At 70.8% G+C, this 57671-nt stretch carries 45 protein-coding genes and 1 other RNA gene (2 of these 46 cut by a window edge); 26 read left to right on the top strand and 20 right to left on the bottom strand.

What is annotated here, in order from left to right; genetic code table 11:
* From ACFQS2_RS10900 to ACFQS2_RS10890, 3 genes are all read left to right on the top strand, one after another.
* A protein-coding gene (locus tag ACFQS2_RS10900) for an extracellular solute-binding protein (RefSeq protein WP_377793783.1) crosses the window boundary here: on the top strand, nucleotides 1-1243 show its 3' portion. The gene continues 83 nt to the left of window position 1, outside the view; the window shows 1243 of its 1326 coding nt (coding positions 84-1326); its start codon lies off the left edge, out of view; the stop codon is at nucleotides 1241-1243.
* A gap of 9 nt (nucleotides 1244-1252) precedes the next feature.
* The gene (locus ACFQS2_RS10895; RefSeq protein ID WP_377018599.1) at nucleotides 1253-2218 is read left to right on the top strand and encodes a carbohydrate ABC transporter permease; all 966 of its coding nucleotides are present in this window, start codon (nucleotides 1253-1255) and stop codon (nucleotides 2216-2218) included.
* Nucleotides 2219-2403: 185 nt separating this feature from the next.
* Nucleotides 2404-3219 carry a carbohydrate ABC transporter permease gene (locus tag ACFQS2_RS10890; RefSeq protein ID WP_377018597.1) on the top strand — a complete coding sequence of 272 codons (816 nt, stop codon included), beginning with the start codon at nucleotides 2404-2406 and terminating at the stop codon, nucleotides 3217-3219.
* A gap of 319 nt (nucleotides 3220-3538) precedes the next feature.
* On the opposite strand, the gene ACFQS2_RS10885 is transcribed toward ACFQS2_RS10890, so the two are convergent.
* The gene (locus ACFQS2_RS10885) at nucleotides 3539-4381 is read right to left on the bottom strand and encodes a class I SAM-dependent methyltransferase (protein WP_377793782.1); all 843 of its coding nucleotides are present in this window, start codon (nucleotides 4379-4381) and stop codon (nucleotides 3539-3541) included.
* Between the two features lie 216 nt (nucleotides 4382-4597).
* On the opposite strand from ACFQS2_RS10885, the gene ACFQS2_RS10880 reads away from it, so the two are divergent.
* Nucleotides 4598-5521, top strand: coding sequence for a helix-turn-helix transcriptional regulator (locus ACFQS2_RS10880; RefSeq protein WP_377793781.1), 924 nt, complete (start codon nucleotides 4598-4600; stop codon nucleotides 5519-5521).
* An 84-nt stretch (nucleotides 5522-5605) separates the two neighbouring features.
* On the opposite strand, the gene ACFQS2_RS10875 is transcribed toward ACFQS2_RS10880, so the two are convergent.
* The 5 genes from ACFQS2_RS10875 to ACFQS2_RS10855 all read right to left on the bottom strand — a co-directional run bounded on the left by ACFQS2_RS10875 (nucleotide 5606) and on the right by ACFQS2_RS10855 (nucleotide 10857).
* The gene (locus tag ACFQS2_RS10875; protein ID WP_377793780.1) at nucleotides 5606-6907 is read right to left on the bottom strand and encodes a glycosyltransferase family 4 protein; all 1302 of its coding nucleotides are present in this window, start codon (nucleotides 6905-6907) and stop codon (nucleotides 5606-5608) included.
* Nucleotides 6904-7494 carry a PRC-barrel domain-containing protein gene (locus ACFQS2_RS10870; protein ID WP_377793779.1) on the bottom strand — a complete coding sequence of 197 codons (591 nt, stop codon included), beginning with the start codon at nucleotides 7492-7494 and terminating at the stop codon, nucleotides 6904-6906. Before ACFQS2_RS10870 ends, ACFQS2_RS10875 begins: the two co-directional genes overlap by 4 nt.
* Nucleotides 7495-7553: 59 nt before the next feature.
* On the bottom strand, nucleotides 7554-8246 hold the full coding sequence (locus ACFQS2_RS10865) for a TetR/AcrR family transcriptional regulator (RefSeq protein ID WP_377018587.1): 693 nt from the start codon (nucleotides 8244-8246) through the stop codon (nucleotides 7554-7556).
* Between the two features lie 128 nt (nucleotides 8247-8374).
* The gene (locus tag ACFQS2_RS10860) at nucleotides 8375-9493 is read right to left on the bottom strand and encodes an aspartate-semialdehyde dehydrogenase (protein ID WP_377793778.1); all 1119 of its coding nucleotides are present in this window, start codon (nucleotides 9491-9493) and stop codon (nucleotides 8375-8377) included.
* Complete coding sequence (locus ACFQS2_RS10855; RefSeq protein WP_377793777.1) at nucleotides 9490-10857, bottom strand: aspartate kinase; 1368 nt, start codon at nucleotides 10855-10857, stop codon at nucleotides 9490-9492. Before ACFQS2_RS10855 ends, ACFQS2_RS10860 begins: the two co-directional genes overlap by 4 nt.
* A gap of 758 nt (nucleotides 10858-11615) precedes the next feature.
* Here ACFQS2_RS10855 and ACFQS2_RS10850 point away from each other — a divergent pair.
* Entirely contained in the window at nucleotides 11616-12560 is a 945-nt protein-coding gene (locus ACFQS2_RS10850) for a hypothetical protein (protein ID WP_377018583.1), read from the top strand.
* A gap of 313 nt (nucleotides 12561-12873) precedes the next feature.
* On the opposite strand, the gene ACFQS2_RS10845 is transcribed toward ACFQS2_RS10850, so the two are convergent.
* Nucleotides 12874-14460 (bottom strand): mannitol dehydrogenase family protein, encoded by a 1587-nt coding sequence (locus tag ACFQS2_RS10845; protein ID WP_377018582.1) that lies wholly within the window; start codon nucleotides 14458-14460, stop codon nucleotides 12874-12876.
* Nucleotides 14461-14709: 249 nt separating this feature from the next.
* Nucleotides 14710-15696 carry a sugar-binding transcriptional regulator gene (locus ACFQS2_RS10840; protein WP_377018581.1) on the bottom strand — a complete coding sequence of 329 codons (987 nt, stop codon included), beginning with the start codon at nucleotides 15694-15696 and terminating at the stop codon, nucleotides 14710-14712.
* Nucleotides 15697-15980: 284 nt separating this feature from the next.
* Between ACFQS2_RS10840 and ACFQS2_RS10835 the strand changes: the two genes are divergently transcribed.
* From ACFQS2_RS10835 to ACFQS2_RS10790, 10 genes are all read left to right on the top strand, one after another.
* Nucleotides 15981-17441: an ABC transporter substrate-binding protein gene (locus tag ACFQS2_RS10835; protein ID WP_377793776.1), complete on the top strand. Its 1461-nt coding sequence runs from the start codon at nucleotides 15981-15983 to the stop codon at nucleotides 17439-17441.
* A gap of 3 nt (nucleotides 17442-17444) precedes the next feature.
* Nucleotides 17445-18455 carry a carbohydrate ABC transporter permease gene (locus tag ACFQS2_RS10830; protein WP_377793775.1) on the top strand — a complete coding sequence of 337 codons (1011 nt, stop codon included), beginning with the start codon at nucleotides 17445-17447 and terminating at the stop codon, nucleotides 18453-18455.
* Nucleotides 18452-19345 carry a carbohydrate ABC transporter permease gene (locus ACFQS2_RS10825; RefSeq protein WP_377793774.1) on the top strand — a complete coding sequence of 298 codons (894 nt, stop codon included), beginning with the start codon at nucleotides 18452-18454 and terminating at the stop codon, nucleotides 19343-19345. Before ACFQS2_RS10830 ends, ACFQS2_RS10825 begins: the two co-directional genes overlap by 4 nt.
* A 93-nt stretch (nucleotides 19346-19438) precedes the next feature.
* The gene (locus tag ACFQS2_RS10820; protein ID WP_377018577.1) at nucleotides 19439-20530 is read left to right on the top strand and encodes a LacI family DNA-binding transcriptional regulator; all 1092 of its coding nucleotides are present in this window, start codon (nucleotides 19439-19441) and stop codon (nucleotides 20528-20530) included.
* Nucleotides 20531-20991: 461 nt separating this feature from the next.
* Nucleotides 20992-22662 (top strand): ABC transporter substrate-binding protein, encoded by a 1671-nt coding sequence (locus ACFQS2_RS10815; protein ID WP_377793773.1) that lies wholly within the window; start codon nucleotides 20992-20994, stop codon nucleotides 22660-22662.
* A gap of 7 nt (nucleotides 22663-22669) precedes the next feature.
* Entirely contained in the window at nucleotides 22670-23650 is a 981-nt protein-coding gene (locus ACFQS2_RS10810) for an ABC transporter permease (RefSeq protein WP_377018575.1), read from the top strand.
* Nucleotides 23647-24774 carry an ABC transporter permease subunit gene (locus tag ACFQS2_RS10805; RefSeq protein ID WP_377793772.1) on the top strand — a complete coding sequence of 376 codons (1128 nt, stop codon included), beginning with the start codon at nucleotides 23647-23649 and terminating at the stop codon, nucleotides 24772-24774. Before ACFQS2_RS10810 ends, ACFQS2_RS10805 begins: the two co-directional genes overlap by 4 nt.
* Entirely contained in the window at nucleotides 24771-26627 is a 1857-nt protein-coding gene (locus tag ACFQS2_RS10800) for an ABC transporter ATP-binding protein (RefSeq protein ID WP_377018573.1), read from the top strand. The genes ACFQS2_RS10805 and ACFQS2_RS10800 overlap by 4 nt, the downstream gene beginning before the upstream one ends.
* A gap of 29 nt (nucleotides 26628-26656) precedes the next feature.
* Nucleotides 26657-27847 carry a glycoside hydrolase family 1 protein gene (locus ACFQS2_RS10795; protein ID WP_377018571.1) on the top strand — a complete coding sequence of 397 codons (1191 nt, stop codon included), beginning with the start codon at nucleotides 26657-26659 and terminating at the stop codon, nucleotides 27845-27847.
* A gap of 42 nt (nucleotides 27848-27889) precedes the next feature.
* Nucleotides 27890-29440: a sulfatase gene (locus tag ACFQS2_RS10790; RefSeq protein WP_377018570.1), complete on the top strand. Its 1551-nt coding sequence runs from the start codon at nucleotides 27890-27892 to the stop codon at nucleotides 29438-29440.
* A gap of 36 nt (nucleotides 29441-29476) precedes the next feature.
* On the opposite strand, the gene ACFQS2_RS10785 is transcribed toward ACFQS2_RS10790, so the two are convergent.
* On the bottom strand, nucleotides 29477-31714 hold the full coding sequence (locus ACFQS2_RS10785; RefSeq protein ID WP_377018569.1) for an NAD(+) synthase: 2238 nt from the start codon (nucleotides 31712-31714) through the stop codon (nucleotides 29477-29479).
* A gap of 332 nt (nucleotides 31715-32046) precedes the next feature.
* On the opposite strand from ACFQS2_RS10785, the gene ACFQS2_RS10780 reads away from it, so the two are divergent.
* From ACFQS2_RS10780 to ACFQS2_RS10760, 5 genes are all read left to right on the top strand, one after another.
* Nucleotides 32047-32910 carry a carbohydrate ABC transporter permease gene (locus tag ACFQS2_RS10780; RefSeq protein ID WP_377018568.1) on the top strand — a complete coding sequence of 288 codons (864 nt, stop codon included), beginning with the start codon at nucleotides 32047-32049 and terminating at the stop codon, nucleotides 32908-32910.
* A gap of 12 nt (nucleotides 32911-32922) precedes the next feature.
* Nucleotides 32923-33753, top strand: coding sequence for a carbohydrate ABC transporter permease (locus ACFQS2_RS10775; RefSeq protein WP_377018567.1), 831 nt, complete (start codon nucleotides 32923-32925; stop codon nucleotides 33751-33753).
* Between the two features lie 284 nt (nucleotides 33754-34037).
* Nucleotides 34038-35369, top strand: coding sequence for an extracellular solute-binding protein (locus ACFQS2_RS10770; protein ID WP_377018566.1), 1332 nt, complete (start codon nucleotides 34038-34040; stop codon nucleotides 35367-35369).
* Between the two features lie 184 nt (nucleotides 35370-35553).
* Nucleotides 35554-36573 (top strand): ABC transporter ATP-binding protein, encoded by a 1020-nt coding sequence (locus tag ACFQS2_RS10765; protein ID WP_377018565.1) that lies wholly within the window; start codon nucleotides 35554-35556, stop codon nucleotides 36571-36573.
* Nucleotides 36573-37667: an ABC transporter permease gene (locus tag ACFQS2_RS10760; RefSeq protein WP_377018564.1), complete on the top strand. Its 1095-nt coding sequence runs from the start codon at nucleotides 36573-36575 to the stop codon at nucleotides 37665-37667. Before ACFQS2_RS10765 ends, ACFQS2_RS10760 begins: the two co-directional genes overlap by 1 nt.
* A gap of 127 nt (nucleotides 37668-37794) precedes the next feature.
* Here ACFQS2_RS10760 and ACFQS2_RS10755 read toward each other — a convergent pair whose 3' ends face one another.
* Nucleotides 37795-39549 carry a hypothetical protein gene (locus ACFQS2_RS10755; protein ID WP_377018563.1) on the bottom strand — a complete coding sequence of 585 codons (1755 nt, stop codon included), beginning with the start codon at nucleotides 39547-39549 and terminating at the stop codon, nucleotides 37795-37797.
* Nucleotides 39550-39568: 19 nt separating this feature from the next.
* Entirely contained in the window at nucleotides 39569-40162 is a 594-nt protein-coding gene (recR, locus tag ACFQS2_RS10750) for a recombination mediator RecR (protein WP_377018562.1), read from the bottom strand.
* Between the two features lie 167 nt (nucleotides 40163-40329).
* On the opposite strand from recR, the gene ACFQS2_RS10745 reads away from it, so the two are divergent.
* The gene (locus tag ACFQS2_RS10745) at nucleotides 40330-41652 is read left to right on the top strand and encodes a glycoside hydrolase family 125 protein (RefSeq protein WP_377018561.1); all 1323 of its coding nucleotides are present in this window, start codon (nucleotides 40330-40332) and stop codon (nucleotides 41650-41652) included.
* Nucleotides 41653-41766: 114 nt separating this feature from the next.
* Entirely contained in the window at nucleotides 41767-42297 is a 531-nt protein-coding gene (locus ACFQS2_RS10740; RefSeq protein ID WP_377018560.1) for a transcriptional regulator, read from the top strand.
* Between the two features lie 30 nt (nucleotides 42298-42327).
* Here the strand turns inward: ACFQS2_RS10740 and ACFQS2_RS10735 are convergent, their stop codons facing one another.
* Nucleotides 42328-45765: a DNA polymerase III subunit gamma and tau gene (locus ACFQS2_RS10735; protein ID WP_377018559.1), complete on the bottom strand. Its 3438-nt coding sequence runs from the start codon at nucleotides 45763-45765 to the stop codon at nucleotides 42328-42330.
* A 154-nt stretch (nucleotides 45766-45919) separates the two neighbouring features.
* Here ACFQS2_RS10735 and ACFQS2_RS10730 point away from each other — a divergent pair, with 154 nt between their 5' ends.
* Nucleotides 45920-47455, top strand: coding sequence for a hypothetical protein (locus ACFQS2_RS10730; RefSeq protein ID WP_377793771.1), 1536 nt, complete (start codon nucleotides 45920-45922; stop codon nucleotides 47453-47455).
* A 17-nt stretch (nucleotides 47456-47472) separates the two neighbouring features.
* Here the strand turns inward: ACFQS2_RS10730 and ACFQS2_RS10725 are convergent, their stop codons facing one another.
* Nucleotides 47473-48657, bottom strand: a complete 1185-nt coding sequence (locus tag ACFQS2_RS10725; protein WP_377793770.1) for a hypothetical protein — start codon at nucleotides 48655-48657, stop codon at nucleotides 47473-47475.
* Between the two features lie 168 nt (nucleotides 48658-48825).
* Between ACFQS2_RS10725 and ACFQS2_RS10720 the strand changes: the two genes are divergently transcribed.
* Nucleotides 48826-50331, top strand: a complete 1506-nt coding sequence (locus ACFQS2_RS10720) for a dicarboxylate/amino acid:cation symporter (RefSeq protein WP_377793769.1) — start codon at nucleotides 48826-48828, stop codon at nucleotides 50329-50331.
* Nucleotides 50332-50480: 149 nt separating this feature from the next.
* Here ACFQS2_RS10720 and ACFQS2_RS10715 read toward each other — a convergent pair whose 3' ends face one another.
* Both ACFQS2_RS10715 and ffs read right to left on the bottom strand, forming a co-directional pair.
* Nucleotides 50481-51350: a type II CAAX prenyl endopeptidase Rce1 family protein gene (locus ACFQS2_RS10715; RefSeq protein WP_377793768.1), complete on the bottom strand. Its 870-nt coding sequence runs from the start codon at nucleotides 51348-51350 to the stop codon at nucleotides 50481-50483.
* Between the two features lie 192 nt (nucleotides 51351-51542).
* Nucleotides 51543-51639: signal recognition particle sRNA small type (gene ffs, locus ACFQS2_RS10710), an RNA gene on the bottom strand.
* A 214-nt stretch (nucleotides 51640-51853) separates the two neighbouring features.
* Here ffs and ACFQS2_RS10705 point away from each other — a divergent pair.
* Nucleotides 51854-53413, top strand: coding sequence for an alanine/glycine:cation symporter family protein (locus ACFQS2_RS10705; RefSeq protein ID WP_377793767.1), 1560 nt, complete (start codon nucleotides 51854-51856; stop codon nucleotides 53411-53413).
* A 130-nt stretch (nucleotides 53414-53543) separates the two neighbouring features.
* Here the strand turns inward: ACFQS2_RS10705 and ACFQS2_RS10700 are convergent, their stop codons facing one another.
* Both ACFQS2_RS10700 and ACFQS2_RS10695 read right to left on the bottom strand, forming a co-directional pair.
* A complete protein-coding gene (locus ACFQS2_RS10700; protein WP_377793766.1) occupies nucleotides 53544-54548 on the bottom strand; it encodes an aldo/keto reductase family protein in 1005 nt (334 codons plus the stop codon).
* A gap of 42 nt (nucleotides 54549-54590) precedes the next feature.
* On the bottom strand, nucleotides 54591-55274 hold the full coding sequence (locus ACFQS2_RS10695; protein WP_377793765.1) for a MerR family transcriptional regulator: 684 nt from the start codon (nucleotides 55272-55274) through the stop codon (nucleotides 54591-54593).
* Between the two features lie 114 nt (nucleotides 55275-55388).
* Between ACFQS2_RS10695 and ACFQS2_RS10690 the strand changes: the two genes are divergently transcribed.
* A complete protein-coding gene (locus ACFQS2_RS10690; protein ID WP_377793764.1) occupies nucleotides 55389-55916 on the top strand; it encodes a DUF4188 domain-containing protein in 528 nt (175 codons plus the stop codon).
* On the opposite strand, the gene ACFQS2_RS10685 is transcribed toward ACFQS2_RS10690, so the two are convergent.
* The 3 genes from ACFQS2_RS10685 to ACFQS2_RS10675 all read right to left on the bottom strand — a co-directional run.
* Nucleotides 55817-56089, bottom strand: a complete 273-nt coding sequence (locus ACFQS2_RS10685; RefSeq protein WP_377793762.1) for a maleylpyruvate isomerase N-terminal domain-containing protein — start codon at nucleotides 56087-56089, stop codon at nucleotides 55817-55819. The genes ACFQS2_RS10690 and ACFQS2_RS10685 overlap by 100 nt on opposite strands.
* The gene (locus ACFQS2_RS10680) at nucleotides 56086-57249 is read right to left on the bottom strand and encodes an FAD-dependent monooxygenase (protein ID WP_377793761.1); all 1164 of its coding nucleotides are present in this window, start codon (nucleotides 57247-57249) and stop codon (nucleotides 56086-56088) included. Before ACFQS2_RS10680 ends, ACFQS2_RS10685 begins: the two co-directional genes overlap by 4 nt.
* 222 nt (nucleotides 57250-57471) lie before the next feature.
* Nucleotides 57472-57671, bottom strand: partial view of an oligosaccharide MFS transporter gene (locus tag ACFQS2_RS10675; protein WP_377793760.1) — the 3' portion only. 1132 nt of this gene lie beyond the right edge of the window; 200 of the gene's 1332 nt are visible here — the last part of the coding sequence; its start codon lies beyond the right edge, outside the window; its stop codon occupies nucleotides 57472-57474.

The following is a 57671-nucleotide window of genomic DNA, read 5'->3' as shown; positions in this document are numbered from 1 at the left end:
CGCCGGCAGCCTCCCGCCGACGGACACCTCGGCGCCCGGCTTCGGGGAGGATGCCACCGGCACGGTGACGGTGTGGTGCCGTGCGGCGACCCAGACCGCGATCCAGGCCGTCGCCGCCGCCTTCAACGAGGAGCACGAGGATCTCGAGGTCCAGGTCCTGCCGATCCCCGACGCGCAGTACGTCACCAAGCTCGCCACCTCCATCCGCGGCGGCTCGGTGCCGGACCTGGTCGACTTCGACCTGATCAACTGCCCGCTGTTCTACGTGCGCGACGCCTTCGCCGACGTCACCGAGCTGGTCGAGTCCCTGCCGTTCTTCGACCAGCTCTCGGCGGGGCACGTCGGCCTGGTCACCTACCAGGACCGCATCTACGGAGCCCCGTTCGCCGGGGACTATTCCACCCTGTTCGCGAACACCGAGCTGCTGGGGCAGGCGGGTTTCGAGCTCGGCGAGGTCGCCGGCAGCCTGGACTCGCTGATGGAGGCCTGCCAGACGATCAAGCAGGCCCTGCCCGACGTGCACCCATGGTCCTTCCCCGGCAACGCCGCCGGTGCCATGGGCTTCACGATCCAGCCCATGATCTGGGCCGCCGACACGGACCTGCTCACCGGTGAGCTCGGTGAGCAGTCCGGGAACGTGCAAGGCAACGAGACGGTCGAAGCCGTCCTGGAGTTCCACCGCCAGCTGTGGGTCGACGAGCTCGTGCCGCAGCGCAGCTTCGTCGAGGACGGCGCCCAATGGGGCAACGACTACCGCTCCGGCGAGGTCGTCTTCTTCCCCGGCAACTACAGCGTCTGCGTCACCGAGGCCGAGGAGGACTTCCGGCCCATCTCGCAGAACGTGCTGCTGCCGGGGCCCGAGGGCGGCGTGGCCACCTTCTCCGGCGGGGACAACATGTGCATCCTCAACGGCGCCCGCAACCCGTCCGGCGCCTGGCAGTTCCTGCGCTACTGCCTCGAGCTCGAGATGCAGCGCTCGATGCCCGCCTCGGGCTACATGCCCATCCGCTCCGACAGCGCCGACGAGGAGTTCTCCTCGACCTACGAGCAGGCCGTGGTGCCGGTGACCAACCTCGACGAGGGGTACGTGCCCTCCACACTGGCCTACAACCTGCTCTACAACCAGCAGGCCGGGCCATGGCTGGCGATGATCCGTCGGGCGGTGTTCGACGGTGACGTCCCCGGCGCCATGGCCGAGGCCCAGTCCGAGTACGACCGCATCCTCACCCAGACCCAACTCTAGGAGCCCGTGATGTCCGCACTCGACGCCGAGGCGCGGCTGGGACCGACCGGGGCGAGACCCGTGGCCGAGGCGATGCCGCCCCGGCCCCGGCGCCGCCCCAGTTCGCTGACCCACCGCCCGAGAACCGGGATGCTCCTGGTGGCTCCGGCCATCGCCCTGGTCTCGTTCTTCGCCCTGATCCCGATCGTCTTCGCCGCCTACATCTCCTTCACCAACTGGCCGCTGATCGGCGAGTACCGCTTCGTGGGGCTGGCCAACTACACCCAGGCGCTGGCGGACCCGGGGATGTGGAAGGCGCTGCGCTACACGCTGCTGTACACCGCGATCGTGACCCTGCCGATCCTGCTGCTGGGCTACGGCCTGGCCGTGATCGTGCGCGCCAACCGGCCCGGCTCGACGCTGCTGCGCACGATCTTCTTCATCCCCTTCGTGGTGGGCCTGACCACCCTGAGCTACATGCTGGTGCTGGAGGCGCAGCCGAACTCGGGCGTGATCAACCGGATCCTCGCCGGCCTCGGCATCACCGACGGCTCCACCGCCTGGCTGCTGGATGGCACCCAGGCCACGATCCTGCTGTCGCTGCTGGTGATCTGGGCGGTGCCCGGGCTGACGATGATCCTGCTGCTCTCGGCCATGCAGGGCATCCCCTCGGAGGTGTACGAGGCGGCCGACATCGACGGGGCCAGTTGGCTGCGCCGGGAGCTGTCGGTGACGGTGCCGATCATCCGCCCGGCCATCGGCATGTCGCTGATCATCTCCGTGATCGGCTCGTTCCTCGCCTTCAACCAGTTCTACATCCTCACCAAGGGCGGCCCGGGCACGGACACCATGACCATCGTCGCCTACATCTACAACCGCGCCTTCGTGGAGATGCAGCTCGGCTCGGCCACGGCGATCTCGCTGATCCTCGTGGTGTTCACGGCGCTGATCACCGCGGCCCAGTTCGTGCTCCTGAGAGGAAGTGACGACCAATGAGCCTCTCGCGGGAACACGCATCCGACGCGCAGGCACCGGCCACCTCCGGCCGGCCATCGTCCGGCGACCCGACACGTGGCCGCCCACCCGCCGGCGGCACGACGAGCAGCCGGCCGTCCGGTGGTGGCACGACGAGTGGACGACCACCGGCCAACCCGGTCTCGGTCACCAAGGATCGCCGCCTGGTGCCCTACATCGTGCTGGGCACCCTGTTCGCCCTGATCTTCACCGTGCCGCTGGCCTGGTCGATCCTGCGGGCCTTCCAGCCCAACGACGTGATCCTCGGGACCCCCGGACTCGGCGAGATGTTCGACCTGACCGGGGAGAACTTCGCGATCTTCCTCTCCGGGGAGGCGACGATGTGGCGCCCGGTGGTCAACTCCATCGTCGTCTCGCTGTCCACCGCGGCGCTGACGGCGGTGGTCGCCACCCTCGGCGGCTACGGGTTCTCGAAGTTCCGCTTCCGCGGGGCACGGCTCGCCTTCAGCCTCATCCTGCTGTCGATGATGGTGCCGTTCCAGGCGATCCTCACCCCGCTGTACCTGCTGATGAACTCCGTGGGACTGACCGATTCGCGGTTCGGGCTGATCCTGTTCTCGACGAACTTCGCCCTGCCCTTCGGCATCTTCGTCATGAAGAACACCTTCGACACCGTGCCCCAGGCGCTCGAGGACTCGGCGATCGTCGACGGCGCCGGAACCGGCCGGATGCTGGTCAGTGTGCTGCGGCCGATGATCCTGCCCGGCATGGCCAGCGCCGCGCTGTACGCGTTCCTGACCTCGTGGACCGAGTTCCTGGGCGCCCTGACGCTGCTGACCACCGAGCGGTACTTCACCCTGCCCGTCGCCCTGCTGAACATCCAGGTGGGTACCTACGGCGAGGTCAACTACGGCCAGCTCGTCGCCGGCGCCGTGATCGCGATGATCCCCTGCGTGATCCTCTACGTCAGCCTGCAGCGGTTCTACGTGAAGGGCCTGGCCGCCGGGGCGGTGAAGGGCTGAGCCGTCGGGCGCGCTGAGCGGCGGGCGGGCTGAGCCGCCGGACCTGGGGCGACGGTGCCGGGACCGGAGCCCCGTGCAGGAGCCGGGCTGCGCGGCGGTTGGCGGGCGCGGGCACCGGGGTGGATCCTGCTGGACGGTACTCACATCGACAGGCGCGGCCATATATGCCGCGCCTGTCCCCTGGAGTACCGCCGAGTCGACATCCGTCCCCCGCCAGTCGGCCCGCCCTCCACCGGCCGGCCCGCCATGCGACTCCGAGGGACCGGACTCCGAGGAACCGGGCCTCGGCACAGACACCGGCGCTGACGGTGCGGTGTTCTCACGGGCGGGTCGCCTGCACGAAGCTCACGCGCCCGGTGCGGTCCTGGATGTGGTCGAGTTCGCGGGCCCGGTCGAATCCGGCCTCGGTGAGGAGGGTGACGATCCCGTTGTCGTCGCCGCCCTCGTTGTCGCCGACGGTGGGCACCGGTGCTCTGCGGGTCGGCAGCACGGCGAGGAGGTGGCGCATCGCGTGAGCCGGTCCGTGGCCGCCCGCGCGGCTGTGCGCATGCCCGGACCCGCCTGCGCGTCCACGGCCGTTGCCACGCGCGGACTCGCTCCCGAGCGCTGAGTGACCCCCGTGCGTGTTCCCACCCCCGTGCTCGGCGTCGGACCCTGGCCCATCGAAGTCGGCGATGGTGATGGTGCCGCCGGGTCTGAGTGCCCGGAGCGCCTCGGCGGCGAAGCGCGCCCGGTCCGCGGCATCGACGTGGTGCAGGGCCAGCGCGGAGACGACGTGGTCCAGTGAGGAGTCCCCCACGGGGAGACGGTCGGCGTATCCCTGGATCAGCGTGAGCGGTAAGCCGCGCCGTCGGGCCTTGCGCGCCGCTCGTCGCAGAGCGGCACCGTCCGGGTCCAGACCCGTGACCCGGGCGCCGTGCTGCCGACCGAGAATCGTGAGGGAGAAGTTGCCGGTGCCGCAGCCCACGTCGAGCATCGACTCCCCGGCTTTGATGCCGGCGAGCTCGGCGCCGCGACGGTGCACTGAGCCGGCGCCGGCCACCTTGGTGATGATGTCGTACATCGGCATCAGCCAGGCGCGGCCGATGCCGGGCAGGAAGGAGCGGTTCCGCTCCCGCGTCGTGCGGTGATCGATGATGCGGACGTCGCGCCGGCTCGTCATCTGGTCTCCTTCGTCTTGTACTGGTACCGCTGCGCGAGTCCCATGGCGGCGTGCCATGCGGGCGCCGTCGATACCCGGGTCGCCGTATGGTGGGCCCAGTCTTTGATGTAAATCGGTCGCCGGACAGCACAGAGGCGAGGCAAGATGGCACATTCTTCGGCCAGCACATCTTCTTCGGCCAGCACATCCCCTGCGCGGCGACGGAGATTGCAGACGGTGCGTCCCGATGGCACACCGGTCTATCGCTTCGACCACCGCGCCGGCGCACCGACGGTGAGCGTGAGCGGCTTCGACCCGGACACCGGCGGCGCGACGCCGGCCGCGACCCCGGTGCCGGCTTCGGACCCGTCCCCGGCCCCGGACCCGGACCCGGACCATCGCCACGCCCACGACTTCTTCGTGCTGCTCTATCTCGAGGAACCCGCGGGACCGCTCCAGACTCAAGGCGGTCCGCCCGCCGTCCGCTCCGGGCAGCTCCACGCGGTGCCGCCGGGCACGGTGGTGGACGCCTCCGACCTCGCAGAAGCATCACGATGCCGCGGAAGCGCCATCGCGTTCACCGCCGATGCCGTCCCGGCGCTGTCACCGCTCTCACCACTGGCCTGGGCGCACCACCCGCTGTTCGCGATGTTCTCCCCCGGCTCCGGAACCGCCTTCGTTCCCGACCGTGACCGCGCCCGCTGGTCGACGTGGATCGGTGACCTCGCCGAGGAGATCACGGCACCGGAGCGTCTGGGGACCCGAGAGGCGGTGAGCGCACTCCTTACCCGCATTCTGGTCGCGGCTGCGCGCCTTTTCCCGGGAGAGGCCTTGACACCTGATCCGCTGGTGGAGCGAGTCTTCGAGGAGATCGAGGCGCACTTCCGCAGACCGGTGACCGTCACCGATGTTGCCGAGTCCATCGGCTACACGCCGGGCCATCTCACCACCGTGGTGCGTGAACGCACCGGCCGGCCCCTGCTCGACTGGATCACCGAACGGCGTATGACCGAGATACGACGCCTGCTCCGGGAGACCGATCTGCCGCTCGGGGCGATCGCCGCGCAGACGGGACTGAGGGACGCGTCGTACCTGGTCAGGCGCTTTCGCGTCCTGTACGGCGTCACCCCGCAGCGCTGGCGCCGCGACCAGCGGGCCTGAGGCTCCGCGGTGTCACTGCGCGACGAGTAGACGACCCCTCAGCGCCACGACAGTGCGATCCCCCCAGCGCCACAACTGCACTTGTCAGCGCGTCACCGGCACCGCCCCGGTCACCGACTCCAGGATCACCAGATACTGCCGCGCCAGCACGTCGTCGTCGGCGTGCTCGGCGACCCATTCGCGGCCGCTGGGGCGCACCCGGGCGCGGGAGCGGTCCTCGGCCAGACCCCGCCACAGGTCCACCAGGGCGTCCTCGTCCTGCGGAGGCAGCACGTCGCCGGCGCGGGCCCGGCGGATCACGTCGGCCGCTTCCCCGGCCAGCAGAGCGGTGATGTGCCGGCCGGTGGCGAGCATCTCGTAGAGCTTGGAGGGCACCGTCCAGGCGAACGGGGCCCAATCGCGCAGGGAGACCACGACCGTGTCCGCCCAGGCGTACTGCTCCCCCACCTCGCGGTGCGGGATGCGCGGCAGCACCGTGACCGGGGCATCGAGCTCATGGGCGAGGGCGGCCAGAGCCGGTGCCTCGATCCCGTGCCCGATCAGCCGCACCTGAATCTCGACCCCGTCGTGATGCAGCCGGGCGGCGGCCCTGACCACCGTCTCCAGCCCTTGGGACCGGCCCATGTTGCCCAGGTAGAGGCACCGCAGCTCGGAGTGGTCGCCGGCTGCGTGGTCACGCTGGGTGGGGACCTGGGAGAGGTCGGTGCCGTTGCGGACCACCTCGACCTTGGTCACGCCCCGCTCGTGCAGCACGTCGGCGAAGCGGGAGGTGGTGGTGACGACGGCGCGTGCGGTGCTCTGCCAGCGGGTGACCTGCTGGTGGACCAGTCCCTTGGCCCGGGCGACGATCCAGCGCACGATACGGCGGGCGAGGCCGGGGTGCGGGGCGTGGGCGGCTTCGGCGGGCAGCGCACCGGCGGGGCCGACGTGGGTGACCAGGTCCGGCCAGGCATCACGCATCTCCACCACCAGCGGGACCCGCCAGCGGGCCGCGAGCAGGTGCCCCACCAGCAGCGTCGGGATGGCGGGGGCGGTCGCGATCACCACGTCGGGGCGAGAAGCAGCCCGGGCGAAGCGACGGCGCACCCGGCGCAGCGCGTCCCCGGCTGCGACGACGTGGTCGACGGTCCGCGAGGCGATGTCCGCCCGGTGCGGGAGGTAGGCGGTGCGCAGCACGGTCTCGCGGTGCATGCCCTTCTCGATGGCGCCGACGCGGTGGGCGCGGCGCTGCTCACGGGTGGGGCGCCCGCCCGGATAGTGCGGCACGGGGGCGGCGACGGTGACGTCGTGCCCCGCCGTCATGAAGCGCTCCACCAGCGCCGACCAGCGGCGTTGCGGGGCCCCGAACTCCGGGGCGTAGTAGTGCGTCAGCACCAGGATCCTCATTCGGCCGGTGCCTCCTCGATCCCCAGGACCCGCGCGGCCTCGCGCAGCATCTCCGGGGTGGCGTGGGCGGTGTCCGGGGCGGTGATGCCCTCCCGGGCGACGTCGGCGTCGACCAGCAGCCATAGGGCCTGCGGGTGGCCGGGGTGCGGCGTCGTCCGGCCGCGACGGCGCCGCGTGGAGCGCTCGCGATCGGCGTCAGGCGCGTTCCCGTCGTCGGAGCGCTCGCCATCGGCGTCGGGCGCGTTCCCGTCGGCCGAGTCCCCGTCGGACCCATCGGCCGGGTTCCCGGCGGACCCGGACCCGTCAGCCGCTTCCGCCTCATCCGGGTGCTCCGCCGGCAGCACGGCGATGGCGGAGGCGGGGATCAGCACGCTGCGGGAGCTGAGCTGGCGCCGCGCCACCGTGATCGCGGCGAGCTCCCCGGTCGCATCCTGCAGATAGATGTCGCGCACGCGGCCCACGGACTCGCCGTCCCTCCCGCGCACGGTCGCACCGGAGAGCGCCTGCAGCCGGGAGCGCGCCGCGAAGCGCTCCCGGGCCAGAGGAGGATTCATGTCCTCGGAATGGCCGGGCAGTGGATCGGTCATCGTCGTCCTCCCCCTATCGGTCGTGACCCCCGTGCACGCACCGCGTTCACCTCTCGCAATCAGCCATCGACATAGTGGCTCACGAAGGCGTGGAGCTCTTCGACGGGATCGATCGCGCTGCGCTGCTGCAGCTCGCGCACCGAATGCTCGCGCATCGCCAGGCTCAGCAGCACCGACAAGATTGATCGCGCCACGAACGCGGGCTCGGCGCCGTCACGCAGCAGCCCCTTCTCCGCGTAGCTGGTCAGCACGGATTCCAGCACGTGCTCGTGCACCAGGCGAAGCCGCGCGATGCGGAAGCGGCCCGGATGGCTGGGATTGACGATCTCCGCAGACAGCGTGGCCAGCAGGCACATCGAGTGCTGGGACGGACTCCAGGGCCCGGTCAGCGCCGCGAGCAGGGCCTTCGGTGAGCCCTGCAGGGCCTCGGTCGAGTCCATGAGGCCCTGTGCGTGGGCCTCGAGACGATCGATGACCGCACCCAGCAGGGTCTCCTTCGAGGAGAAGTGGTGCAGCATCCCTGGATGAGAGATCCCCACGCGACGCGAGATGTCACGCAGGCTGGCCCCGTGATAGCCGCGCTCGGCGAACAGTGCGGACGCGCCATCGAGGATGGCCTCCCGGCGCGCCTGGCCGGGACTGGTCTGCAGGCTGGCCAGTTCCGGGGCGGCGTCGATGACGATTCGCGGGCCGTCGTCGGGTGCCTGCTCTCCGGTGGTCAGGGTGTCGAGTGTACGAAGTGCCACGATCATCGGGCCGACTGGGGCGGCCGGTGCCGCCTGGCCGAAATGTTCGCCCCCAGCACGATCCGAAAACTCGGACGACAGCGGAGCGGGCCCGGTTCCGGGTCCGGGAGGCCCGCTCGCAGCGTCCATGTTCATCAGTTCTTCTCCTCGGCGATCAGCTCGGCGATCTGGATGGCGTTCAGTGCGGCGCCTTTGCGCAGATTATCCGCTACGGCGAACAGGATGAGCCCCTTGCCGCCGGGCACCGACTGATCCTGCCGGATACGTCCGACGAACGTGCCGTCCTGACCAGCCGCCTCGAGCGGATTGGGCAGCTCGACGACGGACACGCCCGGGGCGGCCTCGAGCAGCTCACGGGCGCGCTCGGGGCTGATGGCCTGATCGAACTCGGCGTGGATCGCGACGGCGTGGCCGGTCATCACCGGCACGCGCACGCAGGTCCCGGCCACCGGCAGGTCCGGCAGGTCCAGGATCTTGCGCGACTCGTTGCGGAGCTTCTGCTCCTCGTCGGTCTCGCCGGAGCCGTCCTCGACCAGATTCCCGGCGAGTGCGAGCACGTTGAAGGCGATCGGCTTCGCATAGGCCGACGGCTCACCCAGATCGAGGGCAGACCCGTCCAGGGCCAGCTTCTCCACGTCCTCGGCGCCGGCGCGGACCTGCCCGGCCAGCTCCGCGACGCCGGCCACGCCGGAGCCGGAGACGGCCTGGTAGGTGGCGACCTTCAGCCGCGCCAGGCCCGCCTCATCGTGCAGAGCCTTCAGGGTGGGCATCGCCGCCATCGTGGTGCAGTTGGGGTTGGCGATGATCCCGCGCGGGGCCGACGCGATGGCCTGCGGGTTCACCTCGGAGACGACGAGGGGCACCTCGTCGTCACGGCGCCACGCCGAGGAGTTGTCCACGACGGTGGCGCCGGCCTCGGCGAACCGCGGGGCCAGGGCCTTGGAGGTGGATCCACCGGCCGAGAAGATCGCGATGTCCACGCGGGAGCCCTCGGAGGTGATGTCCGCGGCCTCGGCGTCCTCGACCGTCAGCTCCTGGCCGGCGTACTGCACGGTGGTGCCGGCGCTGCGGGCCGAGGCGAAGGCGCGCACCGCGCTGTGGGGCACGGCCCGCTCGGCGAGCAGGGACAGCATCACGCGGCCCACCTGGCCGGTCGCGCCGACCAGGCCGATGACGGGGCCGTCGGCCCGGTAGCCGGGGGTGGTGGTGAAGTCGGGCGCAGCGGTGGTGGCGGTGGTGTTCTGAGTGCTCATCGTCCGGTCCCTCCGTAGACCACGGCCTCCGTCTGATCGGCGTCGAGGCCGAACGCGGAGTGGATGACCCGCACCGCGTCGTCGAGCCGGGACTGCTCGGTGACCACGGAGATGCGGATCTCCGACGTGGAGATCATGTCGATATTGATGCCCGCATCCCCGAGGGAGCGGAACAGCGTCGCCGAGACGCCGGGGTGGGACTTCATGCCGGCGCCGACGATGCTGACCTTGCCGATCTGGTCGTCGTAGCGCACCTCGGTGTACCCGATGGTCTCACGCGCCGTCTCGATCGCCTCGAGCGCGGCCGGCACGTCGGTCTCCGGCAGGGTCAGGGAGATCGCGACGGTGTCGTCGGTGGTCGAGGAGTTCTGGACGATCATGTCGATGTTCGCGCCGGAGCCGGCGACGACGTCGAACAGCAGCGCGGCCTTGCCCGGGGTGTCGGGCACCTCGACGACGGTGATCTTGCCTTCGCTGCGGTCGTGCGCCACGCCCGAGATGATGGGGGCCTCGAGGCCGGGATCGGCGATGTCGTCCATGGGGAGCTCCTTGGTCGGGTCAGCGGCGTCGCGACGGACGACGTCCGCGCTGCGGATGGTGACGTCGGGGTCGATGGGGATCACGCGGTCGGGGTCGTCGGAGACGATCGTGCCCAGGCGGCCGGAGTAGGAGGAGCGCACATGCAGCGGTACTCCGTAGCGGCGGGCGTACTCCACGCTGCGCACCATGAGGATCTTGGCGCCGTTGGCGGCCAGGTCCAGCATCTCCTCGCAGGAGATGTAGGGGACGCGGCGGGCGGCGGGCACGATGCGGGGGTCCGCGGTGAACACGCCGTCGACGTCGGAGTAGATCTCGCAGACGTCGGCGTCCAGCGCCGCGGCCAGGGAGACGGCCGTGGTGTCCGAGCCGCCGCGGCCCAGGGTGGTGATGTCCTTGGTGGTCTGGGAGACGCCCTGGAAGCCGGCGACGATCGCGACCGACCCCTCGTCCAGGGCCTCCTGGATCCGCCCGGGGGTCACCTTGAGGATGTGCGCCTTGCCGTGGATCTCGTCGGTGATCAGGCCCGCCTGCGAACCGGTGTAGGCGCGGGCATCGACGTCGACGGCGTTCAGCGCCATCGACAGGATCGCCATCGAGATCCGCTCCCCCGAGGTGAGCAGCATGTCCAGCTCACGCGGCGGCGGGTTGGGCGTGACCTGCTGGGCGAGGTCGATCAGCTCATCGGTGCTGTCACCCATCGCGGAGACGACGACCACCACCTTGTGACCCGCCTTGGAGTACAAGGAGATCCTCTGGGCGACGCGCTTGATCGAGTCGGCGTCGGCGACGGAGGATCCCCCGAACTTCTGGACGACCAGGCTCATGGGGAGGGGTTTCCTTCACTGTTGCGGACAGGCGGGACAGTCATGCTGTTCGGGCCGTGGCCGGGTGCCGTGGCGATGCCTCGACAGGTGCCGAGGACGACGCCTCGGCGAGTGCCGGGGCGATGCCTCGGCGGATGCCGGGGCAATGCCTCGGCGGATGCCGGGGCGATGCCGTGGTGGTGCCTCGGCCGCAGGGGGCGCTTCCGCCCTGCCCGCGCCGAGGGAACCTCGCAGGTCATCCGCCTGGCACACCGTGGCACCGAGGTTCCGGTGCCAGGCGCACAAGCCCGCCCGTCAGTCTACGAGGCGCGGCGTCAGGTCGCCCATGACCAAGGCATCTGAGAAGAAAGCCCAGGTAGACGGCAGGGTCGCGACGTGTTCCACCCAACATTGACATGGTCTGGGGAGCCCACCCCCCCTCCCGACAAATCATCCAGACCCCTGCCGCTCCACCAGCCGGGCCCCTGACCCATCTGCCAGGGCCCCTCCCGATCCAGCCGGGCCCACCTCGGTCGAGTCGCGACTTCGCTGCACTTAGACCTTGCTGAACGCACTGAACTCGCGACTCGATCGATCACATCAGGCGGGGAAGCTCACGAGGCCACCTGACCGGTACCGCGTCTCATCACGGTCCATCCCCATGCGGACGCACTGGCTCACCCGCCGAGCCGCTGTGGAGGAACGACCGCCCGACCGTCCGACCAGGGAGTTGTGGATGGCCGGGGCGGCTCCCTTTCTGAGTGGCCCACTCTCAGCCTATGTCTCGCCGACGCTCGCCGCTGCCCCCGTCATTAGCGCCCGGCGTCTTCACCACGGCGGAAGCCAGGGCCGCGGGCGTATCGAGCCGTCGGCTGGCGGCAGATGATCTCATCCGCATCGCACAGGGGCTCTATGCGACGCGCACTGGAAACGTGACGGAGCTCGACGTCGTCGCGGCATGCGCTCGGGGCGCCCCGGGAGTCGTCGGCTGCACGCTCACAGCCGCCCGTCTCTGGGGTTTTCCCATGCCGGAGAGGTCCCCGACATGGGACCTGACAGACCGTCGGTGCTCTGTCCACCTGAGTCGGGAGGGATCCCATCGCAGCACCTCAGGACGTATCCGCTGGAGGGAACTGTCGCTCGGTCCGGAGGATGTGTCATCGCTTCGGGACGTCCCGCTCACCAGTCGGACTCGTACGCTGCTCGATCTTTCCACGGTCTTCTCGCATGCCGCGCTGGTGAGTGTCGGCGATCATCTGGTGAGGATCCCGCGGCCGAAGTTCGAACAACGGTCCGAGCCCTATATAGCTCTCGACGAGTTGGTCATGCTCGCCGAGAGGTACCGCGGACGTGGCGCTGCCCGACTGCGGACGGCTCTCGACCATGTGCGGGTGGGCAGCGACTCGCCCGCCGAGACGAAGCTCCGCCTTGCCGTCATACGCGAGGGCATTCCGGAGCCACAGATCAACGTTGAGATCTTCGCCGGGCCGGTCAGCCTGGGCACCCCGGACCTCTCCTGGGCGCAGTGGCAGGTGTGCCTCGAGCACGAAGGGCCCAGTCATCGGACTCCTCAGCAGCAGGAACGGGACATCGAACGCAGCGAGCGGCGCCGCGACCATGGCTGGGTAGAGATCCAGACGACAGCCCGAGACCTGCGTTCAGAGTGCCACCGCGCGGTCGATCGCATCTCCGAGAACATGCGCCGACAGGGCTGGACCGGTTGAGGCGAGCTCGAGTGCTCCGGCATCGAAGGATCCGGCGCTATCGCGGGCTCCCCACTACTCGGGACCCGGCGCGTGTCGATCCGGCGGTCGGAGACGGCGCCGTACTTCCCCACCGCTGTCCCGGCCTGAGCCCACCGGATGGATACCAGCCCGCGGCCGCAAACGATCCGCGAGTTCAGTGCAGAAAGCGCCCGATAAACGCGCCGAACTCGCGACTCGATCGAGGTACCCCAGAGACCCGGGGCCGGGTGCAAGGCACCGACCAGGGGCACCGGGGCCCCGAGGCGGCGCCGGTGCCGCAGGTGGCCCCTGGTCAGGCGGCGCCTTCGACCAGCTCCGTCAGCAGCGCCCGGGCGCCGCGGGTGCGGAGCACCTCGAGGGCGTGGAGGTAGGGCTCGGTGAACGCCTCGTGCTGGACCAGATCGCCGAAGAGCTCCTCGTCGCGGAGGAAGGCGAGCATGTCCTCGTCATGCTTCGCAGCGGCGGCCATCACGCGGCCGTGGAGGCGGTCGACCACCGGCCACTCCTCCCCGTTCTCGCCCGTGCCCTCGGCGTAGCGGGCCCAGGAGGCGACGATCGCGGCGGTGGCGGTGACGTCGCGCCCGGCCCCGAGGTTCTCGCGGATCACGGGCATCATCCAGGTGGGGATGCGGTCGGAGGATTCGGCGGCGAGGCGGGCGAGGGTGTCCTTGACGTGCTCGTTGGCGAAGCGCTCCATGAGCTCGTCCTTGTAGGCGTCGAGGTCGATGCCCGGCACCTCGGGCACGGTGGGCGTGCCTTCGCGGTCCATGTACAGCCGCCGCGTGAACGGGGCGAGATGCTCGTCGACCGCGGCCTCGTCGGCGTAGGTGTGGCCCAGCAGCAGGCCGAAGTAGGCGATGGCCTGGTGGCTGCAGTTCAGCAGACGCAGCTTCATCAGCTCATAGGGCTCGACGTCCTCGACCATCTGCACGCCCGCCTCCTCGTAGGCGGGGCGGCCGGCGGGGAACTCGTCCTCCAGGACCCACTGGACGAAGTCCTCGCTGACCACGGGCCAGGCATCCTCGATGCCGAAGTCGCTCGAGATCATCTCGATGTCGGCCTCGGAAGTGACCGGCGTGATGCGGTCGACCATGCAGTTGGGGAAGGCGACATGCTCCTCGATCCAGTCGGCGATGGGGGCGCCTTCGTGCAGCCCGTTCTCGTCGCGGCGACGGGCGTAGGCGAGGATCATCCGCTTGGCGAGGTCGCCGTTGCCGCGCACGTTGTCGCAGGACATCACGGTGAACGGCGCGGTACCTGCCTCGCGGCGTCGGCGCAGCGCCTCGACGACGTACCCGAACATAGTGCGGGGATGACCAGCCTGATGGGCGGTGTTCGCCCCGCCCCCGTCAGTCGCCGCGAGCCCGGCGGCCTGGGCTCCGGCGGGATCGAAGCGGGTCCGAAGGTCGGCGGCGACGTCCTCGGTCTCGTACTGGAACTGGCCGGTCGAGGGGTTGTAGTTGTAGCCGCCCTCGGTCACGGTGAGCGAGACGATGCGCACCGCCGGGTCGGTCATCCTCGCCAGCACGGCGTCGGGATCGTCGGGCGCGAAGAGGTACTCGGCGATGGAGCCGATGACACGCGGCTCGCGATGGCCGTCGGGAGCCTTGGTGACCAGGGTGTACAACCCGTCCTGCGCGGTGAGCGCGTCGCGCATGCGGGCATCCCCGGGCAGCAGGCCGACGCCGCAGATCGCCCAGTCACGGTCGCGGCCGGCGCGGAAGAGCTGGTCGAGGTACATCGCCTGATGAGCGCGGTGGAAGCCGCCCACACCGAAGTGGACGATGCCCACCGTGCGGTCCTCGAGCGGATAGTCGGGTACCGCGACCTGACCGCTCGCGGCCAATTCGGGCAGGGCAGAAGCGTTCAGAGCGGTCATGTCTCATCCTTCGTCGGTGAGTGATGTGATGGGGCCGACCCTACCAACGTTCTCGTCAGATGAGCAGTACTGCGCGCTCACCTGATCGAACGGTCCGTGCACCCTCGAGGCGCGGCCGGCCGGCGCGCCGATGGCGCGGCGCCCCTCACTCGCACCCCCGGTACGCGGCCGGGCAAGGCGCCGGCGGCGCGTTGCCCCACTCGCACCCCTGGCACGCGACCGTCCGGGACGCCGGCGGCGCGGCGCCCCTCACTCCAGCAGTGCGGCGACCTGATCGGCAAGGTCGGGGGCGAGCACGATGTCATCGACCAGACCGGAGCGAGCAGCGGCCACGACGGCCTCCGGCCGCCCCACGGCGGGCGCCGCCGCGATCACGTGGGCCCGGCGCAGCTGGTCGGGGCGCACGCCGACCACCCTGTCCTCCATCGCGGAGTGCCACACCGCCCCGGTGCCTGTCAGCAGGATGCCGCAGGTCTCCGCCACGACTCCGGCCTCCTGCGCGCGGCGCTGCTCGCTCTCGGCGAGGCGGGCCCACAGAGTCGAGGCCCCCGGGGACCAGGCCCCGACGGATACCACCGCGACGTCGAGGCTGTCGGCCGCATCGAGGGCCGTGCGCACTTCGTCCATGGACCGCAGCGAGGCGGCGACCTGCGCGGAGTCGACGATCAGCGGCGTGGGCAGGGCCCAGACCTGGCCGCCGCTGAAGGAACCCAGGGTGTGGACGAGGGCCGAGGAGTGCGCGGTGGAGTAGCCGGGGGCGCTGAGCGGACCGACCAGCTGGACGATGTCGGCCGGAGGCAGCGAGTCCAGCGACTCGGGAAGGTGCATGAGGGTCCGGGACCAGGCCACGCCGAGCCGGCCGCCCTCGCGCAGGCGGGTGGGCAGCAGCCGGGCCACCTGCCGGGCGATGGCGGCGCGCATCGATTCGCCGGGGCGGGCCGCGGCGACTGTGACCGAGGCGATGCCCAGCTGCTGGGCAAGCTGAGCGTGGTCATGGCCGGCGGCCGCGGGGTCGACGATCTCGATACGCACGATGCCTTCGTCGCGCGCCTCGTCCAACAGCCGGGCCACCTGGAAGCGGGACAGCTCGTGCCGTCGGGCGATCTCGACCTTGGACAGGCCATCGATGTAGTACTCGGTCGCCAGGGCGGCCTTGAGGGAGCCGGACACAGTGGTCGCCTCGGAGCGGTCGCCGGCCGGCGCCACCTCGCTCACCGCCGCATCATCCTGCGCCATGCCGGCACCTCCTGCCACCTGGGGATAGCGATCATCTGTCGCCCAACTGTTGCTCACGTGAGCGTATATGACTACGCTCACTCGCAGTTGAGCATTTCGAGCGATCATCTGTGAGCACCGGCGAGGCCGTCGGCCGCAGTCATCCTCCAGCGGAGACATCGCCGTCCGCGGCGGTCGCGCCGGAGCGACCGTTCCCGCGGCACGGACGCCGGAGGCGCCCGAGAGACCTGATCGACCCGCTCCCCCGAGACTCCAGCCTCGAGCCGTTCAGAGGAGAACAGCGCATGGGACACCGCCGACCACATCCGCCCCGCGAGGCCCACCCGCCGGGCGCCTCGACCCGCGCCGCGGGGTCGACCCCGAAGGCGTCACCACCACGCAGCCCTCTCACCCGGCCCTCCCGTCGGAGCCTGCTCGGTGCGGGCCTGACCGCAGGCATCGGCGCCGCCGGGCTGGGCCTGGCCGGCTGCGCCCCCGCGTCGGCCGGGCGCGAATCGATCGTGGTGGCGATCGTGTCGAACCCGCAGATGCAGGACGCGATCAGCCTCATCGACCACTTCACCGCGCAGCACCCGGACATCGACGTCCGCTTCGTCTCGCTGCCGGAGAACGAGGCCCGCGCGAAGATCACCGCCTCGGTCGCCTCCGGCGGCGGCGAGTTCGACGTGGTGATGATCTCCAACTACGAGACCCCGCTGTGGGCGCCCAACGGCTGGCTCACCGACCTCGAGCCCTACATCGCCCGAACCGACGGGTACGCCCCCGAGGACTTCGTACCCACCATCCGCGATGCCCTCACTGTGGACGGCTCGATGTACTCGGTGCCGTTCTACGGCGAGAGCGCGTTCCTGGTCTACCGCCAGGACCTGTTCGAACAGGCCGGCCTGGAGATGCCGCAGCGGCCCAGCTGGGATCAGCTGCGCGAGTTCGCCTCCGCGCTGCACGATCCCGACAACGGTATGGCCGGGATCGCGCTGCGCGGCCTGGCCGGGTGGGGCGAGAACCTCGCGCCGATGAGCACCGTGATCAACACCTATGGCGGCTGCTGGTTCGACATGGACTGGGCCCCGCGGCTGGATTCCGAAGAGGTCCACGAGGCGGTCTCGATGTACGTCGACACGCTGCGCTCCTACGGCCAGCCTGGCGCCGCCACCTCCGGTTTCGGCGAATGCCTGACCCAGTTCAGCCAGGGCAACGCGGCCATGTGGTTCGACGCCTCCTCGATGGTCTCCGGGGTGGAGAACCCCAGCTCCTCGACCGTCGTCGGCAAGACCGCCTATGCGCTGGGGCCGACGGAGAGGACCGAGTACGCCGGCTGGCTGTACTCCTGGGCGCTGGCGATCCCCGAGACCAGCCAGAAGAAGGACGCGGCCTGGGAGTTCATCGCCTGGATGACCCACCCCGACTACTTCGATCTGGTGGGCAACGAGGTCAGCTGGGAGGCGCTGCCGCCCGGCTCGCGGCTGTCGACCTACGAGATCCCCGAGTACGCGGAGCTCTCGCAGAACTACGCCGAACCCACGCTGGATTCGATGGAGAACGCCACCCAGGAGAACGCGATGACCGTGGAGGTGCCCTACGACGGGCTGCAGAACGTCGTCATCCCCGAGTTCCAGGATCTCGGCACGCGCGTGGGCCAGCAGTTCTCCGCCGCGATCGCCGGCTCCAAGACGGTCGACGAGGCGCTGGCACAGTCCCAGACCTTCGCCTCGTCCGTCGCCCGCACCTACGGATGGGAGGGCTGAGCGATGAGCGCAGCCACCGACACCCCGGCCGACGCCCCACGCACCGGCGGGACCGGGCGCACCGGTTCACTCGCCTCGCAGGCAGGTCCGTCGGCCGACGGATCCCGCGGAGGCAGACCGCGCGGGCAGGAGGGCTCCCGGGCCGACGGGTGGCGTCGCCGCCTGCCGCTGATGCCCGCGTTCCTGTTCGTGGTGATCTGCACCCAGATCCCGTTCCTGCTGACGATCTGGTACTCACTGCGCTCCCGCAACCTGCTGCGCCCAGAGGGCGAGGAGTTCGTGGGCCTGCGCAACTACCTCGACATCTTCATCGACTCCACCTTCCGCACCGCCGCCCTGAACTCGGTGCTGATCACGCTGGGCTGCGTGGGCGTCTCGATGGTGCTGGGCCTGGGGCTCGCGCTGCTGCTGGACCGGAAGTTCGCCGGCCGCGGCATCGTGCGCACCCTGCTGATCACGCCGTTCCTCATCATGCCGGTGGCCGGGGCGATGCTGTGGTCGATCTCGATGTTCAGCCCCACCTACGGGCTGGTGAACTGGCTGATCTCCTTGGTGGGCATCTCCCCCATCGACTGGACCAGCCAGCTGCCGCTGCTCTCGATCCTCATCGCGCTGGTGTGGCAGTGGACGCCGTTCATGATGCTGCTGCTCCTGGCGGGGCTGCAGTCCCAGACCGGTGACGTGCTCGAGGCCGCGCAGATGGACGGCTCCACCACGTGGCAGACGTTCGTGCACATCACGCTGCCGCACCTGCGCTTCTACCTCGAGCTCTCGGTGCTGCTGGGCGCGATCTACGTGGTCAACACGTTCGACCAGATCTACCTCATGACCGCCGGCGGGCCCGGCACCGCCAGCGCCAATCTGCCCTTCTACATCTACCAGCGGGCGTTCCTGGGCTTCGACATCGGCCAGTCCGCCGCGATGGGCGTGATCACGGTGATCGCCACCATCATCATCGCCACCTTCGCGCTGCGCCTGATCTTCACCAGCATCAACTCCAAGGAGCAGTCATGAGTGCCGTCACCGCCGACGCCCCGCGCACCCCCGCCGCTGCACCGGCCGCCTTCCAGCCCAGGCGGCGACGGCCGACGGGGCGGGCCCGCGGAACCCTGCTGACCGTGCTGGCCTGGGCGGCGGGCCTGATCTTCTTCGCCCCGGTGGCGTGGATGGTGCTGACCAGCTTCAAGCAGGAGTCGCAGGCCGCCTCGAACCCGCCCACCTTCTTCTTCACCCCGACCCTGGAGCAGTACGCCTCGATCATCGGCTCCTCCGGGGCCGCCTCCTATCTGGTCAACTCGGTGATCGCCACCGGCGTCTCCACGCTGCTGGTGCTGATCCTGGCCGTGCCGGCGGCGTACGCGGTGAGCATCCGCCCCATCAAGCGCACCCAGGACGTGCTGTTCTTCTTCATCTCCACCAAGATGCTGCCGGTGGTCGCGGTGATCATGCCGATCTACGTCATCGCCGGTCAGCTGCGGATCCTGGACAACATCCTGACGCTGATCGTGCTGTACACGGCGATGAATCTGCCGATCGCGGTGTGGATGATGCGCTCGTTCTTCCTCGAGGTGCCCGGCGAGGTGCTCGAGGCGGCCTCCATCGACGGGGCCACGCTGATGCGCACGATGCGCACCGTGCTGCTGCCGATGGTGGCTCCGGGCGTCGCGGCGACCGCGCTGATCTGCGTGATCTTCGCGTGGAACGAGTTCTTCTTCGCCTTGAACCTCACCGCCGCCAACGCCGCCACGGTGCCGATCTTCCTGATGTCCACCATGACCTCGGAGGGCCTGTTCCTGGCGCGGCTGTCCGCCGCCTCGGTGCTGGCCTCGCTGCCGGTGGTCCTCGCCGGCTGGGTCGCCCAGAAGCAGCTGGTGCGCGGGCTGTCGATGGGTGCGGTGAAGTAGGCCGGTGATCGACCGGGCGAGGGTTCGGGTACCGTGCGACAGTTCCCGCCACAGCCCGAGGTGCAGCTCGTGCACCGCCCCGGAGGATCCGTCGTGCCGCTGAAGAAGTCACCGACCGTCTATGACGTGGCGGAGCATGCCGGAGTGTCCATCGCGACGGTCTCGCGGGTGCTGCGAGGCCCCGAGAAGGTGGCCGCCGGCACCCGGGAACGCGTCCTCTCGGCCGTGCAGGAGCTCGGATACGTCCCCAACGCGAGCGCGCGAGGGCTCGCCGGCCGCCGAACGGGGGTGCTCGGCCTGCTGATCCCCGGCCACGACATCCCCGCCACCAGCAGCCGGCCGACGGACGTCGACGGCGAGGTCGAGTTCCTCGAGGACCATGACGACTCCCACGCGGGCCCCCTGCGCAACCGCTACTTCGAACAGCTCGTCCAGGGAGCTGAGGCCGCGGCCTGGCGCGACGGCTACGCCCTGCTGATCGCGGCCGGCACCAGCGTGAGCCGTGACGTGGTGCTGCGGGACCTGACCGGCCGGGTGGACGGGCTCGCGGTGGTCTCCCGCACGGTGCCCGACGACCTCATCGAACGCGCCGCCCGCAGCGTCCCGCTGGTCCTGGTCGCGGGCGAGATCCGCGGCGCCACCGATTCGGTGCGGGTCGACAACCGCGGCGGGATGTCCGCCCTGACACGGCACATCCTCACGGTGAAGCCGCCCGGCCCCGTGGTCTATCTCGCCGGCCCGCCCAACTCCCCCGACGCCACGGCCCGCGAACTCGGCTTCCGCGACGCGGTGGCGTCCCATGACGGCCCGTGGCACCGCGTCCTGGCCGACTTCTCCTGGCAGGGCGGGTACGACGCGCTCGGCGAGCAGCTGCGCAGCGGGGCCCCCGGGGCCGTGATCGGGGCCAACGACCAGAGCGCCCTGGGCGCCCTGGCCGCGCTCCAGGAGGCGGGGATCCGGGTGCCCGAGCAGTGCGTGGTCACCGGTTTCGACGGGATCGACGAGGCCCGCTACAGCCGGCCGCGCCTGACCACGGTGCGCCAGCCCATGACCGACCTCGGCATCCGCGCCGTCGAAGCCCTGCTGCGGCGCATCGCCGATCCCGACGCCGAGCCCCTCGACCTGCAGCTGCCCGTCGATGTGCTCCTGCGCGACAGCAGCGGCAGAGCCGCGCCCGCCACCTGAGCCCGGGCAGGCTCCCGCTGCACCGCCCACGCCCGCGACCGCCACGGCCACCGCGCCCTCCCGGCGGCGAACGGCACCGCGAGATCCGTGACCCTGTTGCTTCACGGCATGAATACCAACGCGCTCACGGATCCCGCCGGGGCCCGGGTCCGATCTGCCCGCCGGGGCCCGGGTCCGATCTGCTCGGCCGGCCCGCCGGGGCCGCGTGGCACCCCGCCGCGTCCCGGGGTTGCACGAGCGGCATGTAAGCGCATACAGTCTCATCGTTCCGTACGACGGAGCGCCGATGCCGGTGATGGAGGAGGCGCCCCGGTCCGCACGGACACCGGCAGGCAGGTTCCTCCCGCGACGCGGCGGGCACCGGCCCCTGCACCTCCGCTCCCGGAGGCGTCTCCACTGCTGGAGGCACCTCGACCCACGGAGCGGAGTCGTTCACAACGACGGCGTGAGGACGTGACGACGTGGCATCTGCACCACACCTGAACCTGGGCCGGCGCACCCTGCTGGCCGGCGGCGCGCTCGGCATCACCGGGCTCGTCGCCTCGGGATGCTCCCTGCAGATCACGAGCCGGCCCGATCCCACCATCGGCGACGACACCATGCTCATCGCCGGGGACAAGGGCACGCCCACGTTCACCGCGAACTTCAACCCGTACCAGTCCAATGCCCGCACGGCGGCGACGATCATCTACGAACCGCTGATCTGGATCAATCCGCTGGACGGGGAGCTGGAGCCATGGCTCGCCGAGGACTGGGAGCAGCCGGACCCGCAGCAGATCGTGATGACTCTGCGCCAGGGCGTCACCTGGCACGACGGCACCGAGCTGACCAGCGACGACGTGGCCTACACGTTCCGGATGCTCCAGGAGTTCCCGGCCAATGACACCGCGGGCGTGTGGGGCCGGCTCGAGTCGATCGAGACCGACGGGGCCACCATCACCTTCACCCTGCTGGCCCCGGACACCCCCGCCCTGCCCGTGATCGGCAAGACGATCATCGTCCCCCGGCACCTGTGGGAGGGGGTCGAGGACCCCTCGACCTGGCGCAACGAGGAGCCTGTCGGCTCCGGGCCGTTCGCACTGGGCAACTTCACCTCGCTGCAGTACACGCTCGACAGGTACGAGGACTACTGGCAGGCCGCGTCGATCGACATCTCCCACCTCGTCTACCCCGCGGCCAGCGAGCAGCTCGACCTGGTCACCAAGGGTTACGACTGGGCGTACTCGTACATGAGCGATGTCGAGAACACGTGGATGGCGGCGAACGAGCACAACAAGTACTGGTTCCCGCCCGGCGGGATCATCGGCCTGCATCCGAATCACGACGTGGCCCCCTTCGACAGCGCCGACGTCCGTCGCGGCCTCGCCCTGGCGATCGACGGCGAGAAGATCGCCTCGGCCGCCGTCGAGGGATACACCGGCCCGGCCAGCCAGTCCGGGATGCTGCTGCCCAACCAGGAGGACCTGCTGAACCCGGAGCTCCCGGACCGCGGCTTCCTGCAGCAGGACACCGACGCCGCCATCGAGGCGTTCGAAGCGGCCGGGTTCACGTACGACGGCACCACGATGCTCACCCCGGAGGGTGAGCCGTTCACCTTCGCGCTCTCCACCCCGAACGGGTACACCGACTGGCTGCGGGCCGTGCAGGCCGTCCAGAGCCAGCTGGGGGCGATCGGCATCGAGGTCACCATCGACGCGCCGCAGGCCGCCGCCTACGAGGCGAACCTGACCAGCGGCGACTATCAGGTCGCCTGCGGCTCGTCGAACGGCTCCGACGCCTTCCAGGGCTTCACGAACCTGCTCTCGGGCGAGTACTACGCCCCTATCGGCGAGGAGACGCAGAACAATCGCATCCGGTACCAGAATCCCGAGGTCGACGACCTGATCACGCGATACCGCGCCTCGGTCGCAACCGAGGAGCAGACCGAGATCCTGCACGAGCTGCAACGGATCTTCTACCAGGATCTCCCTGTCATCGCCATGTACTACGGCGGGCTGTGGGGCCTGTACAACGACGGTCGCTTCACCGGCTGGCCCACCGCCGAGGACCCCTACGCACCGCTGCAGACCTACGGGTCCTCACCGCTGATGGTGCTGACCAGAGTGCGCCGCGCCGGCCAGGAAGGCGAGTGATCCCCCGATGAGATACGCCCTGCAACGCCTGGGATGGTTCCTGCTGACCCTGTGGGCCGCCATCACCATCAACTTCCTGCTCCCCCGGATGATGCCCGGCTCCCCCGCCGACGCCGCCATCGCCAAGCTCTCCCAGAACGGGCCCGTCACCGAGGCGACGCGGCGCGCGGTCGAGGCCCAGCTCGGGGTGCCCGACGGCAACATCCTCCAGCAGTACGTCGACTATCTGGGCCAGATCTTCTCCCTGGACTTCGGTGTCTCCTACGCCTTCTACCCCGAGCCCGTCAGCGGTCTGGTCTCCCAGGCATTGCCGTACACGCTGATCCTCGTGGGCCTCGTGACCGTCGCGGCCTTCGTCATCGGCACCCTGATCGGTGTGCTCTCGGCGTGGAAGCGCGGCACCTGGCTGGATGCCCTGCCCACCGTCGGCGGCAGCTTCATCAACACCTTCCCCTACTTCTGGACCGCGCTGCTGCTGCTGTTCCTGCTGGGATACGTGCTGCACCTGTTCCCGACCTTCGGGGCGTACTCCGCCACCACCGTGCCGGGACTCTCCCTCGAGTTCGTGCTCGATGCGATCTACCACGCGGCCCTGCCTGCCTTCACGATGCTGATCACGTCGCTGGGCGCCTGGATCATCGGCATGCGCAACGCCATGATCACCACCCTCGGCGAGGACCACGTGACCTTCGCGGAGGCCAACGGCATCCCCGGGCGCACGGTGGCGCTGAAGTACGCGGCGCGCAACGCGATCCTGCCGAACCTGACCGGCTTCGGCATGGCCCTGGGCGGGGTCGTGGGCGGCTCGATCCTCGTCGAGCAGGTCTTCGGCTACCCGGGGATCGGGTTCCTCCTGTTCAACGCGGTGACCGGCCAGGACTACCCGCTGATGCAGGCGATCTTCCTGATGATCACGGTCAGCGTCCTGGTGGCGAACCTGCTCGTGGACATCCTGTACGGCATTCTCGACCCGAGGACGAGGCGATGAACGCACCCACCGACCGCACCCCATCGAATCCCGGGGGCGAGGACGCTCCTGGGACGGCCGGCCCCGTCGGGGCGAGCAGTCCCGCAGGAACCAGCCCCGCCGGCCGTTCCGGACCCGACGGGAGCCCGAGCCCCGTCGGCCGCCCCGGACCAGCCGGCGACCACGGACCAGCCGGCGACCACGGGCCCACCGGCGACCACGGGGCTCCCGGCGACCGCGGATCCGCCGCTGCGGCCGACGCCACCGCGCAGCGCCACCCCGCCCTGGCGGCCCTCGCCGGCGGATTGCGCACCATCTGGGGCAACCGCAAGGCCCGCATCGGCCTGATCATCCTGGGTATCTTCGTGGTGCTGGCCGTGCTGGCGCCGCTGCTGGCCCCCTACGATCCCAAGGACAACACCTTCGAGCGCAACCTCGACGCCTCCGCCCAGCACTGGCTGGGCACCACGGCCGCCGGGGAGGACGTGCTCAGTCAGGTCATCTACGGCGCCCGGATCTCCCTCGTGGTGGGCTTCGGGGCCGGCGGCATCTCCACGGTGATCTCCGTGATCATCGGCCTCACCTGGGGGTACATGCGCGGGATCCTGGCCGACGTCGTCAACTTCATCGTCAACCTGTTCCTCGTCATCCCCGGCCTGCCGCTGATGATCGTCGTCGCCACGTATCTCAGCAACGGCGGCATCTCCGTGATCATCGTGGTCATCGCCGTCACCGGGTGGGCGTGGGGAGCCCGCGTGCTGCGCAGCCAGACACGCACCCTGCGCAGCCGCGACTTCGTGGAATCTGCCCGGTTCTCCGGCGAGCGGGCGCCGCGGATCATCTTCCGCGAGATCCTCCCGAACATGACCTCCATCATCGCCGGCGGTTTCTTCGGCTCCGCCACCGCCGCGATCCTCGCCGAGGCCGGGCTCGAGTATCTCGGGCTGGGCGATTCCACGGTGGTCAGCTGGGGCACGATGATCTATTGGGCCCAGAACTCCAACGCCATGCTGACCGGTCAGTGGGCGCTGCTGTTCGCCCCGGGCCTGTGCATCGCCCTGCTGGCCACCTCCCTAACCCTCATCAACTTCGGCATCGACGGGATCAGCAATCCCCGTCTGCGGGAAGGGAGCACCGGGCGATGAGCACCGCTCCGATCACGACGCAGCACACCACGGCAGAAGTCGAACCCCTGCTCAGCGTCCAGAACCTCTCCGTCGTCTACGAACCGGTGGGGGCACGCCCCACCCATGCGGTCAAGGACGTCTCGTTCGACGTCGGCCGCGGGGAGTTCATCGGCCTGGTGGGGGAATCCGGCTCCGGCAAGTCCACCCTGGGCTTCGCGCTGACGGCACTGGCCAAGCCGCCTGCCCGCATCGAGGGCGGCCGGGTGATGTTCGGCGAGGTCGACATCGCCCACATGAGCCAGGAGGCCCTGCGCACACAGCGCCAGGGCGGCTTCGCGATGGTGCTGCAGGCCGGGATGAACACGTTGAACCCGGTGCGCACCATCCGCAAGCACTTCCACGACATCTTCGCCGCCCACGGACATGTCGCGAGCGGCCGCCGCGACCAGCGGGCCGAGGAGCTCGTGGGCCGGGTGTCCCTGGGCCCGGAGGTGCTGGACCGGTACCCCTTCGAGCTCTCCGGCGGCATGCGCCAGCGCATCACCATCGCGCTCGCCCTCTCGCTGGAGCCGCAGCTGATGGTCTTCGACGAGCCCACGACCGCGCTGGACGTCCTGGTCCAGCACGCGGTGATGGACACCATCCGGGCGCTGCAGGCCGAGGAGGGCTTCACCGCCATCCTCATCAGCCATGACTTGGGGGTGGTGCTCGAGTCAGCGCACCGCGTGCTGGTCATGCACGACGGCCGCATCGTCGAGGACGCCCCCAGCGCCGAGATCCTCCACCGGCCGCAGCACGAGTACACCCAGATGCTGCTGAGCCACTTCGCCGATCCCCGCGCCGAGCACGTCTCGCTGCCCGGGCTCGAGGCGCCCGAGCTGCGCGCCACCTCCCCGCACGGTGAGGCGCCGCCGGCCGGGAATGGCCCGTCGGCCGAGCACCATCCGTCGGCCGAGCACCATCCGCCGGCCGAGCACCCCCCGTCGGCCCCGCCGCCGCATCCCGGATCGACGGCCGACGGGCCGGCACCGGGCGTCGCCGGCTCCGCACGCCGTTCGGGCCCGGCCGTCCCTGACGGCCCCGAGCTCCGCGTCCAGGGCGTGACCAAGCGCTACGCCCCGCCCCGGCGCCGCGCCGCGCCCGTGCTCGCGGTCGACGACGTCAGCTTCACGCTCGCCCCGGGCGGGGCCACGGCGCTGGTCGGGCAGTCCGGCAGCGGGAAGTCGACGCTGGCGAGGATGATCACCGGGGTCGAGAAGCCCACCGAGGGCAGCATCCAGCTGGGACCGGTCGACGTCGGTGCGCTGCGCCGGGGCGGGCTGCGGGATCTGCGGCGCACCGTGCAGATGGTGTTCCAGGATCCGTATTCGGCCCTGAACCCGCTGAACACGGTCGAGTACACCCTCAGCAGGGCGATCGCCAACCTCACCGACGTCCATCGCGACGGCGCCCGCCGGCGCGTGTTCGAGCTGCTGGAGACCGTCGGCCTCACGCCGGTCGAGCAGTACGCCAAGAAGCTCCCCCATCAGCTCTCGGGCGGGCAGCGCCAGCGTGTGGTGATCGCCCGGGCGCTGGCCGCGGACCCGCAGGTGATCATCGCCGACGAGCCCGTCTCGATGCTCGACGTCTCCCTGCGGGCCGGTGTGCTCGCGCTGCTGCGCGACCTGCGCGAGCGCACCGGCATGTCGCTGCTGTACATCACGCACGACCTGCTCAGCGCCCGTCTGATCACCGACGACATCCTCGTGCTGCACGAGGGCCGGGTGGTCGAGCAGGGCCCCACCGCGCAGGTGATGCGGCAGCCGCGCGACGAGTACACGATCCGCCTGCTCGACGCGATCCCCAACCCCGGGCGCGTCCACGGCGCCTGACCGACCCCGACACCCACGACAGGAGACCCATGTCCACGCTCCGCTTCCCCGACGGCTTCCTCTGGGGCGCCGCCACCGCCGCTCACCAGATCGAGGGCAACAACATCAATTCGAACTGGTGGGAGATGGAGCACCGCCCGGACACCCACGTCGTCGAGCCCAGCGGTGACGCGGCCGACAGCTACCACCGGTTCGAGGAGGACATCCGCATCCTCGCCGAGCTGGGGCTGAACTCCTACCGCTTCAGCATCGAATGGGCGCGCATCGAGCCCGAGCGCGGCGTCGTCTCCAAGGCGGAGCTGGCCCACTACCGCCGCATGATCGACACCTGCCTCGAGCACGGCGTCGAGCCGATCGTGACCCTGCTGCACTTCACGGTGCCGCGGTGGTTCGACCGCGACGGGTTCTGGCGGGCCGACGACGCCCCCGAGCTGTTCGCCCACTACACCGAGACGGTGCTGCCGATCCTGGACGACGTGCGCTACGTGTGCACGATCAACGAGCCCAACATCGCCGCGATGCTCGCCGGCGGCGAGAAGGCCGAGAACCTCGTCGCCCACGGCCTCGCCTTCCCCGACCTCCACGTCGCCGACCAGTTGTTGGCCTCCCACCGGGCATCCCGCGAGGTGCTCTCGGGCCGCGGCGACATCCTCTCGGGCTGGACCGTGGCCACCCAGGCCTTCCATGCCACGGGCGAGGAGGGCAGCCAGGAGAAGCTCCAGGAGTACGGCTACCCGCGCGACTTCTGGTACCTCGAGAACTCCGCCGGGGACGACTTCCTGGGCGTGCAGGCCTATACCCGCACCTTCATCGGACCCGACGGCCCGATCCCGGTGGCCGAGGGCGTCGAGACCACGCTGACCGGTTGGGAGTTCTTCCCGCCCGCCTCGGAGCTGGGAATCCGCAGCGCCTGGGAGCTCAGCGGCAACGTGCCGATCATGATCACGGAGAACGGCATCGCCACCGCCGACGACACGCGCCGCCGCGCCTACGTCCAGGGTGCCCTGGAGGGCATCCACCGCACGATCGAGGACGGCATCGACGTGCGCGGCTACCAGTACTGGTCGCTGCTGGACAACTACGAGTGGGCCAGCGGGTTCCGCCCCACCTTCGGTCTGCTCAGCTGGGATCCCGACACCTTCGAACGCGAGATCAAGCCCAGCGCCCGCTGGTACGGCGAGGTCGCGCGCGCCGGCGAGCTGAGCGTCGAGGACTCCTGACCCGACCGTCCCCCGATCCCGATTCCGATCCGGAGAGTCGCCATGACACCCGCAGCAGATCCGCATCCCGCGCCCTCGTCGGCCGCGCCCTCCCGGTCGGCCGCGCCCTCCCCGTCGGCCGCGCCCGCACCCGCCCGCCGTCCCAACATCCTCATGGTCCTCACCGACGACCATGCCGCCCACGCCATCGGTGCCTACGGGTCCGTCGTCAATCGCACCCCGCACCTGGATGAGCTCGCCGAGCGCGGCTGGGTGATGGAGGACTGCTTCTGCACCAACTCCATCTGCACCCCGAGCCGCGCCTCGATCCTCACCGGGACCCACAGCCACGTCAACGGCGTGACCACGCTGTCCACGCCGATGGATTCCTCGCTGCCCACCTTCGTCTCGCGCCTGCACGAGGAGGGGTACCGCACCGGGATCGTCGGCAAGTGGCATCTGGGCGAGGGCCCCGAGCATGCCCCGCGCGCCTTCGACCGCTGGGAGATCCTCCACGACCAGGGCGAGTACTTCGATCCCGTCTTCCGCACCGCCGACGGGGATATCCAGCGCACCGGGTACACGACCGACGTCATCACCGATCTGGCGCTGGAGTGGATCGGGGACTGGGAGGCCGAGGCGCCGAACGAGCCCTGGTGCCTGCTCGTCCACCACAAGGCCCCGCACCGGCCCTGGGAGCCCGACGAGGCCCATCGCGGCCTGTACGCCGACCCGATCCCCCTGCCGTCGACCTTCCACGACGACTACGCCACCCGCGGGGAGGCCGCCCACCGCGCGGCCATGCGCATCGCCGACCACCTCACCCTCGAGGACGTCAAGCAGTACCCGCCCGAGGGGCTCGACCACGAGCAGCTCGCCGTATGGAAGTACCAGCGGTACATGCAGGACTACCTCGAGTGCGTCGCCTCGATCGATGACAACGTCGGCCGGCTCACCGCTGCGCTCGACGAGCGCGGCCTGTTCGACGACACCCTGTACGCGTACGCGTCCGACCAGGGGTTCTTCCTCGGCGACCACGGCTGGTTCGATAAGCGCTTCATGTATGACGAGTCCATCCGGATGCCGCTGATCCTCAGCTATCCGCGGCAGCTGGCCGCCGGCCGGCGCAGCCAGGAGATCGTCACCAACGTGGACTACGCCCGCACCTTCCTCGCCGCCGCCGGCGTGGAGCCGGACCCCGGGATGCAGGGCACCAGCTTCTTCGAGGCGCTGCGCGACGAGCTGCCCCCGCAGGAGGATCCCGCCTTCTACTACCGCTACTGGGAGAACGACGACGGAATCCACGGGGCTCTGGCGCACTACGGGATCCGCACCCGGCGGTACAAGCTGATCCGGTTCTACAACGACGGGCTCGGGCTGCCCGGCACCCGCCGCAACCTGTTCCCGCCGTACTGGGAGCTGTACGACCTGCAGGAGGATCCCGAGGAGCTGCGCAACGTGGCCGAGGACCCGGCGTACTCGACCGTGCGCGCCCAGCTGGAGGAGCGACTGCGGGTGGAGCAGGCCGCGGTCGGCGACGTGCCCTACGAGCCCGAGGTCGACGCCGATGGCAGGCCCGCGCGGCTGGTCTCGCCGCCCCGGCCGCGGGGCTGAGTCGAGAGGCCGGCGAGCAGGCCGGGGCGCCGCCGCTCAGGCGTCCCCGGGCACCTCGCGCTCGATCTCGGCGAGCCAGGCCTTCGCAGTGACGTCCGAGGGCATCCGCCAGTCGCCGCGCGGGGACAGGGAGCCGCCGGCGAGGACCTTCGGCGCGTTGGGCACGGCGGAGCGCTTGAACTGGTTGGCGAAGAAGCGGCGCGTGAACACGGTCAGCCAGTGCTTGATCTCGTCGCGGGAGTAGGCGCGCTTGTCCGCCTCGGCGTATCCGGCGGGCCACTCGCCGGCCTCGGCGTCACCCCACATCTGATGGGCGAGGTAGGCGATCTTCGCCGGCCCATAGCCGCGGCGCAGCAGGTGGTAGAGCGCGAAGTCGTGCAGCGCGTAGGGCCCGATCGAGCCCTCGGTGGTCTGCGCCTCCTCCCCTTCGCGGGTGGGGATCAGCTCCGGGGTGATCTCGGTGTCCAGGACCGCCTGCAGGAGGTCCGCGGTCGACTGGTCGAACAGTCCCTCGGAGATCACCCAGCGGATCAGGTGCTGGATCAGCGTCTTGGGCACGCCGGCGTTGACGCCGTAGTGGGACATCTGGTCGCCCACACCGTAGGTCGCCCAGCCCAGCGCCAGCTCGGAGAGGTCGCCGGTGCCGACGACGATGCCGCCGTGATGGTTGGCCAGGCGGAAGAGATAGTCGTAGCGCATGCCGGCCTGGACGTTCTCGAAGGTGACGTCGTAGACCTCCTCGCCCCGGCCGAAGGGATGGCCCATGTCCTGCAGCATCTGGGTGCAGGCCGGCCGGATGTCGATGGTCTCGAAGCTCGCGCCGATCGCCTTCGAGAGCAGCTCGGCGTTGGAGCGTGTCGTCTCTCCGGTGGCGAAGCCGGGCATCGTGTACGCCAGGATCTCGGAGCGGTCGCGGCCCAGGCGGTCCATGGCCTGCGCGCACACGATCAGCGCGTGCGTGGAATCCAGGCCACCGGAGACCCCGATGACAGGACGCGTGCCGCCGGGCTTGTCCCCGCCGATCGCGCTGAGCCGACGCACCAGCCCCGCGACCTGGATGTTGTAGGCCTCGTAGCAGTCCTGGGCCAGGCGGGCCGGGTCGTCGGGCACGAAGGGGAAACGCCGGTGCGGCCGACGCAGAGGGCCGGTCGCGGGGGACGCAGCGGGCGATGGCGAGCCCGCCCCGTCGGCCGGAGCGCCCCCGAAGAGGTACGTCTCCGGCCCGTAGGTGTAGTGGTCGATGGGCTCGGCGAGGTTGCGGCGGTTGTCGTCGAAGGTGTTCTGGCGCCGGCGCTCGGCGACGATGTGCTCGAGGTCGACGTCGACGACGGTGGCGCGCGGGCCCTGCGGGAACCGCTGGGACTCCCCCAGCAGGTCACCGCACTCGTACACGAACGTCTGCCCGTCCCAGGCCAGATCCGTGGTCGACTCGCCCTCGCCGGCGGCGGCGTAGATGTACGCGGCCTGGCAGCGGTCGGAGGCGGAGCGGGCCAGGAGCTTGCGCTCGTCGGCCCGTCCGATGGTGATGGGGGAGCTGGAGAGGTTCACCAGCACCGTGGCGCCGGCGAGCGCAGCCTCGGCCGACGGCGGGATCGGCACCCACATGTCCTCGCAGATCTCCACGAACAGGTTCAGCCCCGGCACGTCGGGCACCGGGATGATCTGGCCCTGCAAGATCACCGCGTCGTGACCCCCGATCCGCAGCATCCCGCCGGGCACGTCATCGCCCGCCGCGTACCAGCGGCGCTCGTAGAACTCGCGGTAGGTGGGCAGGTACTGCTTGGCGGTGACGCCGAGGATCTCCCCCCGGTGGATGGTGATCGCGGCGTTGAAGACCCGACTGCGGTGGGGCAGCCGCAGCGGGGCGCCGACGACGATGATCGGCAGCAGCTCACGGCTGGCCTCGACCAGGGTGGCGACCGCGGCCTCGACGGCATCGAGCAGCGGCTCCTGCATCACCAGGTCGTCGAGGGAGTAGCCGCTCAGAGAGAGCTCGGGGAACACGGCCAGACCGACCTGCTGGTCGTGCAGATCGCGGAGCACCTCGAGGTGCCGCTCGGCGTTGGTCGCGGGATCGGCGAGCGCGACGGGCAGGGTCACGGCGGCCACACGCACGAAGCCGTGGTCGTAGATCGAGGCGTGCGGGTCGCGACCCTGGTCAGTGATGCCGTGTTCGGTGCTGCCCTGTTCAACGCTGCCCGGAACGCCGTGCCGCTGGTCAATCCCGCCCTGGTCGGCGCCGCTGGAGGCCTCGGTGTCCGTCGCTGAGCTCATGGGGGAAGCCTAATCGAGGGCCGCGCCGGGGAGGCCGCGGACCTCGGTGTCAGAGGCGCATCATGGCGAGCGCGCCGACACGGCGGGGCGTGCCAGCACGGCGGGCGCGTGCCAGCACGGCGGGCGCGTGCCAGCACCAGGACGAGCGTGCCGACACGGCTCCCATTCCCCCGGAACGTGTCAGCGCTGCAACGTTCCGGGGGAACGGGCGCGGCGACACCGCGCGTCGAACCGTCGGGGGCGCTCGAGACTGCCCCTCCCCACCGCCGAGGCCAGCTGTAATAAGTTGTCCCGGTGATCGTGGACAACACAGCTTCTCGCGAGGGGGCTCGGTGAACGCTCGTCGGCCCCTGCTGGGGTGGCTGCTGATCGCGCCGAGCCTGATCGGCGTGACCGCCTTCCTGATCCTGCCCGTCGTCCTGGCCTTCGTGGTCTCCCTGTTCCGCTGGGATCTGCTGGGCACCCGGGACTTCGTCGGCCTTCAGAACTACTCGACGCTGCTCAGCAGCGGCGCCCTGGCCAACTCCCTCATCGTCACGGCACTGTTCACGCTGATCTCCGTGCCGGTCTCGATGGCGCTGGGCTTGGCGCTGGCCTCGCAGCTGGTCAGAGCCGTGCCGGGGTCGGCGGTGGTGCGGGTGATCGTGGTGATCCCCTGGGTGTGCGCGCCGCTGGCCCTGGGCGTGGTGTGGAAATGGATCTTCCAGCCCTCCGTCGGTGCCGCGAACCAGATCCTGGGCATGCGCATCGAGTGGCTGACGGACCCGAGCCTGGCCCTGCCCGCGGTGGCGTTCGTGGCGATCTGGCAGAACGTCGGCTACATCTCGCTGTTCTTCCAGGCCGGGCTCTCGCGCATCCCCACCTCGATCTACGAGGCCGCCCGGCTCGACGGCGCCGGTCCTTGGGCCTCGATGTGGCACATGACGATCCCGCTGCTGCGGCCGACGACGTTCTTCCTGGCCGTGACCCAGGTCGTCGCCAGCTTCCAGGTGTTCGACATGGTCTTCGCCCTCACCGGCGGCGGGCCCCAGCACCGCACCGAGGTGATCGCCTCGCTGGTGTACAACGAGGGCTTCGGCGCCTCCCGGCTGGGCCGGGCCAGTGCGGTCGCCGTGATCCTGTTCGTGCTGCTGGTGATCATCACCCTCATCCAGCAGCGCTACTTCGCCCGCCGCATCACCTACGACATGAGCTGAGGGGAGGAGACCATGCACGCACGACGCGCCCTGAGCTACGCGGGCACCTACCTGGTGCTCGCCCTCGCGGCCGCCGTCACCCTCGGCCCGTTCCTGGTCTCGGTGATGACGGCCTTCACCTCCTCCCAGCAGTTCGCCCAGCAGGGGCCGCTGAGCATCCCGGCCCCGCCGACGCTGGAGAACTTCGTGGGCCTGTTCACCTCCTCCGACGGGTTCGTGACCCCCGTGGTGGTCACGGTGCAGATGGTCGCGGTGATCCTGGCCGGGCAGATGGTGTTCTCGGTGCTGGCCGCCTACGCCTTCGCGCTGCTGCGCTTTCCCGGCCGTGACCTGCTGTTCTGGGTGTACGTGGCCACGCTGATGGTGCCGCAGGTGGTCGTGGTGGTGCCGCTGTACCTGATGATGAGCGAGGCCGGGCTGCGCAACACGTTCTGGGCGCTGGTGCTGCCGTTCGTGCTCGGCTCCCCGTACGCGATCTTCCTGCTGCGGGAGAACTTCCGCGGCGTCCCGACCGAGCTGATGGACGCCATGCGCATCGACGGCGCCGGCACCCTGCGCCTGCTGTGGCACCTGGTGGTCCCGCTGAATCGGCCGATCATCGTGACCCTGATCCTCATCACCGTGGTCACCCACTGGAACAACTTCATGTGGCCGATGGTGATCACCTCCGGCCCCGAGTGGCGCACCATCACCGTGGCGACCTCCGCGCTGCAGTCGCAGTACAACAACAACTGGACCCTGGTGATGGCCGGGACGACCCTGGCGATGCTCCCGCTGGTGATCCTCATGGTCGTGTTCCAGAAGCAGATCACCCGCTCGGTCGGCGAGACCACCCTGCGCTGAGGGCCGGCTGGGGTGGCCGGAGTGGTCCGCGGGCGGCGGGCGGGCTGGGGTAGCCGGGTGGCGTTGGCACGAACCTGTAGTAGAGGAGCATCTGCCCTCCGTATACGGGGGTCGCGTGCCGCTGAGCTACATGTTCGTGCCACCCCTCCCCGGACCCGGCATCCTCGCGTCAACCCTCCCCAGACCCCGCGACATACACCGCCACAGATCCGACCGCCCCGCTGTCCCCGCGCGATAATGGGGACTGCTCCGCGCTGTTCCCAGGCCCCGGAAGGACCTTCCCCATGCTGACCCGCCGCACCCTGCTCTCGACCTTCACCGCCGCCGGCCTGCTCGGGACCGCGGCCGCCTGCTCCCCCTCGAGTGACGACGGGGGCAGCGGCGATGGCGGCGGCAATGGCACGCTGACCTTCCGGTTGTGGGACGAGAACGCCGCCGCGGCCTACGAGGAGTCGTTCCAGGCCTTCACCGAGCAGGAGGGCTGGAACGTCGAGATCGACATCGTCCCCTGGGACGACTACTGGACCCGCCTGCCCCTCGACGTGGCCAGCGGCGATGCGGCCGACGTGTACTGGATGAACTCCGCGAACTACATCCAGTACAAGGACTCCGAGGACCTGCTGGATATCAACGAGGTCGTGCCCGACGGGGCCGAGCAGTGGGAGCCGAGCGTCGTGGACCTCTACAGCCGCGACGGCGGGCTCTGGGGCGTCCCGCAGATCTGGGACTCGATCGCGCTGTTCTACAACAAGGGTCTGGTCGAGGCCGCGGGCGTGGACCCCGCGAATCTGAGCTTCGACCCGTCGGCCGAGAGCGATCCCCTGCGCGATGCCGGCAAGGCCCTCACCGTCGACGGCGAGGGGCGCCATCCCGGGGACGAGGGTTTCGACGTCGACTCCCGCGCGCAGTTCGGTTTCAACTCCCAGGCCGACCGGCAGGCGATCATCGGCCCGATGCTGGCCTCCAACGGCGCGCAGTGGCAGAAGGACGACAAGTACACCTTCGCCTCCCCCGAGGGCATCGAGGCCTTCCAGTACATGGCCGACCTCATCAACGTCGACCAGATCGCCCCGAGCGCCGCCGACACCAACGAGAACGGCGACTTCACCCGCGATCTGTTCACTCAGGGCAAGCTCGGCCTGTTCCAGTCCGGCCCCTACAACCTCACCAACATCGCCGACGGGGTCGGTGACTCCTTCGAGTGGGCCCTGGCCGCACCGGTCGCCGGCCCCGCCGGCGCGAAGTCCCTGGTCCACGGCGTGGTCGCGGTGGGCAACGCCAAGGCCGACGACGACCAGCAGGAGGGCATCGCGAAGCTCCTGACCTGGCTGGGAAGCGTCGACGGGCAGATGCCGCTGGCCGAGAAGGGCGTCTCCTTCCCCGGCCACGTCGACGCGCAGGACGCCTTCATCTCGTTCTGGAAGGACAAGGGCGTGGACGTCAGCGTCTTCGTCGAGGCCGCCAAGAACCCGGCCGAGGCCGATACCGGCACCCGTGCCAACGCCGGCCTCGAGGCCGCGATGCCGACGTTCCAGGAGGTCTTCATCGGCCGCCTGACCGCCGAGGAGGGCATCCCCCAGGCCCAGGAGGAGGGCAACGCCGCGATGGCGGAGTAGGGCAACGCCGCGATGGCGGAATGAGGCCCCGATCCGCGATCGTGGCCGGCGGCCCGCCCCCGACTGAGCCGCTCGTCGGCTCACGTCCCTGTTCATAGGCTCTTCACGATCCTTCTACGGGTTGTGTCCACAACGTGCTCTCCACGGAGCTGGTCGGCGCGCCGCTGCATGCGACGCTGTGCTCATGACGGAGAACACGTCCCCGCTGACCGGGGGAACCGCGCCCGGCCCATCCGGCGTTCCGGAGGTGCCCAGCGGCCCGGGCATCGTCGCCGAGCACGTCAGCCGGGCCTTCGGCAGCGTGCAGGCCGTGCACGACCTGTCCTTCACGGCGCCGCGCGGGGCGGTGACGGCGCTCGTCGGCCCCAACGGCTGCGGCAAGTCGACGCTGATGTTGATGCTCGCCTCGCTGCTGTCCCCGGATGCCGGGCGCGTGCTGGTCGACGGCGTCGACCCGTCGGCCGACTCCCCCGCCGTGCGTGAGCGCGTGGGCTGGATGCCCGATCAGTTCGGCGCCTGGGATTCGCTGCGCGTGGGCGAGGTGCTCGAGGTGATGGGGCGGGCGTACTTCCTGCCCACCGAGCGGCTGCGCCGGCGGGTCGACGAGCTGCTGCGGCTGCTGGATCTCGCGTCCCTGGCCAGCCAGCCCGCGCACGTCCTCTCCCGCGGGCAGAAGCAGCGCCTGGGCCTGGCCCGGGCCCTGGTCCACGAACCGAGCGTCCTGATCCTCGACGAACCGGCCTCCGGCCTGGATCCCGCCTCCCGGCGCCGGCTGCTGCGCGTGGTGCGGTCCCTCGCGGCCGACGGTGCGACGGTGCTCGTCTCCAGTCACATCCTCACCGAGCTCGAGGAGATGGCCGACCACGTCGTCTTCATGGACTCCGGTCGCGTGATCGACGCCAGCAGCGTGCGGGACCTGGCCGACCGGCCACGCCCGTGGCGCGTCTGTTCCCTCGACCAGCGCGCCCTGGAGCACGCACTGCGCCGGCTCGGCGTGCGCCACGGCGAGATCGTCGGCCCCGACCGCAGCTCCTCGGGGCACGCCGAGGTGATCGTCCAGCTGCCCGACGACGCGACGGCCGCGCGCCTGCTGGCCGATCTCACCGGTGCCCGTGCGCAGGTGCTGTCCTTCGGGCCGGCCACCGGGCGCCTCGAGGCCGCCTACCTCGCCTCGGACGCCGCCCAGCGCGAAGGAGCCCTGTGATGACCCGACCGCTCAACGGCACGCTGTCGCTGCGCCCGCGCGGCCTGTGGCTGGTGACCTCGCTCGAGCTGCGTCAGCGGATCCGCTCCGTGCGCTGGTACGTCGCGCTCGGCGTGTGGACTCTGGCGCTCATCGGCATCGGCGTGCTCGCCCTGGCGCCGACGATGTACTCCTCGCAGTGGAGTTCCATCGAACCGATCGCCGCGGTCGTCTTCAGCCTGCAGATCATGCTGGTGATGTTCGCGATGCTGCTGGTGGTCCCCGCACTGTCAGCCGGTTCCATCAACGGCGACCGCACCGCCGGGACCCTTGCGACGCTGCAGGCCAGCCTGCTGAGCCCGCTGGAGATCGTCCTGGGCAAGCTGCTGGCGGGCTGGCTGACGGGCCTGGCGTTCCTGGTCCTGGCGCTGCCGTCGGTGGTGCCGATGGCGCTGCTGGGCGGGGTGGGCCCGCTGTACATGCTGCGCCTCGTGATCGTGATCGCGGGGCTGACGCTGTGCGTGACCGCGCTGGGGCTGGGACTCTCGGCGCTGACGAACCGGCAGCTGGGCTCGGTCGTGCTCGCCTACGTGATCGTGTTCGGCGTGACCGCCGTGCTGCCGATCGCGTGGGGCGTCTCCGCCATCTTCCTGGTCCAGGAGCGGGAGGTCACGACGTACCACATGGACTACCAGTACAGCGCCGGCGAGAGCACCGGCGAACCGGTCTGCGTCCGCGAGCAGGACACCCAGGACATCGTCCGACTCGACCTCACCCAGCCGCTGATGTGGGGCAACCCGGTGGTGCTGCTGGCGGAGGCATCGCCCAGGGTGAATCCGGACGAGGCCTGGAGATCCGATGAGGACGTCGACGCCCTGCAGCTGATCAAGACAGGGATGCGGACCTCGGCGACCCCGACCCACCCGGCGAACCACAATCACTGTGACCCCTCCGCCGAGGGCTACCCCACCGATCTGGGCGAGCCGCCGAACCGTCCGCTGTGGCCCATGGGCGCGGCCCTGTGGCTGCTCGTCGCGGCCGCGGCACTGGCGGTGTCCACCTGGCGTCTGGCGATACCGATCACGCGCCTCGGCATGGGCACCCGCATCGCCTGAGCCCGGCCCGCGCGGCTGCCCGCGGGGCCCGCGGTCCTCCCGCCGGCTCCGGCCTCGCTCCTCAGCCCTCGCGCAGGCTCAGCCCTCGCGCACCTCAGTCCGCGCGCACCTCAGCCCTCGCGCAGGCTCAGTCCTCGCGCAGGCCGGGGACCGAATCGGGGATCCGGTGCGCTCCCGGTCCGTGGGCCGGCCGGTTGCCGCGGCCGGAGCCGTCGGCCCCCGGGCCGCTCCCGTCGACGCCGGAGCCGGCCCCACCGCTGGTCAGCGGGGAGCCCTCCGCGCCGAAGTCGGGCAGCAAGCCACGGGCGAGATCGGCCTCGCGCACGGCAGTGTCCTTCGCGCCGGGCTGGCTGTCGTCGACCCACAGTCGTTCCCCGGCCGCGTCCAGGTCGAAGATGGCCAGGCTGTTCTGGCCGCCCTGCTCCTGCAGGCGCTTGCGCATCGCGGCCCGCACGGCCGGATCCTGGGCGTGCTGGGTGCGCGTGCCGATCTCGGGCGCGACCAGGGCGTAGGGGGTCTCGCGCCGGGTGTAGTTCCCGGCAGGGCCGTACAGCACATCGCGCAGCCCGCCTCGCATCGCGGCGGCCGCACCGAGACCCAGCAGCGGCACCAGGATCAGGGCGTCGCACACGATCCACACCCAGGCGGTGGGGGTGGCCGCACCGGGCAGCAGCATCAGCCCGGCCGCGAACAGCGCCACTCCGGCCAGCCCCGCGGCAGCGCTGATGCAGCCGGTCAGGGACACCGCCCGCGCCTCCCACGGGTTCACGCGGGCCCGATGAGCCCAGGAGGCGTAGGTGCGCTGGTCGATGACCAGGCCGCGCTGGTTCTCGCTGAGCCGGGCGGCGAGGCCGGGGGCGAGAGCGACGCCGAGGAGGACCAGCCCGAGCGCAGGGACGGCGGCGGCGAGCATCTGCCAGCCCAGCGGCGAGGACACCTGGGACAGATCCGACTGCGTCATCCCGCTGATCGTGCTCACCAGGTCGGTGATCCCGAAGATCACCCAGCTCAGCGCGACCACTGCGGGGCCCAACCAGGTCACGCATGCCCGGGCGATCAGAGCCAGAGCTGTCAGCGCGCCGCGCGGTCGCAGCCCGGCGGAGGCGGCGCGGGTGCCGGGGTTCGGCGGGAGGTGGCGGCGGTCCTGGGCCAGCACCCGCTTCGCCGCGGCCCGGCGGCGCTCGAGGTCCCGCTCGAGGCGGGCGGTGGTCTCCACCGAGGAGGCCGGGTCGATGTCCAGTACTTTCGGGGCGCTGACCAGCGGACGCACGCAGATCCAGGCCAGCATGATCGCTCCGGCGGCGAGCGCGAGCGACATCAGCTGGCCGGGTCCGAGGCCCGACCACGGCTGCGGCAGGCCGAGGATGACCGTGAGCGGCAGCGCCGCGACCACCAGTATCGGCGGGGCCAGCAGCACCGCCGTGATCCGGGTGGCCACGTCGCGCTGGAAGCCGCTCTCGCTGAGGTGGCGCCGGGGATCCATCCCGGCGATGGCCAGCGGCGCCAGGGGCACGGTCGCCAGGCTCAGGGCGGCACCCACCAGCGGCAGCACGAGGAACGCCGTCCACAGGCCGCCCGCGGAGAAGCCGAGCTCACTCACGGTCGAGCGCAGAAGCACCGGTTCGGCGAGACCGACCAGCAGGCTGAGCAGCCAGTACGCCGGTGAGGCGCCGCCGACGTACAAGAACACCAGCACCAGCCACAGCCCCAGGACGACCAGGCCGGGAGCCCAGAAGATCCGCAGCAGACGGCGGGCCAGGGCACCCTTGGACTCGGCGATGATCTCCCCGGGCGCGACCAGGTCCGTGCTCTCATCCGGAAGCTCGCGCGGAGGCGGCAGGTCCACCAGGGGCGGCAGAGGGCGGTCGTGCGGGGACGTCATCGGCGCTCCTGGTGGGCTCTCACACGGCTCGTCGGCCCAGGAAGGCGCGCCCGAGGGTCATCTCGTCGGCGTAGTCGAGGTCCCCGCCGACGGGGAGGCCGGAGGCCAGGCGCGAGACGGAGAGCTCCAGGGGCGAGAGCAGACGCGAGAGGTATGTGGCGGTGGCCTCGCCCTCGATGTTCGGATCCAGCGCGAGGATGACCTCCTTCGTCTCCCCCGAGCCCAGCCGGCTCATCAGCTGGGTGATGCGCAGGTCGTCGGGGCCGACGCCGCCGATGGGGTCGATGGCGCCGCCGAGGACGTGATAGCGGCCCTTGAACTCGCGGATGCGTTCGATGGCGACGATGTCCTTGGACTCCTCGACCACGCAGATCACCTCGTCGGTGCGGCGCGGGTCGGCGCAGACGCGGCACTTCTCCTCGGCCGAGACGTTCCCGCAGATCTCGCAGAAGCGGACGGTGTCCTTGACCGTCACCAGCACGTCGGCGAGGCGGCGCACGGAGGCGTCGTCGGCGTCCAGCAGATGGAACGCGATCCGCTGCGCCGACTTGGGGCCGATGCCCGGCAGCTTGCCGAGCTCGTCGATGAGGTCCTGAACGATGCCTTCGTACACGCCCTCAACTCTAGTTCGTGCGGCTGACGGGCCGGCCCACGACGGTCGCCGCCCGCCTCCGGCCGTGCCTCTCCTCACGCGAGCCGTCCTCACCGCGAGATGTTTGTCCATCGCTGGGACATACATCGGTAGCCTGGCGACCGGACCGACCCCCGACGAGGAGAACCATGGCCCAGCTGCCCGACGCCCTGCTCGACGCCGTCCACGCACGAGTCCTGGACGGTCTCGGCGACGTCGCCCCGGCCACGGAGATCGCCCGCCGGGTGGTCACCTATCTGCGCAACACCGCCGAGACCACCGTGCACCGCGAGGACGACGGGACCACCTTCGTCATCACCGGTGACATCCCCGCGATGTGGCTGCGGGATTCCGCCGCTCAGCTCACCCCCCTGCTGCGCCTGGTCGTGGCCGGGGTCGGCTCCGCGCAGGACCGTGCCGTGCTGGTGGAGCTGCTGAACGGGCTGCTGCGCCGGCACTGGCAGTACCTCGTCATCGATCCCTACGCCAACGCCTTCAACCGCACCCCGTCTGCCTCGCACTGGGACGAGGACGAGACGGACCGCGACAACCCCTGGGCGTGGGAGCGCAAGTTCGAGCTGGATTCTCTTTCGTACGGGCCGGACCTGGCCTGGCGGGTCTGGAAGGCCACCGGGGACACCTCCTGGGCCGACGGGAACTTCGTGCCCGCCGCCCGCGCGATCCTGACGACGGTGCGCACCGAGCAGAACCATGAGGAGCGCTCCGAGTACTTCTTCCGCCGGCCCGGCGCTCCGGCCCAGGACACCCTCGCCCGCGAGGGGCGCGGCTCCCTCACCGAGCCCAACGGCCTGGTGTGGGCAGGGTTCCGTCCCAGCGATGACGCCTGCGAGCTGGGCTACAACATCCCCGGCAACCATTTCCTCGCGCTCGCTCTGGAGAGGCTCGCCGAGCTGCTCGAGCATGTCGCCGGCGAGGCCGAGGATGCCGCGGAGGCACGCCGGCTCGCCGCCGAGATCCGGGAGGCGCTGGCGGCGCACGGCCTGGTCGAGGGGCCGGACGGCGAGAAGATCTGGGCGCACGAGATCGACGGCCGCGGCAACCACGTGTTCCTCGATGATGCGAACGTGCCCAGCCTGCTGGCCCTGCCGTACCTCGACTGCGTGGCGATGGACGACCCCACCTACCTCGCCACCCGCGCCGCGGTGCTCTCACGGACGAACCCGTACTACTTCGCGGGCCTGTTCCTGGAGGGCGTCGGGTCGCCGCACACCCCCAAGGACCACGTGTGGCCGATCGGCAAGGCCGTCGAAGGCCTCACCTGCGGTGATGACGGCGAGCGCCTGCGGATCCTCGAGCAGCTGATCCGCACCGACGGGGGCACGGGGATGATGCACGAGGGTGTTCACGTCGATGATCCGACGGTCTTCACTCGCGAGTGGTTCTCGTGGTCGAACTCGATGTTCTGCGAGCTGGCGCTGGATCTGGCGGGGGTTCGCCGCACGGCGGAGTGACCCGGGGCGACCGGGCGGAGTCGCGGCGCTGGGCATCGTGACGGGCGCGTTGTACCGTCGTGGCCACCCGCCGCAGATCCAGCGGGCGTCGCCAGCGAGAACAGGACATGCACGATGCCGTCGTTGCCGCATCCCTACGACTCCAGCGAGCCGGTCTCCGAGTGCAAGGTGACCCAGGCACCGGAGGTCCCCACCGCGGTCGTCTCTCAGCGTGATTTCCCGATGTACGAGATGTCGACCCTCATGGACGGCACGTTCTCGCACCTGGTCCCGGCGCTGGAGGAGGCAGGAGTGCACCCGATCGGGCCGGCCTTCGCGCTGCACCACCGGGCGCCGGTCTCCACGGCGGACGTCGAGGTCGGTTTCCCGGTGGACAAGCCGCTGCCGGCACCCATCACGCTGCCCAGCGGGTACGAGGTCATTGCCTCGGTGCTGCCGGCCGGTCGCGTGGCCTGGGTCAGTCACGTCGGTGGATACGGCGGCCTGGCGGAGAGCTGGGGCGCGTTCACCGAGGAGGTCGGCGACCGCCGGGAGCAGATGACCTACCCGTTCTGGGAGTTCTACGTGAGCCCGCCCTCGCCCGGGGTGGACCCGGCGACGCTGCGCACCGATCTGTTCAGTCTGCTGGAGCCGCGCGAGGGCTGACGGGCGGCCCGGTGGCTCCCGCCGGCCGGATCAGTACCGGTCGGTCTCGTCGATGACCTCGATGATCTTGCCGCCGAGGACCGTTTCGATGACCTCACGGCCATTGCGCGTGGCCACCACGGCGTCCTCGTCGTCGCGGGACGCGCCGCCGGTGGGGTCGACGGGGGCCGAAGCGCCCTCAGCGGGCTCCGCGGTGCCGCTGCGTGTGCGCAGACCGGCCGTGCGAGAGGCCAGCGCAGCTTCGCGGGCCAGGGCGGCTCCGGTGCGGGCGGGGGCGGGAGCCTGGGCCTCCGGCGCTGCGGGCGACTCCGACGGCGCGGAACGATCCGGCGCCGAGACCGGGCTGGGCGCCGAGCTGACCGTCGCCGCGGCACCCCATGACGCGGCTGCCCGCGCAGATGCCGACTCGGCCGGCGGCTCCGAGGGCGTCACAGATGGCGCCGGCGACTGCGAGTCCGTCGCAGACGGCGCCGGCGACTCGACGGGCCCCGCAGACGGGATCGCCCTCTCGACGGGGACTGCCCCGGCCGGCTCCTCGTCACCGGGCGAGGGAACTGCCGGGTCGTCGGCGGCAGGCGCCACCGGCTCCTCGTGTGCTCCGGCGTCGGAAGGCAGTGCGTCCGACCACGGGCGCGTGTCACGGGTGGCGGGGCGGGAATGGACCACTCGGTCTTCGGCGATCGCCCGCCGCAGGGCGTTCTGTCCATAGGTGCGGGGCTGGCCCGGAGGCAGGGTGTCGCGGCCTTCGTCCTCCACGACGGGGATCTCGGTCGCCGGCTCGTCGCGGACGCCCGTCTCCGGCTCGGCACGGATGCCTGCTCCGGGCTCGGCGCGAGGGCCTGGCTCGGGCTGGGCGCTGCTGCCCGTTGCCGGCTCACCGGGAACGTCGGCTGCCGGTGCCGGTGCGAGAGCGTCGGACCAGCGGGTGGAGGGCCCCGGCGCCTCGGGAGCAGGTGCGGACGGATCCCGCTGCGGGGGCGCGCTCTGCTGCGGAGCGGCATGGGCGCGGTGCGGTGCGACGTCCTGAGGCGGAAGATCCTCGGGATCGGGCGGATACGGGTCGTCGGGCTCGGGAGGGAAGTCCTCGGGGCGCTCCGCAGTGATCGTGCCGCCCTCGCGACGGGCATGCGGGGCCGCGGGTGAGGACTGGCTGCGCGCGGGCGCCGTCCCTGCGCCGGAGCGATCAGCGGCCCGGGGTGCGGAGGAGGGCGGGCCTCCGCCCTGCGCGCTGCCCTGCGGCGCCATGGCGGGCTCGGCCTCGCCCCAGGACGGGACCGGACGTTCCTGGCCCGGTGCACCGGGAGCCGCCGACGCCTCGGGGCGGCCCCGGTCCCATCGGTTCCCGGCGGCAGCCGGGACGGACCGGGCGATGCCGGTCTCCGGGCCACCGTCGGCGTCGGGACCGGACCCGCCTCCGCCTCCGTCATCGGGACCGCCATCGTCCGGGCCGCCGTCACCGGGACCTCCGGGCCCCGGGTCCTCGGCCACGATCGCGTCGACCGTGACCTCGACGCGCATGATGCGCCTGACGGCGTCGGCGACGTTCTGCGCGACGGTCCCTCGACGGAACGCCGCGACCAGGCCCTCGGTGCGGAACCCGACCAGCAGCGTCGAGCCGTTCATCGAATTGACGTGCGCGTTCTGGGCGACCAGCACCCAGCTGGGGCGCCGGATCTGGGCGAGCTCGTCGAGGATGGCCGACCAGTGCTCGCGCACCGTGGCCGCGTCCACGATGCCCTGGGCCCGCCCGTCGACGCCGGAAGAGTTCGCCGCTGCCTCCGCCGTGGAGGCCGCGGCCGGTGGAGCGGCCTGCTGCGCGGCAGCCCGAGGTTCCACGGGCGTCTGCGACGGGCGCGAGGGCTGGGCGTCCCAGCCATCCTGTGCCGGGCGCGACGGCTGGGCGTCCCCACCGCCCTGGGCAGGGCGCGAGGGCCCGGAGTCGCGGTCACTCTGGGCCGGCCGGGAGGGCGTGCTGTCCCATCCGTCCGGCGCCGATCGGCCGTCAGGTCGTGCGGCGGCCTGGCCCTCGCGGGCTGCAGGAGCGTTCTGCCGCTCCCCGGGTCCGGGCGCCGGCTGCCGTCCGGGAACGGCGGAATCGGGCCGCTCCCCCGCCGCCTGCGAGGAGGCGGCCTGGGAGGGAGCGTTGCCGCTGCGCGCCTGCCGGGCCGCTTCGACCTTCTCCTGGGCGATCCGGCGAGCCTCTTCGCGGCCACCGGATGCCGCCGGCGCCGGCTGCGAGCCCTGAGCGGCCGACGTCGGACCGGCGGACGGGCCTGCGGCGGCCTGGCCTCCCTGCCCGGGCGGGGCCGAGGCCGGGCGGCCCTCTGCCGGTGCTTGCCCATCGGCTCGAGCGGGGGCAGCGGCCCGCTCGTCGCGCAGCACCAGCCGCGCGGCGAGCAGTTCGAGGTGCAGCCGCGGTGAGGTCGCCCCGCTCATGGTCGAGAGCGTCTCGTGGACGAGGTCACCGCAGACGGACAGGTCCGCGGGCGCGAACATCCCCGCCTGGGTGCGCATGCGCTCGAGCTCGTCCGCCGGGACCTGCGGCAGCAGATCTGCGCCGCGATCCGGCACGGCGGCCAGGACGATCAGGTCCCGCATCCGCTCGAGCACGTCCTCCACGAAACGGCGGGGCTCGTGCCCGGTGGCCAGGACATGCTCGACCGCCTCGTACAGGGAGGCGGCGTCACGCTGGGCGACCGCGGTGATGGCGGTATCCAGCAGCGCGGTGTCGGTGAAGCCCAGCAGCGCGATCGCGGTGGGGAAGTCGAGCCCGTCCTCACCGGCGCCGGCCATCAGCTGGTCCAGCACCGAGAGCGAGTCACGCGCCGAGCCTCCTCCGGCGCGCACCACCAGCGGCATCACGCCCTCGCCGACTTGCACGCCCTCGGCCGCGCAGACCTCATCGAGGTACGGAGCCAGCACCTGCGGCGGGATCAGGCGGAACGGGTAGTGGTGGGTGCGCGAGCGGATGGTGCCGATGACCTTGTCCGGCTCGGTGGTCGCGAAGACGAACTTCACGTGCTCCGGAGGCTCCTCGACGAGCTTGAGCAGCGCGTTGAAGCCCGCGGAGGTGACCATGTGCGCCTCATCGATGATGAACACCTTGTAGCGATCGCGCACCGGCGCGAAGGACGCTCGCTCGCGCAGCTCGCGGGCGTCGTCCACGCCACCGTGGCTGGCGGCGTCGATCTCGACCACGTCGAGACTGCCGGAGCCGCCGCGGGCCAGGTCACGGCAGGAATCGCACTGCCCGCACGGCGTATCCGTCGGCCCCTCGGCGCAGTTCAGGCAGCGGGCGAGGATGCGCGCCGAGGTGGTCTTGCCGCAGCCTCGCGGACCCGAGAACAGATAGGCGTGACCGATGCGGCCCGCGCGCAGCGCACGCCGCAAGGGCGTGGTGACGTGGTCCTGGCCGATCACCTCGGCGAAGGACTCCGGGCGGTAACGACGGTACAGAGCGGTGGCCACCCCCACAGGCTAATGGAGACGACCGACGACCCCGCCTGTCGTGCACATGTTGGGGACAGCACTCCCCTGGGGAGGAACCGCGGCCGTGACGGGCGTGCGACCATCCGTCCACGGCCGGGCGGGCAGAGAGCGCGGCGCACCGGTCGATGGAAAGATGTCGAGCATGTTCGCCCTCACCCCGTCCGAGGAGGACGTACGCCCCCGGCCGACCTCCGCCATGCAGATCGTGCTGGGGCTGGCGCTGGCCATTCTGTGCCCCGTCGCCACCCTGCTGGCCGCCTACTACGCCCCGTACCAGAGCCCGCTGGGCTACGTCGCGGCGGCCGTGGTCGAGCTGCCGTTGCTGATCTACGTGCTCGTCGACGGGGCAGGATGGATCCGCGCCACTCGCCGCTCGCGTCCGGTGGACGCCGTCCCCGCCGCCTGCGCCCTGGTCGCCTCGGGGATCTCCCTGTTCCTCGTGCTGACGCTCGCCGCGGCTCACGGGATCCGCGACAGTGCCCTGCCCCGCCTTCGCCTGGGCATCCCGCTGCCGCCGGACCTGCCGTACCTCATCGCCCTCGGCCTGGTCACGGTCACGGTGCTCATCGCGGTGCTCTTGCTCCTCCTGCTGGTCCTCAACGCTCGTGACCGGCGCAGCGCCGTCCAGGAGGAGCCCGACCGCTCCGCCGATGCGATGGATCGCGCAGTCGAGGACGAAGACGGCACCACTGCCGACGAGCACGCCGAGGACGAGGGCGCGTCCGCTGCCGTGCCGACAGGTCCCCGGGTGGTCACGCGCGCATCCGACGGCATGCTGCGCAGGCTGGTCTCCCCCGGGACCGGGATCCTCCTGCTCCTCGGCGCACTCGCCTCGCTGAGCGCCACAGTGCTGATCACGCTGAGCGGCATCGACGACGACCGGGCCGGCCAGGTGGCGTGGATCGTGCCGCTGTCCGCCGTGCCCGCTCCGCTGTGGGCGGTGATCGAGTCGCTGTGGCGCCGGGACGAGAAGCTCGGCATCACCCTGGCGGCTCTGTACCGTGCGCTCACGCTGCCCTTCGTGACGGTCGGCGTGGTCCTGCTTCCGAGCGTCCTGGTCGGGCTGCTGCCGCCGGTGTGGCGGGGGTTCGCCGCCCGGCCGCTGGGGGCGATCGACTGGGCCGGCTTCGTCACGCGGGACGTGCCGCTGCCGGGATGGGTCGGGATGGCGGCGCTGATGGCCCTGCTCTTCGGGATGCTGGGCGCGCTGGCGCTGACGGTGTTCGTCATCCTGCCGCTCACCGCCGCCTTCCTGCCTCACATCGCGATCGGTGACAACGCCCTGAGCACGAAGCCGGAGGATCACCGGCGCAACGTCCGAGCCATCCGCGCGCTGGCCGCTCTGATCCCACTGATCTTCGTCTTCGCGGTGCTGATGACGGACGCGGAGGCCGGAAGCGTCCGCTGGTGGGCAGCAATGGCGACCGTCGTCGTCATGGTCGCGCTGGCCGTGTACATCCGGCGCACCCAGCGCGTCGATCACGCCCGCCGGCGCAGCCCGGCGTGGGGGTCCGCCGCACCGGATCCGGACTCCGGCACCGGTTCCGGCTCCAGCTCCAGCTCCAGCTCCAGCTCCAGCTCCAGTTTCGATTCCAGCTCCGATTCCGGTTCCGGTTCCGACTCCAGCTCCAGCTCCGGTTCCGACTCCAGCTCCGGTTCCAAGAAGTAGTACGGCGGTCCAGGCGCTCAGCTCCCGCGCCCGTCGCCGTCGTCCGGATCGTCCGGCGTCGAAGCCTCGCTCGACCTGGCCGACGTGCGCGCCGCACCAGGGTCCTCGGAGGCCGGCGCCCGGCCCGAGCCTCCCGAGGTGCGCGCCTCGTGCAGCCGCTTCGCGCGCGCCCGCAGGCGCTGGCGGGTGATGACGAAGACGACGAGCACCACGATGACCGGCACGGCGATGTCGGCCACCCAGTCCGGGATGTCGACGGGCAGATCCAGGTCCGGTATCCATCCCAACAGCCGCTCGCGCAGCCAGGCCAGGCCGTCGCGGACGGGCCGGAGGAGGTTCGAGAGAAATTCCTGCACCGGGCCCAGGATCCTGTCCCGAAGCTCCACCAGAGGCCGCAGCAGATCGGCGATCCACTCCCGGATCGGCGCGATGAAGGCGGCGATCGCATCGGTCACGGGCTGGATGCGGGCAAGGATCCATTCGATCGCCGGTCGGAGAAACCCGCTGAACAGCGCCCCGATCCCGAGCAGCGGCAGCAGGAATCCGGCGGCCTTGGCCAGTGCCGCGAACAGGGCGTAGCGCGTGGGATGGGCGGTGCGCCGACGATCGCGGGCGGCCGACGGGCTGCCTTCCTCAGGCGCGAGCGGGATCCGCTGGAGACCGCTGCGGACGTCGACCTCCCCGGCGCCGCCCAGGCCGGCGGTGCGCACGGCGATCACCTCCGCGTCGGCGAGCTCACCGTCCTTGCCCGGGCGGCGCACCGTGGCGTAGGTGACGGTGAAGTTCTCCTCCAGTCGGAACGCCAGGCCGTCATCCTGCGGATTCCCTTCGGAGGCGGCCTTCTGCTCGGCCTTGGGGTCGTGCTCGACGCCGTCGATGGTGACCGTGAAGGAGGTGTCGAGGAAGCGGTGCCGCACGCGGACCAGATAGTCATGACCGTCGGCCCGGCCGCTGTAGTCGACGTCGGCCGCGAACCGCGTCGGTTCCTGCGCGGCCGGAGCCTCGACTTCCGGACGGCTCGCGGTGTCGGCGAGGCTCTCGGGCTCGGAACGGGCGGCAGGTTCGGCATGAGTCTCGTGCTCGGAACGGGCGGCAGGTTCGGCATGAGTCTCGGGCTCGGAATGGGCGGCAGGTTCGGCGAGACTCTCGGGTTCGGATCGGGCCGCGGACTCGGGGTGGCGACCGCTGCGGGGCTCGGGCATGGTTCCACGGTGCCAACCTGCCGCGGCCGGCACATCGTCCGCGCGGCGACGTTTCAGGCCGCTCCCATCAGCCGACCGGCGGAGGCCACTCAAGGCATAAGCAGTCCTTGTGTGATGCCGTAGGCAAAGTATTGATCCGAACCCCTCACGCGCGTAGCGTCTTCGGCTGTGAATACTTCAACCTCCTCCCCCGCCGGCGAGGCGCCCCCCACGCGCTCTCGCAATCCGCTGCGCGCGATCACGCGGATCCCCTTCGGCTGGCAGGTCCTCATCGGCCTCGTCCTCGGCGTGGCCCTCGGGCTGGTCGCCGCGCAGATCGGCCCCGTGCCCGGCGCGGGCGAAGACGGCGGTGACGGCCCGAACTGGCTGACCACGACCCTCGAGACCATCGGCTCGATCTTCGTGACGCTGCTGAAGGCCCTGGTCCCGCCGCTGATCTTCCTCGCGATCGTCACCTCCATCGCGAACCTGCGCAACGTCACCAACGCCGCCCGACTGGCGTGGAAGACGCTGCTGTGGTTCGCGATCACCTCCATGATCGCCGTGCTGATCGGCATCGGCCTGGGCGCCCTGACCACGCCCGGTGCGAACTCCGGCGTCTCCGCGGACGCCGCCGAGGCCTCCTCCACCCAGGGCACCTGGCTCGACTTCCTCACCGGCCTGGTCCCGGCCAACTTCCTGGGCATCGAGGGCAGCGTGGGCGACGACGGCTCGGTCTCGCTCGGCTTCAACGCCCTGCAGATCCTGGTCATCTCCATCGCCGTCGGCATCGCGGTGCTCTCCGTGGGCGAGAAGGCCGAGCCGTTCCTGCGGTTCACCGGCTCCGCACTGGAGATCGTGCAGAAGATGCTGTGGTGGGTCATCCGCCTCGCCCCGATCGGCACCGTGGGCCTGCTCGGCAACGCGGTGGCCAGCTACGGCTGGGAGGCTATCGGCCAGCTCGGCGTGTTCACGGCCGACATCTACATCGGCCTGCTGCTGGTGCTGCTGGTCGTCTACCCGGTGCTGCTGAAGGTCAACGGCCTCAGCGTCGCCTCCTTCTTCCGCGGCGTGTGGCCGGCGACCTCGCTCGGCTTCGTCTCCCGCAGCTCGCTGGGCACCATGCCGATGACCCAGACCGTCACCGAGCGCATGGGCGTCCCGCGCCACTACGCCTCCTTCGCGGTCCCGCTGGGCTCGACCACCAAGATGGACGGCTGCGCCGCGATCTACCCGGCCCTGGCCGCGATCTTCGTGGCGAACTTCTACGGCGTCTCCCTCGGCGTCACGGATTACCTGCTGATCGTGCTGGTCTCCGTGCTGGGCTCGGCGGCCACCGCCGGCATGACCGGCGCGACCGTCATGCTCACGCTGACGCTGTCCACGCTGGGCCTGCCGCTGGAGGGCGTGGGCCTGCTGCTCGCCGTCGACCCGATCCTCGACATGGGCCGCACCGCGCTGAACGTGACCGGCCAGTCGCTGGTGCCGGTGATCGTCTCCCGCCGCGAGCGGATCCTGGACCACGAGATCTACGACGCCGCGCGCCGCACCTCGTTCCAGGCCATCCAGGCTGAGCAGGCCGAGGAAGCACGAGCGGCCGCGGCCGCCCACGCCGAAGCCACCGAGCCGGGCGCCCCGGCCGATGACGCGATCATCGACCCCGACGCCCGGGAGAAGCAGGCCACCTCGGTCTGACCCCTGGCGGAGGCACCGCTGAGCGGGGCTCCGGAGTGCAGAGTGCGGCGCATGTGCGCCCCTCGGCATTCCGGGGCCCCGCTTCTGCGTCCATGGACGCCCGGTGACCATCACGTCCGACCTCTGACACCCAGGTGGCGCAGTACGGATCACCGATCCGGCTGGTCTGATCCGTCGGCACCGACCCGACGGGCCGGAGCGGCGGCGCGCAGCACCATCCAGGCCACCGCGAGCCACAGCGCCCACGAGGCCACGTCCAACAGCCAGCCGAGGCCCGGGCCGACGGGGCCCAGCACGTTCTGCTCGATCCCGACACGGAGGCTGTTGAGCAGCCCGTGGCCGATGACGGCCGCCCAGACGGTCCCGGAGATCTCTCGCAGCGCCGACAGCAGCGGCGCGACGGCGACGATCGTGCCCAGATAGGCGATCGCCTCCCGCGGAGAGAACCCGAAGGCGACCACGATCGGCAGATGCCACACGGCCCACATCACCCCGATGCTCAGCGACATCGCCCAGAAGCCGAGCGGCGCGAGCTCTCGGTGCAGCCAGCCTCGCCAGCCGGCCTCCTCGCCGATCGCGAACACGGCCTGCATGACGAAGACGGCCGGGACCGCTGCCACGAGGCCGGCCAGCGGCGGGCCGTCGGCCATCGGCGGAGCCCCCGCACCGAACCCGATCAGCACACGGGCCAGCGGTACCACGGTGAAGGCCGCGACGGCAGCGAGGGCGGCGATGCCCAGCGCCCTCCAGGAAGGCACGGCCAGCGCGAGCGAGCGCCACCACGCCTCTCCGCGCCGGCGGACCAGAAGGGCGGCGATCAGCGGGAAGAGCTGGGCCAATGGCACGACGACGCCGACGGCGGCCTCCGGCAGCACTCCGATGGCGAACGGGATCGAGAGGGCGACGGTAGCGGCAGTGGCCACGGCCATGAACAGGGCGACGCGTCCGTAGTCGGGACGAGCACCGGAGGCGGACGCGGACGCGGAGAGCGCCGGGGGCACGGCGGGATTCGAGGACATCGTGCGCTCCTGAGGGACGGTGCGCGGCGCCGGATGCGATTCCGCGTCGGGCTCCACCGTAGGAATCCGGCACCGGCGCCGGATACGGGGCTCCCCGCCGCATCGGGTGGAGGACATCCCCCACGACGAGAGCAGTGGTGCCCTGGGAACTGCCGCCGGGTCGGCCTCGCGCGCACCGGCTGGCCAGAGGACATGAAGGACCCCTCGCGCACCTGCCAGAGCCCGCCTGCCCTTGCTGCCGTCAAGCCCTGGGGGAGTTCAGCGAGGTGACACCGCACGAGGGGTCGCATACAAGTGTAACGGCTCCTCCCGGGCGACTTCGAACCGGTGTGCGCCATGCCGCTTCCCTGACAGTTTGATCACGACCCGGCAACGCGGAGCTGAATACGGGCTCGACGCCGAGACGGTCAGGTAGGTTTCCTCCAGCGCGCGGCCGTGTCCCCGGTCACGCACCTCCGGTGTCGACGTCGCCACCGCTTCCTCAATGCCTCAGGAGGGCTGACATGACTTTCGCCGACGTGGTCGGGATGCTGAACGGGGTGGTCTGGGCTCTGCCCTTGGTCATCCTGTTGCTGCTGGCCGGCCTCTACTTCACCCTGCGCACCGTGTTCCTGCAGATCCGGTGCATCCCGGATATGGTCTCGCAGCTGAAGAAGGGCGAGTCCTCCCCCGACGGCACGTCCTCCTTCCAGTCCCTCATGATGTCCCTGGCCGGCCGCGTGGGCATGGGCAACATCGGCGGCGTCGCCACGGCGATCGCCCTCGGCGGCCCCGGCGCCGTGTTCTGGATGTGGGTGATCGCGCTGCTCGGCGCCGCGACCTCCTTCATCGAGTGCACCCTGGGCCAGATCTACAAGGAGAAGGACCTCGACACCGGCGAGTACCGAGGTGGCCCGGCATATTACATCGAGAAGGCGTACAAGCACACCGCCGCCGCTCCGGTCTTCAAGGTCTACGCGGCCGCGTTCGCGGTGCTCACCATCATCGCCATGTGCTTCTTCCTGCCGGGCGTGCAGGGCAACGGCGTCTCCTCGGCCGTCTTCGAGGCCTGGAACATCCCGCACTGGATGACCGCCGTCGGCCTGATCATCCTGCTGGCCTTCATCATCATCGGCGGCGTCAAGCGCATCGCGCACTTCGCGATGATCGTGGTGCCGATCATGGCGATCCTGTACATCATCCTGGCGCTGGTCGTGTTCTTCGTGAACTTCGACCAGATCGGCCACGTCTTCGGCACCATCTTCTCCAGCGCCTTCGGCATGAACGCGGCCTTCGGCGCGATCGTGGGCAAGGCCATCGAGATGGGCGTCAAGCGCGGCCTGTACTCCAACGAGGCCGGCCAGGGCACGGGCCCGCACGCGGCGGCAGCCGCCGAGGTCTCCCACCCCGCCAAGCAGGGCTTCGCGCAGTCCTTCGCGGTCTACGTCGACACCCTGTTCGTGTGCACCGCCACCGCGTTCCTGATCATTTCGACGAACATGTACCAGGTGTTCGCGCTCGACGAGGAGACGGTGCTGTACCAGGGCGCCATCCCCGAGGGCACCGACTACGGCCCCGAGTACGCGCAGAACGGTTTCGAGACCGTCTTCCAGGGCCTCGGGCCGACGTTCGTGGCGATCGCCCTGTTCTTCTTCGCCTTCACCACGATCGTGGCCTACTACTACATGGCCGAGGTCAACCTGACCTACCTCAACCGCTTCATCCCCAGCCGCACCGTGCGCCGCGTGCTGATCCGCTGCCTGCAGGCGCTGATCCTGGTCTCGGTGGTCTACGGCTCGGTCGCCACCACCGGTGACGCCTGGGCGCTCGGGGACGTCGGCGTGGGCCTGATGGCCTGGCTGAACGTCGTCGCGATCCTCATCATGCAGGGACCGGCGCTGAAGGCCTTGAAGGACTACCAGCAGCAGAAGAAGCAGGGGCTGGATCCGCAGTTCGACCCGCGCAACGTCGGCATCCGCAACGCCGAGTTCTGGGAGCTGCGGGCCGACGGGCTGATCACGCCCGGCGCCACCGGCGAGGAGATCGCGGGCCGCACCAAGGGCCCGGAGACCCGCCCGCTCTGAGAGCCCGCACTGCGGTGAACCGACGCCTCTGAACCGGCGCGGCACGAGCTCCACACAGAGACGACGGCCCGGCCCCACATCGGGGCCGAGCCGTCGTCGTCTTCCGGGCGATGAGCCCGGGCGAGGAGTCTCAGGCGAGGCGCTGCGCCGGGGAGACCGTCTTGGCGGGATCCATCTCGGGGATGTCGCCGAGGACCTCGTCGATGCGGGCCTTGACGTCCGCATCGAGGGTGACGCCGGCGGCCTTGACGTTCTCGGTGACCTGCTCGGGCCGTGAGGCGCCGATGATGGCGCCGGCGACGTTGTCGTTGGAGAGCACCCAGGCCACGGCGAGCTGCGCCGGGGTCAGGCCCTGCTCCTCGGCGATCGGCAGCAGGCCCTGGACCGCCTCGAGCACCGGGTCGTTCAGGAAGCGCTTGATCATGTCCGCGCCGCCCTTCTCGTCCCGCGCCCGCGAACCCTCCGGCGGCTCCGCGCCCGGCTTGTACTTACCGGTGAGGATGCCCTGCGCGATCGGGGACCACACGATCTGGGAGACGCCGAGCTCGCGCGAGGTCGGCACCACGCGCTCCTCGATCACGCGCCACAGCATCGAGTACTGCGGCTGGTTCGAGATCAGCTGGATGCCGAGCTCGCGGGCCAGCTGGTGGCCGGCGCGGATCTGATCCGCGTTCCACTCGGAGACGCCGATGTAGAGGGCCTTGCCGGAGTGGACCACGTCGGCGAAGGCCTGCATGGTCTCCTCCAGCGGCGTCGCGCAGTCGTAGCGATGAGCCTGGTAGAGGTCGACGTAATCGGTCTGCAGCCGCTGCAGCGACCCGTCGATGGACTCGAGGATGTGCTTGCGCGACAGGCCGGTGTCGTTGTGCCCCTTGGGGCCGGTGGGGAAGTAGACCTTGGTGAAGATCTCCAGCGACTCGCGCCGCTCCCCCTTGAGGGCCTCGCCGAGTACGACCTCCGCCGCCGTGTTGGCGTAGGTGTCGGCGGTGTCGAAGGTGCTGATGCCGGCGTCGAGGGCGGCCTGCACGCACGCGCGGGCGCGGTCGTCCTCGACCTGGGAGGCGTGGGTCAGCCAGTTGCCGTAGATGATTTCGCTGATCTTGAGGCCGCTGCGGCCGAGATGACGATGTTCCATACCTCCCAGCCTACGTCGCAGCGGCCGATCAGGCAGGGGTGTTCACCCGGGCTCCTGCTCGCCCCGGATCGCGACCTGGCGCTGGGCGAGCAGGCGCAGAGTGGCCAGCATCGGCTCGGTCATGACGGTGCCGACGATGACTCGGCGCACCGCGTCGTCCGCCCCGGTCGGCACGGACGCCACATCGATCCGGGCGACATGCTCGACGGCGTCGGCGTAGTCGTCGAGCATGGCCTCGTCCACCTCGATCCCTGCCGCGCCGCACGCCTCCCAGGCCCGCTCGAGCCGTTCCAGGAGCGGATCGACCGGGTCGGCGGACCAGCCGCGGCGCGAGGCCCACCGCCGCGCGCGCCCGTCAAGCCCGGCGGGATCAGCGCGGCCCTCTGCTCGCTCGTGATCCTGATCGGTCGCGGCCGCCCGTCCTCGCTCCGCTTCCGCGTGGGCGGCTCCGCTGCCCACGAGAGCGTTGTGCGCGGTGGCCAGGACGTGGTGGCGCTGCGGATCCGGCGCGTCGATCGCGACGACGACCCGGCGCACGGCCGCGATGCCCAGCCCACCCGCGTCGGTCAGGGCCCGCACCAGGCGGATCCGCTCGACGTGGGACTCGTCGTACTCGGCGGTGGTGCGGGAGGTCTGACGGCCCGGGGCCAGCAAGCCCTCTCGCAGGTAGTACTTGATGGTGCCGACGGGCACGCCGGTCCGTTCCGCGAGGGCGGAGATCCTCATCGTGTCACCTTCTGTCGTGCTTCCTCGGGCCCAGACACGGAAACCCCTTGACGTGGGGACGGGTCCGGCCCACTCTTAGAAAGTAGCACTCTCTAATCTCGCGAGGAGCGCGCCATGGCCCGTCAGCCGGACTCTGTCACACCTACCCGCCCGCCGAACCTCACCCATGCCCCGATCGGCGGGGTCGTGGTGTTCAACATCGGCATGACCATTCACAAGCCGTGGCGACCGGACCTCTGGCTGCCGGTCGCCGCGGAGATGCCCCGGATGCTCGCCGAGCTCCAGCGCAACCGCGCCGCCTCCGAGCGGGGCGAGGCCGAGGACCTGGGGTTCCTCAGCGCCGAGAACCTGCTGGGACCGAAGGGGCCGTGGGTGGTGCAGTACTGGAAGAGCGTCGAGCACCTCTACCAGTACGCGCGGATGACCTCCCGCGCCCACATGCCGGCGTGGAAGCGGTTCAACGCGGCGGCTCGGAAGAATCCCGGAGCCGTCGGGATCTGGCACGAGACCTTCGAGGTTCCCGCCTCGGGAATCGAGACCTTCTACGGCAACGGCGCCGAGGTGGGCCTGGCCAAGGCCGCCGGCTCGGCGCCGCTGGCCTCGCGCGGGCGCACCGCCCGCGAGCGGCTGGGCCGGGCGTGAGCCACCTTCCGGGCAGACTTCCTGGCCACCACGTCGTGGACCGTCCACCCCGCGCACAGCGACCCCTGCGCCCACTGCTCCCGCGACAGCGCCTGCAGGTCCTCGGTGAGGGCTGCATGTTCGCGCGCGAGCACGTCGTCGCGCCGGCGGTCCACGGGGCAGGTTCCTCTCATGCCCCGATGAACTGCGGGGCGAGCAGGCGGCTGACACCCGGGATGCTGAGGGTGCGCCGCGCGACCTGCTGGACGCGCAGTTGCACGCCGTTGGCCGGGATGAACGAGGCGGCGCTGCGACGCCCGGCGCGCTGGGCCCGTTCGACGACCGGACGCCACCGCCGCTCATAGTCGCGCAGGCCCACCTCGACGTGCGGCCCTGCCGCGCGCAGGGAGCGGGCGAGCGCCTCCGCGCCGGCGACGGCGAGCGATGTCCCCTGGCCCGCGAGCAGCGAGACCGCATGGGCGGCATCCCCGGCAAGGACCACCCGACCGCGGCTCCACGTCGGGGCGGCCGATTGGGCGACGAGGTCGTCGTAGAACGACGCTGGTGCTTGCTCCAGCGCCGTATCCACCAGCGGGTGGAGCCCGGAGAACTCCGCGCGCAGACGCGAGGGATCCGGTTCCGGTCGCTCCGTGAGGCGTCGGTCGACGCGCTGGGCGCACAGGACGCCGATCCGGCCCGCGCCTGCGGCGTACATCCCGCCGATCCGCTGGATGGTGTCGGTCATCAGGGCATGGTTCCCGAGTTCGTCGGCGAGCTCCGGGGCCTCGAGGAGGTAGCTGGCCGCCCGGTACCCCATCGGCACGATCTCGCCGTGGCCGGGGGCGACATGTTCACGGAACGGGGAGCGCACGCCGTCGCAGGCGACGACGAGGTCGGATTCGAGGGTGGCTCCGTCGGCGGTCTCCACCACGGCGCGGGCCGGATCCATGGCGCCGCTGAGGGCCGCGTCGCGCACTGCGACGGCGCGCTGCCCGTAGCGGACGTCCACGGAGGCCGGGAGCTGTGCGAGCAGGCCCAGCTCCACCTCCGGCCGCAGGATGGAGAAGTAGCGGCCGCCGGCGGCCTCGACCAGGGGGCCGACGTCGATGGTCCCGCTCGGGGTGCCGTCGGGCCGGGCGAAGCGCACCCCGTCGAAGACGTTCCCGCGGGAACGCAGTTCCTCGAGGATGCCCATCCGCTCGGCGGCGAGGAATCCAGGACCGAAGAAGTCGATCATGTACCCGCCGCCGCGCGGCCCCGGGGAGGCCTCCAGCACGGTGACGTCGTGGTCCGGGGCGAGTTCGTGGGCGAGGGCGAGGCCGCTGACCCCGCCGCCGATGATCGTGACCTCCATGGTCTCGAACCTACTCCGCCGGTCGCTGCCGGCGAAGGGGTTCCACCGACACGATTATTCTGCGGCGTGACATTCCGCCGCCACGGAGGCAGGACCGCACCGCTGCGTCGATGCGACCCGGCCCTGCTCTCCGGACACACGGTCACCGGCCCGGGGACGCCAGCCGGCTCCGGCGCCGCCACCGTCTCAGGCGCCGCCACCGATTCAGGCGCCGCCACTTGTTCAGGCGTCGACCGGCTCGCGCTCCCGGGCACCGGCGTCGCTGCCGTCGGCCGCCGCATGGGGCCTGTCATCCTCCATCAGCACCCCGGCGATGCCGGTGACGGCCAGCACCACCACGCCCATGATCAGGTACGAGGAGCTGAAGCCGATGAAGTCGTAGGCGGAGCCGAAGACCCACGAGAAGATCACGATGCCCACCT

Origin of the sequence: Brachybacterium sp. GCM10030267 (assembly GCF_042666875.1) — a bacterium.
Classification (GTDB): domain Bacteria; phylum Actinomycetota; class Actinomycetes; order Actinomycetales; family Dermabacteraceae; genus Brachybacterium.
The sequence above is the reverse complement of the archived record's forward strand: the minus strand, read 5'-3'. Positions and strand labels throughout refer to the sequence as shown.

Excerpts from the sequence above, each read along its gene's own strand:
- ACFQS2_RS10895 (WP_377018599.1), top strand. The coding sequence starts at position 1,253 with ATGTCCGCACTCGACGCCGAGGCGCGGCTGGGACCGACCGGGGCGAGA.
- ACFQS2_RS10885 (WP_377793782.1), bottom strand. The coding sequence starts at position 4,381 with ATGACGAGCCGGCGCGACGTCCGCATCATCGATCACCGCACGACGCGG.
- ACFQS2_RS10875 (WP_377793780.1), bottom strand. The coding sequence starts at position 6,907 with ATGAGGATCCTGGTGCTGACGCACTACTACGCCCCGGAGTTCGGGGCC.
- ACFQS2_RS10870 (WP_377793779.1), bottom strand. The coding sequence starts at position 7,494 with ATGACCGATCCACTGCCCGGCCATTCCGAGGACATGAATCCTCCTCTG.
- ACFQS2_RS10865 (WP_377018587.1), bottom strand. The coding sequence starts at position 8,246 with ATGATCGTGGCACTTCGTACACTCGACACCCTGACCACCGGAGAGCAG.
- ACFQS2_RS10860 (WP_377793778.1), bottom strand. The coding sequence starts at position 9,493 with ATGAGCACTCAGAACACCACCGCCACCACCGCTGCGCCCGACTTCACC.
- ACFQS2_RS10855 (WP_377793777.1), bottom strand. The coding sequence starts at position 10,857 with ATGAGCCTGGTCGTCCAGAAGTTCGGGGGATCCTCCGTCGCCGACGCC.
- ACFQS2_RS10850 (WP_377018583.1), top strand. The coding sequence starts at position 11,616 with ATGTCTCGCCGACGCTCGCCGCTGCCCCCGTCATTAGCGCCCGGCGTC.
- ACFQS2_RS10845 (WP_377018582.1), bottom strand. The coding sequence starts at position 14,460 with ATGACCGCTCTGAACGCTTCTGCCCTGCCCGAATTGGCCGCGAGCGGT.
- ACFQS2_RS10840 (WP_377018581.1), bottom strand. The coding sequence starts at position 15,696 with ATGGCGCAGGATGATGCGGCGGTGAGCGAGGTGGCGCCGGCCGGCGAC.
- ACFQS2_RS10835 (WP_377793776.1), top strand. The coding sequence starts at position 15,981 with ATGGGACACCGCCGACCACATCCGCCCCGCGAGGCCCACCCGCCGGGC.
- ACFQS2_RS10830 (WP_377793775.1), top strand. The coding sequence starts at position 17,445 with ATGAGCGCAGCCACCGACACCCCGGCCGACGCCCCACGCACCGGCGGG.
- ACFQS2_RS10825 (WP_377793774.1), top strand. The coding sequence starts at position 18,452 with ATGAGTGCCGTCACCGCCGACGCCCCGCGCACCCCCGCCGCTGCACCG.
- ACFQS2_RS10810 (WP_377018575.1), top strand. The coding sequence starts at position 22,670 with ATGAGATACGCCCTGCAACGCCTGGGATGGTTCCTGCTGACCCTGTGG.
- ACFQS2_RS10805 (WP_377793772.1), top strand. The coding sequence starts at position 23,647 with ATGAACGCACCCACCGACCGCACCCCATCGAATCCCGGGGGCGAGGAC.
- ACFQS2_RS10800 (WP_377018573.1), top strand. The coding sequence starts at position 24,771 with ATGAGCACCGCTCCGATCACGACGCAGCACACCACGGCAGAAGTCGAA.
- ACFQS2_RS10795 (WP_377018571.1), top strand. The coding sequence starts at position 26,657 with ATGTCCACGCTCCGCTTCCCCGACGGCTTCCTCTGGGGCGCCGCCACC.
- ACFQS2_RS10790 (WP_377018570.1), top strand. The coding sequence starts at position 27,890 with ATGACACCCGCAGCAGATCCGCATCCCGCGCCCTCGTCGGCCGCGCCC.
- ACFQS2_RS10785 (WP_377018569.1), bottom strand. The coding sequence starts at position 31,714 with ATGAGCTCAGCGACGGACACCGAGGCCTCCAGCGGCGCCGACCAGGGC.
- ACFQS2_RS10775 (WP_377018567.1), top strand. The coding sequence starts at position 32,923 with ATGCACGCACGACGCGCCCTGAGCTACGCGGGCACCTACCTGGTGCTC.
- ACFQS2_RS10770 (WP_377018566.1), top strand. The coding sequence starts at position 34,038 with ATGCTGACCCGCCGCACCCTGCTCTCGACCTTCACCGCCGCCGGCCTG.
- ACFQS2_RS10765 (WP_377018565.1), top strand. The coding sequence starts at position 35,554 with ATGACGGAGAACACGTCCCCGCTGACCGGGGGAACCGCGCCCGGCCCA.
- ACFQS2_RS10760 (WP_377018564.1), top strand. The coding sequence starts at position 36,573 with ATGACCCGACCGCTCAACGGCACGCTGTCGCTGCGCCCGCGCGGCCTG.
- ACFQS2_RS10755 (WP_377018563.1), bottom strand. The coding sequence starts at position 39,549 with ATGACGTCCCCGCACGACCGCCCTCTGCCGCCCCTGGTGGACCTGCCG.
- ACFQS2_RS10745 (WP_377018561.1), top strand. The coding sequence starts at position 40,330 with ATGGCCCAGCTGCCCGACGCCCTGCTCGACGCCGTCCACGCACGAGTC.
- ACFQS2_RS10740 (WP_377018560.1), top strand. The coding sequence starts at position 41,767 with ATGCCGTCGTTGCCGCATCCCTACGACTCCAGCGAGCCGGTCTCCGAG.
- ACFQS2_RS10730 (WP_377793771.1), top strand. The coding sequence starts at position 45,920 with ATGTCGAGCATGTTCGCCCTCACCCCGTCCGAGGAGGACGTACGCCCC.
- ACFQS2_RS10725 (WP_377793770.1), bottom strand. The coding sequence starts at position 48,657 with ATGCCCGAGCCCCGCAGCGGTCGCCACCCCGAGTCCGCGGCCCGATCC.
- ACFQS2_RS10715 (WP_377793768.1), bottom strand. The coding sequence starts at position 51,350 with ATGTCCTCGAATCCCGCCGTGCCCCCGGCGCTCTCCGCGTCCGCGTCC.
- ACFQS2_RS10705 (WP_377793767.1), top strand. The coding sequence starts at position 51,854 with ATGACTTTCGCCGACGTGGTCGGGATGCTGAACGGGGTGGTCTGGGCT.
- ACFQS2_RS10700 (WP_377793766.1), bottom strand. The coding sequence starts at position 54,548 with ATGGAACATCGTCATCTCGGCCGCAGCGGCCTCAAGATCAGCGAAATC.
- ACFQS2_RS10695 (WP_377793765.1), bottom strand. The coding sequence starts at position 55,274 with ATGAGGATCTCCGCCCTCGCGGAACGGACCGGCGTGCCCGTCGGCACC.
- ACFQS2_RS10690 (WP_377793764.1), top strand. The coding sequence starts at position 55,389 with ATGGCCCGTCAGCCGGACTCTGTCACACCTACCCGCCCGCCGAACCTC.
- ACFQS2_RS10685 (WP_377793762.1), bottom strand. The coding sequence starts at position 56,089 with ATGAGAGGAACCTGCCCCGTGGACCGCCGGCGCGACGACGTGCTCGCG.
- ACFQS2_RS10680 (WP_377793761.1), bottom strand. The coding sequence starts at position 57,249 with ATGGAGGTCACGATCATCGGCGGCGGGGTCAGCGGCCTCGCCCTCGCC.